Below are 56,009 nucleotides of genomic sequence, written 5' to 3' on the forward strand. Positions count from 1 at the left end.
CTTTTTGAAAAAGCGGTCAAAGCTATCTGCCACATGCCGAACGGCGGACTGTAAAGCAATACTATCGACTTCTTTGAGCCAGTCATATTGTGTTTTTAGGACGGGGTGCTGTGTCGCACAGGTCTGATAGGACAAACCTTTGCCTGTCTCGGCATAGGTTTGATTCCACTCTTCCAGGAAATGATTGAACACAAAGCGGCAGCAGCCAAACATTCGACGAATGAGTTGCTGTTGCTCGGTATTCGGGTAGATGCGGTATTTATACGCTTGATGAACGATCATGTGCGACACCCCCTTTTGTAGTATTTTCTTACAGTATAGCACGTACGTTCGCTGAATAGTTGAAAACCGCCGATTCCTCTCCGCCTATAGAGGTCGGAGTCTTTTCGGCTTTTGAAGATAAACATTTGCAGTGCCACAGCAAAGGAGGGATTACGTGACTAGAATAGCCGTAGTGCTGGGAGCGACCGGTTTGGTAGGCAAGGCAGTTACCGAGGAACTGCTAACCGGGGATTGGGATGAGGTCCGGGTGCTGGTCCGCCGCCCGCTGGAGCTGCAGCATCCCAAGCTGAAGCAAACCAGTATTGACTGGGAAAAGCTTGGGCAATATAAGGAACAATTCAGCGGGGCCTATGCAGTCTTCTGCTGCCTGGGCACCACGATAAAAAAAGCAGGCTCACAGGAACAATTTGAACGTGTGGATTTGCAGTACCCGCTTGCGGCCGCTGCAATTGCCAAAGAATGCGGTGTGAGGCAGTTTCTGGCGGTTTCCTCCATGGGGGCCAGCGCCAAATCCCGCAATTTCTACAGCCGTACCAAGGGCCGGACGGAAGAGGGGTTAATCGCCGCCGGGTTTCATGGCCTGCACCTGTTCAGGCCCTCATTGCTGCTGGGAGAACGTCAGGAATTCAGGCTGGGAGAACGTGCTGCTGCCGTGCTGATGAAGGCACTTGATTTTGCGATGGTCGGCAAAGCAGCGAAGTACCGGGTTATCCCCGGTGCCAAAGTGGCGAAAGCAATGGTGAATATTGCACTTGCCAACACAGGCGGCGTACATGTTTATCCCAATGATGTGATACATGTTATTGGTCGCCGCTAGAAGGGAAGTTTGCATTAAACAGAGTGCAGCACGTACAATGGGACATAAATTCATATGTACATCATGACATTAATGTCGTGTACCCACAGGAGGAGCGTATCATGAGTAAAAAACAGGTTGCTACAACCAAAGCCCCAGGAGCCATCGGGCCATATAGTCAGGCAATTGTAGCCGGAAACTGGGTATATACTTCAGGACAGCTGGGCCTGAATCCGGAAACTGGAGAACTTGCGGAAAGTGTACAGGAGCAGGCACGCCAGTCGCTAAGCAACGTTCAGGCCATCTTGGAAGAGGCCGGTGCATCGCTGGATCATGTTGTGAAGACGACCGTGTATCTCAAGGATATGAATGACTTTGCAGCTGTGAATGAAGTGTACAGCAGTTTCTTTACAGAACCTTATCCTGCCCGCAGTGCGGTTGAAGTTGCTCGACTGCCGAAGGATGGTCTTGTGGAGATCGAAGCGGTAGCGCGCAAGAAATAATGGGCCTTATAGTTGTAAATTACGATAGCTAACTGAACGAAATCAAATGAATTCAAAAACCCGTTGCCGGTACAAGCAGGCAACGGGTTTTTTTTTGACCAGTGAATGGGCTGTAAACAGTCTGTTATTGAAACTCCGGGAACCGCACGTCAATATCTGCTCCGGCGGCGCGAAGTAAACATCAGCCAAATGCTGTAAAGCAGCAGGAGTCCTGCCGCTACTGAAGCGGTCACGAATACATTTCCGGTGTCTCTGTGCTCAAGGGCAATCGCGATAAACGCCCAGACGAAGACCAGTGGATAAATGCTGTCCCGGTGAGGGAAACTGACCATTACAGCAAGCAGTACGCCTACGCAGAGCATGATAACTGCCCAGGCGGGGTCACTGAGTCCGAATCCGTCCCAGTTGTTCTTCTCCAGCACGACGCTGACATTTACAATTGTGGCAACCTCGATGTAAAGATAATGCCAGAGGAACAGCCAGCCCATATTAATGACGCAGCTCAGCACAAACCAAATGCCCAAAGAGTTAACCGAATCCCGTGACCCGGTGCTCTCGCGGAATTGATATACGATAAAACCGGCGAGCAGGAGATAGATCAGCGACCAGATGGAAAAAGCATAACCGGCCGGTGTGAAATAGGTATGATACTTAAGTAAATTGTATAACGGTGAAGTCTGAGTCTACATAGAATATACCCGCTTTATCAGCGGTTAAGACTATATTACCCAAAAAAATGACCTGCAGGTCATAAGGTTGCGGATAGCCGTCCGCACAAGCGGGGTAATAGAAGTAGAATAGGAAACTTTAACAAGGCGGCAACAGCCGGAGGGGGATAAGAGGCGATGGAGAGCAGCGAAGCAATACGTCCCGAAAAAATGGGTCCGCTTGTTATGAAGGAAACCTGGAATACCCCTGGGAGCATTGAATCCTGGGAACGTTCAGAGAATATTTATATCGTCCGCGGGGAGCGCGGCGGGATTGTATTTGTTTTTTTGAATGATGAAGTGTTCCGTATGAAGGTGTTTCACAGCAGCGTTCCGGATCTGACAACATCTGCGGCAGTGCTGGCGGAGAGCTGTGTGCCGCATTTGTTCCCGGTAGAAGAGACAGAGGATGCACTGATCTTCACTACCAGTGTGATTCGGCTGATCCTTGAGAAAACCTCGTTTCTTCTCCGTGTGGAAAATATAGAGGGCAAGGTCATCATGCAGCAGAACCTGACAAGCTGGAATCCGCGCGGGGCCAGTCATGCCGAGTATGATATGCAGCCGGATTCGCATTTTTACGGGCTGGGGGAGAAATCCAGCTTTCTCGACAAACGCGGGGAGCGTTATACGAACTGGAACACCGATGTGTTTGCGCCACATTTGCCGGAGATAGAAGCCCTGTATGAGTCCATTCCGCTGATTATTCATATGCATGGCGACCTCTCCTACGGATTATTTCTCGACAATACGGGCCGGAGCGATTTTGATATGCGGTCCCATGGGGTTGCTTTTACGATCGGCTGCTCCACTGGAGCTTATGATATCTACTTTATCAATGGTCCCGAAATGAAGGATGTTGTAACAAGATACACTTCGCTGACCGGACGGATTGCGCTTCCGCCTAAATGGGCGATCGGCTACCACCAGTCGCGTTATAGCTATATGAACCAGCAGGAGGTGCTGCAGCTTGCCCGGACCTTCCGTGAGAAGAAGATTCCCTGCGACGTCATTTATCTGGATATTCATTACATGGATGAATACCGTGTCTTCACCTTTGATCCTGTAAACTTCCCCGAGCCGGAAAAGATGATATCGGAGCTAAAGGAGCTTGGTGTGCGGATCGTACCGATTGTTGATCCCGGCGTCAAGAAAGATCCCAATTACGAGGTGTACAAGCAAGGGGTTCTCGAAAAGCATTTCTGCCGCAGGCTGGAAGGCGATATATTCTTCGGCGAGGTGTGGCCGGGCATCAGCGCCTTCCCTGATTTCAGCGACAGCCGGACGGCTGAATGGTGGGGCGATCTGCATAAATACTATACCGACCTCGGCATTGACGGAATCTGGAATGATATGAACGAGCCGGCGGTGTTTAATGAGAGCAAAACGATGGATCTGGATGTGATGCATTTCAACAACGGGCATCCGATCACACATGAGGAATACCATAACCTGTATGGGATGATGATGTCTAAAGCAACCTATGAAGGCTTGGCGGAGCATATGGGGGGAGAGCGCCCCTTTGTGCTGACCCGGGCCGGTTATGCCGGGATACAGCGTTACGCCGCGGTATGGACGGGGGATAACCGCAGCTTCTGGGAGCATATGGCGATGGCGATACCTATGGTGCTTAATATGGGACTCTCGGGACTGGCCTTCTCCGGGCCGGATATCGGCGGCTTCGCCCACCATACCTCCGCGCAGCTTCTGGTGCGCTGGACACAGATGGGTGTTTTCTTCCCCTATTGCCGCAACCATTCCTCCATCGGTACCCTGCGCCAGGAGCCATGGTCGTTCGGTGAGGAGGTCGAAGGGATTCTCCGCGAATTCATCGGCCTGCGCTACCGCTGGATGCCTCATATCTATAACCTTTTTCATGAGGCGGAAACCTGTGGGCTTCCTGTGATCCGGCCGCTGATTCTGGAGTATCCGCACGACCCCTATGTGACCAACCTGTGCGATCAATTTTTGCTCGGGGAAAATGTGCTGATCGCCCCTGTCTACCGCCCGGATACAGAGCATCGCTCGGTGTATCTGCCTGAAGGGTGCTGGCTGGATTATTGGGATGGTGAAGTTCATGAGGGCGGACGCCATATCCTCGCCGATGCACCGCTAAACATCATGCCGATGTATGTGAAGGCCGGAAGTTTTGTCGCCGAAGGTCCGCTCAAACAATACGCACTCGAAGAAACAGAGGAAACGGTGGTGTTTCACCTGTATGGTGCGGAAGCCAAGGAAGGATTCTCGGCTGCTTTTACCCTGTATGAAGATGACGGGCACAGCTTCGGGTACAGGAGAGGGCAATATTCGCAAATCGACGTACAGGCCGCCGGGGAAGCAGGGATATTGCGGATAAGCTGGTCTTATGCAGTCCGTGAATTTTCGCCCCGCAGGGAGATGCTGCGCTTCGCGCTCTGTTATCCGTCTTTCTTCACCCAATCGGTGGAAGGACTCTCCGAAATCAGTCTGGAGCAGCTTAAGGAAGGACGGCGGGGCTGGGCACGCAATGGCAAGAGCGGTGCGGTGATTATTCAAGTGGACGATGACCCGGAAGGCGGGGAGCTGCGGATGGAGGTAGCGGAGCAGCAACCGGAACACTTTAGAGCCCTTTGATACGACTTGAACCCGCCCGCTGGCGGGTTTTTTTCAATTACGGACAGTGCCGGAATATAAAATCTGCAGAAAATATACAGAAACGTTTTTAAATCAGGACTTTTTCGTATAAGATGAAGGGATGAAGAAAAAAACATGGGGGATTATGTATTTCTTCCGTTAGGGTTCACATCTGTTGATTCAGCTTAAAAATATATTTCTCGCGGAGAAGGATTCAGCCTTCTGCAAGGTTAGAAACGGATTCCGTCCTTTAGGGCGGCGAAGCCGTTTCTTCTAGCGGAACCGGCTGGCGCTTTCTGTTTGCATAAAAAGACAGGAGATCACCAATGATTAAGCATCTGTATGCAATATGGTTAGGGGACGTATTATTCTGCTTCTCCGGCGAAACTTCAGAGCCGAAAGTTGACGCATGGACACGTGTGGTCAAACGGCTGGAGCTTCGGGGAGGAGGACGTCCTTTTGCGGGTGCTGCGCTGCGGCTGGCGGAAGTGAAGTATCCGGCCGCTGCCTCTGCGGAAGGGAGGACAACGCGGCGCGGACTGCCGGGGCGCACGCTGGAAGGGCTTGCCCTGGCCCCGAAGGACGCCTTTGAGCTGCTGCTGGCCTGGGACGAGGAAATGTGCCGTGCACAGGGAGTGGAGCCTGGCGGTGAACTGCGTTATTGGGCGGCTGCGGCCCGTTTTGCCCTTGAACTGATGGGCACAGGCGGGATTGTGCCCGGCGCAATGCCGCCGAGGCCTATAGGCTCGCGCCGCCGCGGGGGGGAGCAAGCCGCTGCGGCCTGCTGGTCTCCGGCCTTTCGGCAGGAGGCTGATAAGGAGTTCTTTCTGCAGATGGCAGCTTCCATGCCGGTGCTGGCACTGGGAACCCATGTTGCGGAGGAGGGGGACTTGTCGTCGCGTGAAGAAGCGGGAGCGTACGTGCTGTATTCTTTTCTGCAGGCTGTAATGACTGCCGAGATCAAAAAGGTTATTGCGGGAATGGAAAGCGAGCTTGGGCCATTCAAAGCGAATTATCGCCGTGGATATTCACCGCTGACCGAGCTGTGGTGGAACAGCCTGCTCACCGGCAGCCGTGATATCCCGGTCCAGGGGACTCCGGCCGAGGTGGCGGACCTCCTTGCCGCCGTAAACGGTACGGCTGAGAGTGAGATTCCGAACTCCGGGGCGGAGGAGGTCCACAGCGGCCAGCTTAGTCTGGGTCTGCGTCTGGAGCCGCCTGCGAACGAAGGCGATGCCTGGAATTTAACCTTCTGGGCGGAGAACCGGGAAGAAGGAGAATTCTGGATTCCTGCGGCGGCGATCTGGAGCAGCAGGGAACGGGAGTTCACTTTATGGGGCAAGCGCTACCGCAATATTCAGCAGCAGCTGCTGGCGGCACTCGGCCGGGCCGCGAAAATATCGCCGGATATTGAGCGTGCGCTAGCCGGACCGGCACCGGATGGAGTTCAACTGGAGCCGGACCGCGTCTATTTCTTTCTGAAGGAGAGCGTGCAGCAGCTGCGGGAGCGGGGAATTACGGTGCAGATGCCATCCCGCTGGAGCCGTGAAGGCCGGCGGCGGATCGGGATGAAGATGAAGATGCAGCCGCCTGCTGGCAGCATCGATGGTTCAACCCAGCCTTCCCTTGGCATGGAAGAGCTGATTTCCTTCCGCATTGAGGCCTCGCTGGGCGATAACACAATCAGCGAGGAAGAGCTGAATGCGCTGGTGGAGGCCGGAGTACCTTTTGTGCGCTTCCGGGGAGAATGGATTGAAGTCGATCCGAAGGAGATCCGCCAGGTTCTGAGATATATGAAGCGCAACGAAAGCGGAGAAATGTCGGCGGCGGACTGGATGCGTCTGGAGGCCGAGGATGGTGACGAGCGGCTCTGGAAGGGAATGTCGGTGACCGGCATGGAAACCTCCGGCATGCTTGCTTCGCTCATGCATGGCGATGTTCTGCGGGGCCTTCCGCTGCGCTCTGTGCCGCCGGGTCTTCATGGAACGCTTAGACCTTATCAGGAGCGCGGCTTTCAATGGCTGGCTGCGCTCAGCGGGCTCGGCTTTGGGGTATGCCTTGCCGATGACATGGGCCTCGGCAAGACGGTGCAGGTCATCACCAGTCTGCTGGACCGTGCCCTGACTGCTCCGCCGGAGGAGAAGCGTGAGCCGGTGCTGATTCTCTGCCCGACCTCGCTGCTTGGCAACTGGCAGCGGGAGCTGCAGCGTTTCGCACCATCGCTGAGTGTGCATATTCACCACGGGGGAAGACGGGTTCGCGGGGAAGGCTTTATCGACTTGGCCACCAGCCATGAAATCGTGCTGACCACTTATCATCTCGCAGGCCGGGACAGCGAGGATCTCGCAGGCGTCCGTTGGTCGACTGTTGTGCTGGATGAAGCGCAGTATATCAAGAATCACCGCACCAAGCAGGCACAGAGTGTGATGAAGCTGTCAGCACCGCATCGAATTGCGATGACAGGCACACCAGTGGAGAACCGGCTTGGCGAGCTGTGGTCGATTTTTCACTTTTTGAATCCGGGGTATCTGGGGACTTATCATTCATTCCGCCAGCGGTATGTATCCGGTGAAGGCGGAGAGCGGCTGCGCGAGCTGCACCGCCTCGTCTCGCCCTTCCTGCTGCGGCGGCTCAAGAGTGATCCGGACATTTCCAAGGATCTGCCGGAGAAGCTGGAGCTGAAATCTTATTGTCCGCTTACAGAAACGCAGGCGGCGCTGTATCAGGGTGTAGTGGATGAAATGCTCGGTGTCATCGGGGAACGTTCCGGCATGGCCCGCCGGGGGCTGGTATTGTCTTCATTGACCAAGCTGAAGCAAATATGCGACCATCCGCAGCTGTACCGCAAAGAGGAGGGCCGGACCCAACGCAGTGAGCATTCCGGCAAAATGGATGTGATGTTCGAGGTGCTGGACAGCATTGCCGAGCTTGGGGAATCTGCACTTATTTTCACCCAGTATGTGGCGATGGGCGAGCTGCTGGTCAGCAGGCTGGCAAAACGTTACGGCTCGCCGCCGCTGTTCCTGCATGGCGGCATCCCCAAACGGGAGCGCGATGAGATGGTGCATGCCTTTCAGGAGGGGGAAGGGCCGGCGTTTTTCGTACTATCGCTCAAAGCCGGCGGTGTGGGTCTGAACCTTACACGGGCTAACCATGTCATACATTATGACCGCTGGTGGAATCCGGCGGTGGAGAATCAGGCGACCGACCGGGCGTTCCGGATCGGCCAGCATAAGAATGTGCAGGTTCATAAGCTGATCTGCCAGGGAACGCTGGAAGAACGGATTGATGAACTGATCGAGCGTAAAAAAAGCCTGTCGGAGCAGGTTGTCGGTTCCGGAGAAAACTGGCTGACAGAGATGTCCAATCATGAGCTTAAGGAGCTTATCGAGCTTCAGGGGCAGGACTGGATGTAGTGGAACAAGCTTGGCATAAAGGAGGAATGGGCAATGAGTGAACTGCTGGAACTGCGGCTGGAAATTGAGCCCGGGGTGGTTAAGGCGACGGGAACACAGCTATCGGCCAAAGCGCCGGGAGTGCAGACCAAACGAAACGCCGCTGCCGTCGCCGCCGCCCAAGGGCAAGCGCCAACGACGGTTCTCTCTTTGGAAATTCCGCGCTGGTCTGATGAAGTGAAACAGGAGGTGCTGATCCGGCTCGCGGAGCACCCGGGTGAGCTGTATGGTCTGCTGCAGGGCAACCTGAGTGGAGGCCTGGCGGCGATGAAGCTTCTGCCCGGCGATGAAGAACTGGCATTGGCCGGACAGAAGCTTTCAGGGCCGGAACAGATGGCCCTGCTGGGGTTGGTCAAAAAGCAGCTGAAAGAGGAACCGCTGCTGGCGTTTGAACTGCGCGGTTTGGACAAAGAGACGCTGCTGGCCGGAGTTTTTGCCCTTTGGGCGGAAGAGGAAGCGGAGGACAGCGAGGATGCCGGCCCGGCCCCGTCCGGCCTGCTTGCAGCCGAACTGGCCCGGCTGGAGCGCAAAGGGCCGGCTGTCCCGACTGGAGAATGGCTGGCCGAAGCGGCTGCTGAAGGCTCGCTCCACCAGCCGGGTCCCATGTTTCATGAAATCGCAGCCCGGCCGTTTCCAACTTCACCGGCGGTTGCGAAGCCGACCGAAAACTGGGGTACCCTGCTCGACAAGACACCCCGTGCCGGTGAGGGGCTTGTGCTCATCATGCAGCGTGTCGCAGAAGCCGCGGCCCGCAGGGCGGCAGGGCTGGGTAAGCTGTAAGGCTGCTCTGGTTGCTCTTAATTAACAATATTTTCACTGCGGAATGAACTGATCGTAACCTAATGTTCCTGCTGAGGTCTTATGATAACAGGACAAACAGGGAATGAGGGAGAGCTTAAATTGAGAGTTTATAAAATTCTGGCTTCTCTGTTCATAGCAGGAACGCTTCTAATTTCTGCCTCAACCATAGGGGCGGCACCGGCGCAAAGCTCCAGCATCACCCTGAAGGGATATCCGGACAATTTCCAAATGACAGGCGTGAAAGAGGGCTGGGGAATCACGCTGGGCGGAGTGTGGCATACAGCGGACGGTGCGTTAAGCTGGAAGCATCCGCTTAGCAATACGGTGCCCATGCCCGGTAATGCTGTCCAGCTTGGCAAACTGGCGCATTACTTTGCGGGTGACACTGAGGCGTGGATTCTAAGCGCCTATGGCCCGCACAAGCCTACAACCCTTTTTCATACGCTAGACAAGGGAAAGTCCTGGAAGACTTTTCGCCTTCCGGTGAAGAAAAGCTGGGAGCAAGGATACGCCAGCGGGTTTATGCATTTTCCCGATAAGCAGGGCGGGTATATTCTGCTATGTTCCGAACCGGCACTTGGTATGATGGAGAAGTCGTTATACCGCACGGTGGATGGAGGGACAAGCTGGAGCAGAGTGGGCGATCTTACCGCAAGCATTGCTGCCTATCCAACGGGCATAACCTTCCGGGATAGCGATAACGGCTGGATAACCTCCAGTAATCACGGACAGAAGTCCATTCTTACCTTTAGAACTGCTGATGGGGGCAAGAGCTGGAAGCCGGAGAAACTCGTCTCCCCGCCAGCGCTTTCGGGGTATGCGTATAGCAACAGCTACCCTCCTGTCTTTTCCGGCAAGGATAGAAGGATGGGGTGCTGCCGCTGGAAATTGTCCTGAACGGTGTTAAAAGCATGGTCTTTTACACCAGCAATAATGGCGGAGAGACTTGGAAGCATGGCCCCGGCATTCAAGGGGTTGAAGCGTCAAGGACAGCTTGGCTGAATGCCCGTTCAGGCTGGGCGCTGCAGGCAGGCGGCAAGCTGCTTGCTACAGACGATGGCGGCGTTAGCTGGAAGCAAGCTACCAAAGGTTCAGCGTTCGATAAGGCAACGGAGATACAGTTCTCTACGTCTCGAACCGGCTGGATTTCCGGGCCGGAAATCCTTTGGAGCACGGCAGACGGGGGCCACACTTGGAGAAACCTGCTGCTTCCTTCTTGAGAATAATAGAAAGGCAGTGCCGCAACAGCTCAGCTGTAGGGCACTGCCTTCTTTTATTACCTTTTCAGCTACGGTCCGTAAACAGAAATGGCATTACTCCCCGGACGGGGGTTCACCCGCACTGCTTCCCTCGGATAACTCAAGAATCTCCCGGCGCAGGCGGAGCATTTTTTGATCCAGCTCATCGGCGGCACGTGCGGCTTCTTTCAGTTCCTCGGCGACATGCGACGGAAGCTGTTTATCGAATTTGTAGTAGAGGATATGCTCCATACTGGCCCAGAAATCCATGGCAAGTGTACGCAGCTGGATTTCCGCTTTTACCCAGTGGGTTCCTTCCAGCAGCACAAGCGGTATCGACACAATCAGATGCAGACTTTGATAGCCGTTGGGCTTGGGATGTGCAATATAATCTTTGATCTCCAGCACACGGATGTCCTCCCGCGCACACAGATGATCGACCAGACGATAAATATCCTTCACAAAAGCACAGACAATCCGCATGCCTGCAATATCATGAATGTGCTGCTCCATATTTTCCAGGGTAAACTCATGCCCTTTGCGTTCCATCTTCTGCAGGATGCTCTTCGGCTCTTTGATCCGCGACTTGACATGCTCAATCGGACTGAAGCCGTCGCGCACCTGCCATTCCGTTTTGATCACATCAATTTTATTCTCAAGCTCATTCAGGGCATGGCGGTACAGCGCCGGCAAAGCTTTGAAATCCTCGATCTGTTTGGCGAAATCCCCATTAACCTGCCACTTCTTCAGATCCTTGACATGCACCTGCAGCTGATTCAGTGTAACCTGTGTACTATCATATTCTTCCACTGAGACTCTCCCAAGTTTAGTTATTTGTGACTGGATAAAATGAACCCATGAATAAAGATATGTTATACATTCCGGGACCAGTCTATATCCCTATTTTAACCGATGTACTGCCCCAGAAGCAAAAAAAACCCAGACCCCCCTGTAGTGCCGAAGAGTCCAGGCTGTTTGCAACTATAATCCGGCCAACCCAAAATAGCGCAACATTCTTCCCGCAGCAGCGTATTAGCACACATAAGGGATAGAAAGTACGGCGCTTAGGTTGATTATTTGTTCGTAGGGAGCCTCCGTCATAACCTTTATCGTGATACCCGGTATTTTCCAGTTTGGGGAGTATACCCAGCTGCTCAATGGTCTGCTGCGTCTCTATGCTGCCAAAACGGTGCAGGGTCTGGTACAGTCTGACGGTCTCATCGTCAAATTGCCGGGCAGCTTCATCGTGATCGGCAGACTTATAAGGCACAAAGGCGCGCCGGAAGGCGTAATCATCCCCGCGTTCGAGTTCGTTAAGGAGATCCTGGAGAAGGGTAAGCTCTTCAGCGTTAAGCAGCACTTCAAATTCATTGGAGTCATTGCGCACGTCCTGAATAAGGCTGTGGTTTACGGATACGAAATAGCGTTTTTTCTCTTCGTCCGGCAAGATTGATCCCTCCATTGTTGGTAAGCTTGTCCATGGTTATTTTTTACTATTATACACAGAACGACAAATAATGAATCTAATCGAGACATTTGGTATGATAGAAGCACGTTACCGCTATTGAACGGAGCGTTAAGGGTTTATTTGGAATGATATTTGGCTGCAAATCGGCCCTGTTCTCACTCTGGAGAAGGAGGAACTACAATGAATTTTCTGCAACGCATTAAAGACGGTGCCAGCCGGGTGAGTGAAAAAGCGCAAAGCTCGGTGGAGATCGGCAAGCTTAACGGGCATATTTCCGATATCGAACATGAGATGGAAATTGAATTTATGAAAATGGGAAAGCTGTTCTACGACGGATATCGCTCGAAGGATTTGTCCCTGGCCGAAGGCAAGATGGTGGAGCATTCCCGGGCCTGCCTGAAGCTTCAGGAACAGATTGAGGAGCTGCGCTTCCGGATTGCCGAGCTGAAGAATGAAAAGCTCTGCACCTGCGGGAATGTTGTAGCCCTGGACGCCAATTTTTGTCCGAAATGCGGACGTAAGCTGGAGGAACCGGCTTCAAGAAAAGAAGCGGTGCCCGTCACAGTGCACAGCATTCATGAGGATGAAGAGGAAGATCAATATTATGGCGAGGAGGAGCTGACGGAAGCGGAGAAAGAGCTGGCGATGAGATCGGAGCAGCGTACGGTGTATACCGAAGTGCTTCCGGTAGACGATGAACTGCCGCAGGAGGAATATGGCGGAGCGGTGCAGGATACCGAACGCAGCCGCCGTGAAGCCGATGAGCTTGAACGGGAGCGGGAAAGACAGCTTGAGCTTGACCGGCGTATCCGTGACTGGAAAGCCGGTGAGCCTGCGGAAGAAGCTGCATCCAGTGAAGGCGGCGTGCGGGATATCGTCAAATGTCAGATCTGCAGGGCGGATTTGCCCAAGGGTTCCATGTGGTGCCCGCGTTGCGGATCAGAACAAATCTAGTCAGCATTTACAGTCAGCTTAGGGGGACAACATAGATGGAACAGTTGCTGCTGCATCTGCGCAATTTGGGTTTCACAGAGATGGAATCCAAAATTATGGTCGAGCTGGCCAGCAAAGGCCAGGCTTCGGGTTATGAAGTGGCAAAGCAGCTCGGAGTATCAAGATCCAACGTATATGCGGCGCTTCAGCGTCTGACTCAGCAAGGTTATGTAAGATGCGGTGAAGGGGAACCGGCGCGTTACAGTGTGCTGGACCCGGAAGAGCTCGCGACCATGATCTCCGGACGGGTATCGGCTTCACTGGCTTATATGGAAAGTGAAATGCCGCGCGGCGGCCCGGTCAATCCCTCTTTCTACAATGTGGAGGGTGACCGGAATGTGATGGAGGAACTGATCCGCCAACTGAATCTTGCTGAGCAGGAAATCGTAGTAGATGTATGGCGTGAGGAAGCTTCGCTGCTGCGCAATGAGCTGGAGCAGGCAGAGCTGCGGGGAGTGAAGCTGTTGTGGGCCTTTGACGGCGGCAACGAGGTTCCCGCACCTTATCCGGTATGGCCGCCGCTGGGCGGAAAGCCGCGCCGGAGCGGCGGGCGGAAGTTTTCCTTTGTGATCGACAGGAACTGGTGCATGCTCGGCATGCGGTATGAGGACGGAACGGCGCAGGCGGTCGTAACCGAACATCAGGTGCTGGTGGAACTGCTGCTGAACCACTTTACGCAGGAGATGGTGCTCTTCGAGCTGGAAGAGGATATGGGCCCCGAGCTAACAAGAAGGTACGGGGAACGCTACAGCCACATTTACGGTAAATATGTACTGCATGACCAGGAGCATGAACAACTGGGCGAACAGGAGCAACCGGACGAACAAGAGGAACATGAGGAATTGGAAGAATTGGAAGACTCGGAAGAGCAGCAAGAGCCAGGCCATTAGGAAACGTGTTTGGGTAAGGGTCAAGCTGCTCGCAAGCCGAAATTAAGCTGGGGAGGTGAAAGCGTGGAGTGTATTATTCATTTTGATGTGCAGCATCCGGAAGGGATCAAGTCACTCAGAGGTCTCTTGTTTCTGGAAGAGGGTAAAGTCCCGGGAGAAAATGAACTGATTGGCATGTTCAAGGACATGAAGTTCAACGTTCGGCTGGAAGACCGTGAGAAGCTGATTTTTAAACCTGTGAATCCGGGAGAGAAGTACTCGGAAATCCGCATCACGAGCTTTGACAGCGGCAAGGCGAATAGCAAAGAGGACAACGAACTGAAGTCGATTGTCGGCAATTTGCTGCCGCAGAAGCCGTCTGGCCTGTAAAAACTAAGACAGGGTCCATTTGAGATGGAGAGGAAGGAGCACAGAATGGAGTTATTGAGACAGAAGGTTATCAATGAAGGTATTGTTCTCGGTCAAGGTGTGCTCAAGGTCGATTCTTTTCTGAATCACCAGATGGACCCGTTTCTGATGCGTGAGGTCGGCCGCGAGTTTACCCGCCGTTTTGCCGGAGAAAAGGTGACGAAGGTGCTGACCATCGAATCCTCGGGGATCGCCCCCGGCATTATGACGGCGCTGGAGCTTGAGGTTCCGCTCATTTTTGCACGCAAGCAGAAATCATTGACCCTGACCGAAGATATTTATGTGGAGAAGGTCTACTCTTTTACGAAAAAAGAAAGCAATGATATCACAGTTTCCAAAAAGTTCATTGCTCCCGGTGAACGCGTGCTGATCGTCGATGATTTCCTTGCCAACGGTGAAGCGGCCTTCGGGCTGGCCCGGATCGTGGAACAGGCGGGAGGCAGCGTAGCCGGAATCGGCATCGTGATCGAAAAAGCCTTCCAGCCTGGCAACAAGCTGCTGAAGGAAGCCGGCTACCGTGTGGAATCGCTGGTACGGATTGCTTCGCTTGACGATGGCTTGATCTCCTTCGTGGAGGAAGCCGGCGGCCTGCCGGGCTGACCCCGCAGTATTATAGCTCATAAAGACCCCATGCTCCAGCTTTGCGGAGTATGGGGTCTTTATGCTGTGGCTATAGGGATTACTGCGCAGTAATTGCAATTTGTACAACTAAATGTTCCTTATTTGCTCGGCATTCCGTTTTAGTTGTATTTTGTACAGTAGATATCCGTCTTAATGCCGAAAATGGACCAGAAACCGGAATTTAGATGTACAGAGTGCAGTTAAGTGCTGAACGGAAGTGGAACCAGCCCGTTTAGTTGTACAAACTGCAATTATCTCCCGCGACCCCAAAGGGCAGCGGCATAGCCACAGCTGGGAAACAAAGTATAAGCAGAATGGAGCTGCGTTTGCGGGCTAGCCGCAGGCCGCCGAAGCGTGGCCACGCAGGCCATTCATTCGCAAGCGCGATGGAACTCGCGCTGCGGGTACCCCGGCCCGCCGCGTCCTACACGCCGCTGACTGGGTACGGGCCAGCCGCGTCCCATACGACGCTGACTGGGTACGGGCCCGCCGCGTCCTACACGCTTGCCTGGCAAGGGCCAGCCGCGCCCTGTTCGCGGGCCGCCGCCAGCGGCGAGAGCACGCGCAGCGCGCCCGGCTCGCAGCGCACGGCCAGCGGCGCCGTGCCGAGGGTTTCGCCGTCGCCGATGGCATGGCGGGCCTGCGCGAAGTGGACAGCTACGCTGTGCCCGCGCAGCATCGTCACGAAGGGCAGCGCAACATGCGTGCCCTTCAGCAGCGTCGGGAACAGCCGCAGCACCTGCATGCGGCTGCAGCCGTGCACGACGCAGACGTCGAGCAGGCCGTCATCGGCCTCCGCCTGCGGGCAGATCAGCAGCCCGCCGCCATAGCTTGGCAGGTTGCAGATCGAGACAAGCCAGGCTTTCTCGAAAGCCTGCTCCTTCCCGTCGCAGGTGACGCTCACCCGGCAGGGCTTGAAGGTCATCAGCGTATGCAGAATGCCGATGATATAGGCCAGCTGTCCGGCGCCGATGGCGTTGCACAGCCGTTTGTAGAAGCCGTTGTTCACATTTACGGCTACCTGTGCATCGAAGCCGCTGGCTACGGCGGTCAGGGTGAGGCCGCCCGCCCCCGAGAGCAGATCGGCTTCGAGGCAGCGGTCCTGCAGCGCAGCCTCCAGCGCGGCCTCTGTGGCCAGCGGGATGCCGAAGCCGCGTGCCGTGTCATTGCCGGAGCCGGCGGGGATGACGGCCAGCGGCACACCTCTGCGCCGCAGCGCGCCCAGCACGCTGTGGATCGTGCCGTCGCCGCCGATGACGATGGCGGCGCGCCAGTCGTCGCGCCGGGCGAGCGCCCCAAGCACCTGGGTTTCGGCGCGGTCGGCGTTTTGCGTGAACAAGGGCTCATGAGGGATGCCGCGTGAATGCAGCATCCCTTCGACCGTGTGCCATGTCCGCTGGCCTGCTCCGCCGCCGGAACGGGGATTTATGATCAATAAGTACATGTATGTTCCTCCAGCCTGTAGATTCCTCTATGTCCTGATTCCATTGTACGGAGTGGACGTTCAAAAGGGAATCTTAAAAATAAGGATAAACAGCAGGAGGCAGGCTACAACTGACGGAGCTGGCTTTCGGCGATCTCCCCTGCCCAGGGAAGCTTATACCATCTTCCGCCCAAAGCATGATAGATCATGAGAAGCCATACGGCGAAGCTGCAAAGGGAAATTAAGGCGGCGACGAGAGCGCCGAGCAGCGGAATGAAGCCGCTGAGGACATGGACAATCATCAGTGTCCCGAAGGCGATCAGCGACTGCAACGCATGAAAGAGCACGAAGCGGCTGCGTTTCTCCAGGGCCAGAAAAACGATGCCCCCAATAAAGGGGAAGAAGTAGCATAGGGCGGCGGCAATATGGTCAGGCAGTCCGGTGGAAGATCTGAAAGGGGACAAAGGGCTCACTCTCCTTGTACTTGGAGAAGAAGGCGGCTAACCGGTTCCCTCTTCTCTATGAGCCTATGATTTGTCCCGGCAAAGTATGTGGACCGGGAAGGGGTTCAAGTGAAAAAGCATTCTTCCTTTCCGTTAGACATGCTAAAGCTCCATCGCCGGTATAATGTATTGTTCAACCAGTCTGCGGGGGTGCTTCCACCGGCTGACCGCGCTCTCGGCGGTGAATATAACGGCGGCGTCCAGCTTCGGCAGCAGCAATAGCTGCTGGCCCCCGTGTCCATGAGCCAGCACGTAGGGCTGGCTGCTCATCATGCCGTTCCAGAATTGATACCCGTAATTACCGTAGGCCGGATATCCGGGGGTCTGGGCTGTGAACGCATCTTCCAGCCAATTCTGCGGGATCATCTGCTGCCCTTTGTAAAGGCCGCCGCCCAGCAGGACCATACCGACTTTAGCCAGATCACGCGAGGTCAGGTATAAGCCGATATGGCCCATGCTGTGCCCTTCAGGACTGGGCAGCCAGGCGGTGTGGTGAATGTCCAGCGGTCCAAACAGATGCTCTCTGGCATAGCTGTAAGCGTCCAGCCCTGAGAATTCGCTCAGCATAACAGAAATTAGATGCGAGTCGCTGCTGCGGTATTGAAACTGCCCAATATTTTCATGATCAATGGGCAGGCTAAGAGCGTAAGAAGTCCAGCGGCTGCTGCGCTGCAGATTACGTACGAGCGGTTCTCCGAGCTTCTTGCCGGTAATCCACCTGAAGCCGGAGGTCATGGTCAGCAGGTGGCGCAGCGTAATTTCCGAAAGCTGCGGAGAGCAGCGGGGTGGCAGATATCTCTGAAGAGCTTCGGCTACAAAGGAGTGGACTCCCGGAATATGGCCTTTGCCGATGGCAATGCCGATAAGAAGAGAGAGGAAGCTTTTGGTGGCTGAACGAAGATCATTCAGCATTCCGGCATGATATCCCCCGTAATACCGTTCAAATATCAGTTGCCCGTGGCGGACGACAAGCATACTATGCATTTTGGGATATTCTTTCGTAACTGCCTGATGGGCCTTCTCCAGTCGAAGAGGGCAGGTTCCGGTGTCATCCGGACGGGCTGCTGCTATAACGGGTGCCGGGTTGTTAGGTGTGTGTAGTAAAGACAGCTGCTGGCTCATAGCAATCCCCTTTCCACGCTGCCTGCCGGAGTCTAGGATGCGGCAGCGGATACGTTATTTTAACCAAAAGTCTGCAAGCCTCACCTGCTGCGGTAGAGAAGAGTAAAAAAATATTTTACGTACGTAAATTTTACAAGGAAAGGTGGAAGTTGGACTGGAATATGATACAATATAACGATAAGGCCCGAAAGGAGTGATTCAGCAAGTGGCTCTTCGGGTAAGTAAAGTGTCAAGGTGTTCCGCATTTGGTGCATCTTACTCTCAGCCCAAATCACGACGAACCTGCTTCACCGGCAAGGCGGACCTCCATATTTATGGGATGAACGTTTAGGCGGATAATGCAAGCCACGTATGTGTTACGGTTTCTTGACTTGCATTTCGAGGTTACGGCGGACTTTTCATCATGCATTCTCTACAACGGAGCATTCATTTTCAATGTTTTGGGAGGGAACTGATCATGGCAAGTAAAGGTCATAACGAAGTGAAGGAAAGTCTACGGGAAATGACACGCATTTTCCGGCCCAAAGATCCCAAGAAATTTGTGAAGGAGTATGTCCGGAAGTATCGGATCACAGGAGGCTATGAAGAAGAGCTGACTATGGTCGTGGAGCATGAGTTGGGAAGAATAAACTCATCCGTCTCCTAATTTACAGACAGGAATACTTCCTGCTATTTGACGACATCAAATTTGGAATTACATCCATGAGGATTCTCATAAACCGTGCCCGGGCGGCTTGCTGCCGCAGGAAGCGGTTTTTTTTGTGCGCATATTTTTTGCAAATTCATAAATCATAAAATAGTCAAATGAATTAATAGACACAAATAGATATGTATGCGCTTTAAAGAAAAAATGATAAAAGATTCATTTTTTGTAAGCGCTCTTAAATACAGTAAGGACAAGCTTTTGCTGTTTGAAAAAATGCTTTGTGAACTTGCTGTGAACGATTGACAAAAGACCCCCATAAACTTATATTAATAGTGATTGTTATAATTGACAGGAAAATCCTCTAATCTACGAAATCGGGAAAAGCGGGGTAGATCAATGATGAAAACGTGGCAGGCTGGTAAACGGCTTCTTCCCATGACAGCAACGCTTGGACTCATTCTCGCAGGATGCGGGCGGCAGGACTTGTCGGTGCTCAGACCGCAGGGACCTGCAGCGGAAAGCTCGTTCGGACTCATGAAGCTGTCGATTACCATCATGATTGTCGTGCTGCTGATCGTCTTTGCCATTGCGGCCTACGTGCTTATCCGTTACCGCAGGAAACCGGGCCAGCATGAGATCCCTGAACAGGTGGAAGGCAGCTTCAAGCTTGAAGTGCTGTGGACGGTTATCCCGCTGATCCTTGTAATTGTGCTGGCGGTTCCGACCGTGCAGGCGGTGTTTGCCGCAGGAGATGATCATTCGGATGATAAGAATGCAGTTAAGGTCAAGGTGACCGGCCACCAATACTGGTGGGAATTCGAATACCCCGATTACGGTGTGACAACGGCGCAGGATCTGGTGATTCCTGCGGGCGTGGATATCGCCTTTGAGCTGACTACAAAGGATGTGCTGCACTCCTTCTGGGTACCTTCTCTCTCCGGAAAAATCGATACCAACCCGGACGGGTCAACGAACCATTTCAGCTTCAGTGCGCCAAATGAAGGCGTTTACCGCGGCAAATGCGCAGAGCTGTGTGGTCCTTCCCACGGATTTATGGAATTTAAAGTGAAGTCGGTCAGCAAGGATGCGTTCACGGCATGGATTGCTTCCATGAAAGCCCCGGCAGTGATGCCTGAAGATCCGGCGCTTGCGGAAAAGTTCAAGTCCGCGTGCCTGACCTGCCACGCAGTGGGTGATATGGTAGGCAGCAACGGTCCGTCCCTCACCGGGATCGGGTCCCGCGAGTCGGTGGCTGGTATCCTGCTGAACGACGACACAGGTGTCGACGGAGCGCCGATCCTGGAGAATCTTAAGACCTGGCTGCATGATCCGCAAAGCGTCAAGCCGGGCAACCGGATGCCTGACCCCAAGGAATTGGGACTCAGTGATGAAGAGATTGACGGAATTGCCGAATATCTGGCCGGCTACACGCTGGAATAAAGCCTATTGCCCAAAGCAGAAGCAGCATATTTGAAAAGGGGGTACGTACCTTGGCTCAAGCAGCGCAATCCTTGAATCCTTCCCAGCCCTTGAGGCATGGCCACAGCGTCAAACGGCATACCGGGATCATGGACTGGATCACCACCGTCGATCATAAGAAGATTGCAATTTTGTACCTTTGGGCCGGAGGGATCTTTTTTGGCATCGGCGGGCTGGAGGCCATTCTGATCCGCATCCAGCTGATCAAGCCGATGAATACCTTTCTGGATGCCCAGACCTTTAACGAATTGATTACGATGCACGGGACAACGATGATTTTTCTCGGGGTCATGCCGGTCATCTTCGCGTTGATGAATGCGGTTATCCCGCTGCAGATCGGTGCGCGCGACGTAGCTTTTCCTTTTCTGAATGCGCTTGGCTTCTGGACGTTTCTGTTCGGCGGCATTCTGCTTAATCTCAGCTGGATTATGGGGGGAGCGCCCGATGCCGGCTGGACCGCTTATACCCCACTATCCTCCAGCTCCTACAGCACCACCCACGGGGTGGATTTCTACACGATCGGCTTGCAGATTGCCGGGTTAGGCACACTAATCGGCGGCATTAACTTCCTGGCTACGATCATTACGATGCGGGCTCCGGGAATGTCATTTATGCGGATGCCGATGTTCGCCTGGGCCACCTTTATCACTTCCGCTATTATCCTGTTCGCTTTTCCCGCAGTTACAGTAGGGCTTGTGCTGCTCACCTTCGACCGGATTCTCGGCGCCAATTTCTTTGAGACCAGCGGCGGCGGCAATCCGGTACTCTGGCAGCATATTTTTTGGATCTTTGGTCATCCCGAAGTGTATATTCTGATTCTTCCGGCCTTCGGCATTATCTCCGAGGTCATCCCGACGTTCTCGCGTAAGCGGCTGTTCGGGTACAGCTCCATGGTCTTTGCGACGATCCTGATCGCCTTCCTTGGCTTCATGGTCTGGGCGCATCATATGTTCACCACCGGCCTCGGACCGGTAGCGAACGCCTTGTTCTCTGTATCCACGATGCTGATCGCCGTTCCGACAGGAATCAAAATTTTCAATTGGCTGTTCACGATGTGGGGCGGGCAAGTACGCTTTACCACCCCGAATTTATTCGCGGTCGGCTTTATTCCAACCTTCACCATGGGCGGGGTTACAGGTGTCATGCTGGCTTCTGCTCCTGCCGATTTCCAGTTTCATGACACGTATTTTGTCGTTGCCCATTTTCACTATGTAATTGTCGGCGGCCTGGTGCTCGGCTTGTTCGCGGGCCTGCATTATTGGTGGCCTAAAATGTTCGGAAGAATGCTCAGCGAACACCTGGGCAAATGGACCTTCTGGACCTTTATCATCGGGTTTCACATGACCTTTTTTGTACAGCATTTCCTGGGGCTTATGGGGATGCAGCGCCGCGTATTTACGTATTTGCCGAATCAGCAATTCGACCTGCTTAATTTGATCAGTACGATCGGGGCAGGGCTTATGGGTGTAGGGATGCTGTTTTTCCTGGCCAATGTCTTCATCACTTCCAGAAAGCCGGCAGATGCGGCGGATGATCCGTGGGAAGACGGACGGACGCTGGAATGGACCATTTCCTCACCGCCTCCGGAATACAATTTCAAGCAAACGCCGCTGGTGCGCGGTCTGGATGCTTTCTGGAAGGAAAAAACAGCCGGGCACAAGGGCATGACGCCATCCGAACCGGTAGGCTCCATTCATATGCCTTCAGCGACGGTGCACCCGTTCCTGATGTCGGTTGGTATCTTTATTGCCGGACTTGGCTTTATGTTCAGCCGTGATGATTTTGGCAACAGCTTTATGAGTTTTCTCTTTAATAACTATATCGTTACGGCGCTGGGTCTTCTGATAACCTTCGGGTCGATGCTGATGCGCTCGCTCTTTGATGATCATGGCTGGCATATCGAACCCGAAGAGCTGGAAGGAAGGTGAACCGACATGACAACGGCACATGCTGAAACTGCAAAAGGCACTCTCCCGCACGAACCGGAAAAAGCGACGGCGGAAGGCCGCAACAAAGTGCTGGCCTTCTGGTTGTTCCTTGGTGGAGAAGCGGTGCTTTTCGGCACCTTGTTCGCTACGTTCCTGGCGCTGCGAAACCAGACGAATGACGGTCCGTCTGCGAACGAATTGTTCCATCTGCCGCTGGTTGCCGCCGCAACCTTCCTGCTGCTGGTGAGCAGCCTGACGAGCGTATTCGCCATTCAGGCGATGCACCGGAACCAGCCTGCCTTGCTGCGGAACTGGCTGCTGGTTACTGTAGTGCTTGGCGCGGCCTTTCTCGGGCTGGAAATCTACGAATTCAGCGAATATATAAGACACGAGAAATTCGGGATGACTACCAGTGCATTCAGCTCGGCGTTCTATACACTGGTCGGGTTCCACGGTGCTCACGTTGCTTTCGGGATTGTGTGGATCGCCGTGCTGATCGGGCAGCTGAGCTATAAAGGGCTGACGGTGGTCACGGCACCTAAGATTTATGTGTCCGCGATGTATTGGCATTTTATCGATGTGGTATGGGTGTTTATCTTCACGGTTGTTTACCTGCTCGGAAAGGTGGGTTAGCTATGGCGACAGAACAGCGTTCTCCGGATAGCGCGGTGAAGCACCGCCACCGGCAGGAAGGGCCGCAGCGGCATATCGTGGTGTTTATCTTCTCTGTTATTCTGACGCTGATTGCCTTTGCAGCTGTTGCGGCCGGAGGAGTCAACGCGACCTTTGCCGTGATTCTGCTGCTGGTCATGGCCGTTCTGCAGGTTTTTCTGCAGATGGGCTTCTGGATGCATCTGAAGGACAAGGGACATTTGATACCGATTCTATTTATGCTGGGCGGCTTTTTTATCGCCGGAACCTGCATTATCATGGCACTGTATTGGGTTTGGTGGGATTAAGGAGGCTTCTAATCATGCTGGGATTACAATATTTCAGCTTTGAGGATTTGTGGAGTCCGCTTTTTCTGGCGGTGCTGCTGCTGCTGACGGCCGGATATTTCGTATTGATCGGTCCGCTTGCCGGTCGGTTCTCCGGTGCTTCTGCAGTTCCTGTATGGCGCAGGGGTTTGTTTCTTAGCGGAATGCTGGCTCTTTACCTTGCGCAGGGCGGGCCGGTCAGCCTGCTGGGCCATATCTTCTTTTCCTTCCATATGGTCAGTATGGCTCTGTCCTATCTGGTGGCAGTGCCGCTGATTATGCTCGGGATTCCGGACTGGGTCTGGCGTGCTTTTCTTAAGGTGAACCCATTGCGGCGTTTTGCCTTTCTGGCACAGCCGGTGGTAGCGGCCCTTCTGTTCAACGGACTGTTCTCGCTTTACCATATTCCAGTGGTTCATGATTACGTGATGCTGCATTTTACGGTTCACCGGCTCTATTACGGCCTGCTTTTTCTGACCTCTATCCTCATGTGGTGGAATCTGATAAATCCTCTGCCGGAGTGCCGGAAACTTGGCGGCCTTGGCCAGGTAGGCTTTATCTTCCTGAATATGGTGCTGCTGACACCGGCCTGCGGGCTGATTATTTTTGCGGGGACTCCCCTATATGCCACGTACAGTGATCCAGACACCTGGGCGCGGGCGATGGGCTACTGTGTATCGGGAAATCCTGCTTCATTGCTGCAGACGTTCGGTGGTCCGGCGTTCTTCGGATGGCTGTCGCCCAAGGTCGATCAGCAGGTGGGGGGCATCGCCATGAAGTTCATTCAGGAATTTATTTTTGCCTCGATGCTTGCTTATGTGTTCTATCATTGGTATAAAAAAGAGAACGGGCAAGACGATGCGGAGGTTTCCGCGCCATCCGCCGAACCGGGGGATGGCTATTTGAAATACAAGGAAGGCTGAGTCACACGCCTGACTTATCCTTGTATTTCTAAAAGCAACGGATACCTGAGAGCGATACAGAGTATTGCTGGCATCGGAAGCATACGCTCTGCAAAGAACAATGTAGCGGCTTCTTCTTGCTCGTGCATAGCTGGCGAGCGCCGAGGGGGATAATCATGGATATTTTCACATTGTTTCCAACGATCAGCACATCTTTCATCGTAATCAGCGCGTTGCTGGTGGCGATTGGCTGGAGACAAATCATTAAGGGCAAGCGCGAAGCGCACAAGAAGACAATGATTGCCGCCGCTGTTGCTGCCATCTTGTTTTTCATTGTGTACGTGTCCAGAACGGCATTCGTAGGCAACACATCCTGGGGTGGACCGGCCGATTTGTCGACGCTCTACCACATCTTTCTGATTTTCCATATCGTGCTGGCGACGGTAGCCGCCGTATTCGGCATCACTACGCTGACGCTGGGCTTCAAGGCTCAATTTGCCAAACACCGGAAATGGGGAAGAGTGACTGCTGTCATCTGGTTTATTACTGCTATTACGGGTGTCGCTGTGTATGTGCTGCTGTACATCTTTTATCCGGGCGGGCACACAAAGCCGGTCTGGCAAATTATTTTAGGTGCCTGATCTGACACTGTAAAAGTACCAAAAGACCTGTGAGGCCTGCGGTTCCGCTTTGGAACTTGCAGGTTCACAGGTCTTTTGTTCAAATATAGGCTACAGGCGGAAGGAGGAGACGGTGCTCTGCAGCTCCTCGGCCAGGCTGGCCAGAGATTGGGCGGAAGATGCAGACTCCTCGCTGCTTGCGGCAGACTGTTGGGTGGTGGCAGAAATATTCTCGACAGCGGCCAGCACATTGGTCGACTGTGCCGCTTGCTCTTCACTGGCAGCAGCGATCTCGGAAATTTTCTGGCCGGCGTTATTCACCATCGTGACGATCTTATGAAAAGAGACGCCGGTTTTCTGCGACAATTCGGCACTTTCCTGTACGGCGCTTACACTGTAGCGTGTGTTCGCCTGCATGCCCTTGATGATGCCTGTAATCTGCTTGGTGGCCTCGCCGCTGCGTTCGGCAAGCTTCCGCACCTCATCGGCAACCACGGCGAAGCCGCGTCCCTGCTCTCCGGCCCTTGCGGCTTCAATAGCTGCGTTAAGCGCGAGCAGATTTGTCTGATCAGCGATATCCTCGATGACATCGATAATGTCCCCGACCTTTTGGGAGTCCTCCTCCAGCCGGGCCATCTGCCCGCTGACAGACTGCATGCTCTCCATAGATTCCTGAATGATGCTGTTGCCATCTTCGGCAATCAGCACAGTTTCATCCGAGATGACCGAGGCCTGTTCGGTGTTCTGCGCTACGGAGTGGATGGCGCTGGAGAGCTCTTTAAATAATTCGCTGATCGTCCCGGCATCATTCGCAGTGCTTGTGCTGCCGCTGGCTATCTCCTGTGTACTGGCGGAAATCTCTTCTGCGGCGGCGGACAGGCTTTGGGAATGCGTAAGGATGGACCCGACAGTCCGGCGAAGATTGCTGACCATCTCATTGACCTTAAACGCCAGCATGCCGATTTCATCTTTGGTGTCGATCTCCGTCTGGCTACGTAAGTCGCCATCAGCTACCTTGGAGAGGATCTGGACTACCTTAGCCAGCGGCTTCGAGATGATTCGGGAGATCATATAGCCGAGCAGGATGCACAGCATCACGGCAGCTACAACGACAGCAAGCGTAATAGTCCGCGAGGAGTTGTACAGGGATGCTCCATCCTGTTTGGCCTGATCCGCTTCTTTGATATTGATGCTGATCAGATTGTTGATGATTTGCTTTAGGGCATCCGCTTCATTGGCCAGAGTGGTGCTGCGGAGCGTGTCCAGCAGTTCGTCGTCCCGCTGGGCAAGGGATGCGCTGATCAGGGATTCATAAGTATTCAAATATTCGTTCCAGGCAGCTTCGAATGGAGCGATCGCCTGGATGGAGTCTTCGCTGAGCTTTGTTTTGCGGAAGGCTGCGATGCTATCCAGCACATTCTGCTTTTCAGTTTCATAGTCTTCCACGCGCTGCTGCCGTTCCGCAGGCGTTTCTTTAATATACAGATCCCGGGCGATGCCGCGCATACTGGTGAAGCTGTTCTGGGAGCTTTGAAGAGAGGAGACGGGCACCAGATTGTTCGTATACATATCATCAAGACTGTCATTGATTGAACCCAGATTGTTCAGACCATAAAGACCCACGAAGGCCAAAATGACAGCAACCACCAAAAAGGATGAGATTAACTTCACGCTTGTTTTTAAATTATAAAACCATTTCATACCCGATTCCCCCAGTGATCATGAATTTGTTAAACCAAAGAACCTGCGTTGAAAAACAGACTTGCGGTGTCGATGATGAGTGCGATTTTGCCGTTTCCCAGGATGGTGGCCCCTGAAGTGCTGTCTGACTTGCCTATGTATGATCCCAGCGTTTTAATTACAATGTCCTGATTACCGACAAGCGTATCCACTGCCAGCGCCAGCCGTTTCTCCCCGCGCCCCAGAATGATCAGCGGGATCGAAGATGCAGTTGTCTCCGCTCTTGGGATCCCCAGGCAATCATGCAGCCAGACCACCGGGACGAGCTGGTTGCGTGCTGTAATAACCGGTTGGCCCCGAACGGTCTTGATCTCACCGTAAGCGGTGCGGATAATTTCGGCCACACTGCTCATGGGAATGACAAAGGTCGCATTGCCGGCATTTACCAGAAGCCCCCGAATGATAGCCAGGGTAAAGGGCAGGCGGATACGGAACCGGGTGCCTTGCCCTTTGGTGGTCTCAATATCAATCATTCCGTTAATCCGTTCAATATCATTGCGGACAATATCCATCCCTACCCCGCGGCCGGAGATATCGCTTACTTGAGCGGCAGTAGAAAAGCCGGGTCTGAAAATAAGGCGCAGCGCTTCATCCTCATTCATGTAACGGGCCTCTTCGGCTGTGATGATGCTCTTATTGATGGCGGATTGGAGGATGGCCTCGGCATCGATTCCAGCCCCGTCGTCCTCAATGACGAGGATGACCTGATTATCCTCATGGGAGGCGGCAACCCGGACGGTGCCTGTTTCACTTTTGCCCGCGCTACGCCGGATTTCCGGGGTTTCTATGCCGTGATCCAGCGCATTCCGCAGAAGATGGATAAGCGGGTCGCCGAGTTCCTCAATTAGTGTCCGGTCCAGCTCTGTTTCCTTGCCTTCAATGACCAGCTCGATCTGCTTGTTCAGTGAGTATGACAAATCTCTGACCATGCGCGGCAGCCGGTTGAACAGCTGCTCTATAGGCAGCATCCGTACCTTGATCATATTCTCCTGCAGTTCACGGGTGATCGTCGACAGATGATCGGCCAACTGTCCCAGCTCCTCTGTCAGGCCATTGGCTCCGTATTGCCCGTGAAATCTGCGGTTCAGGAGATGGAACCGGGTTTGATCAATTACCAATTCACCCGCCAGGTTCATCAGCTTTTCCAGCCGCTCAATATGTACGCGAATGGTTTGGGGCTTTATCTTGTCAGCAGTAGCCGGCAGTGCCTCCAGCGGGTCCGGGAGGCCCCGGCTCTCCGGTTCCGGCTGAGTCGAATTTTTTTCTGCAGCAGGGTTAAGTGAGATGTCCTTCACTTCTTCTATGTAGATACTCTCAACATCCATAATGGAGGAGATCTGCTGCCGGAGTTCCTCGATATTCCCCTTGGGGGACAGCATCCAGGATGCACCATCGACCCCGCTGTCATGGGCTTCAATCTCTTCCAGCTCCGGCTTCATTCTAAGGACCGTGGCGAGGTCCCGCAGCTTGGCGTCGATAAGATGTAGACGTGGCAGCTTCATTTCACAGGCCGGGGAGAGCCATATATGAAGCCAGAAAAGCTGTAGCGGAGTTTCGGTTTTGTTTGGCTGTACAGCCGGACCACGGTCATGTCCATGCAGTCCCTGCGCACCAAATGTCTTGAGCCTCTGAATCAGCTCGGATACGTCTGTCGTCTCATGGTCTGCAGCGGCGATTTCACTTTGCAGCGCGCGCATTCCATCCAGTGCCTGGAAGAACAGGCGGATAAGCTCATCCGTTACTTGCCGTTCCCCGTTCCTCATTTGGTGAAGCAGATGCTCAAGATGGTGTCTGACCTCCTTCAGCCTGTTGTAACCCATGGACGCCGAGGAGCCTTTGAGGGTATGGGCTGCCCGGAAGAATTGCTGTATTCCGTCTTCCGTCTCCCCTATCTGCTCCAGCCGGAGAACTTCATCTTCGATCAGTTGCAGCTGCTCCTCCAGTTCTTCAAGAAAAATTCCCCGATATTCTGATAAGTCAACCATAATTCACCTTCTCTCCGTGTAGCCTCCGGTTATTCGCGCAGCAGTATCTCATCCAGCTTCAGAATTCCGACCAGACCCGAAGAAGAGAAGCCTATTCCGGTGAAGAAGGAACCGCTGATTCCGGAGACACTGTCCGGTGCGGGCTGAATATCATTGAACGTAGTCACTTTATTCACGTTGTCAACAATGACACCAATGGATTCCTCCAGGTGATGAACCACCAGGATGCGTGTATGCTTAGTCTCGGCAATTTCCGCCATATCCAGCAGCACCCTCAGGCTTAGCACCGGCACAATTTTCCCTCTCAGATTGATAATGCCCTTAACGTAGTAGTGGCCGTTTGGAATATCCGTAATTTCCTGCATTCTTATAATTTCATGAACATCGGAGATGGGGATGGCATAATGCTCGTTGTCCACCCCGAATTCGACATATTGTTTCTGTGTGGCAGACTCCATATTTTACCTCCGTTTTCTCAAATAAGTGATTAAGCAGCCGCTCCTCAGGCGCTGGGTTCCTTCCTCCTTTTCTTAACAATTCATTAGCATGTTACTCCTGATGTGTCTCTGGTCCTTCTCGACGTGAGGAAATGAGACAAAAAACCGGAAAGATGTCGTACAATATCACTTATGCGACATTTTTAATCATAGAGGAGCAATGAAATGACAATAAAACAAGCAGAATTGAGCAACGCCCAGTTAGGTTTGGTTTACTCTGGGGAGGGCAATTTCAGTGACGATCAGATTGTTCAGATGTTTGTGGCAACCTGCTGTGCCAATGCAAATACACGTCGTAATTATAGGCGGGCGATTGCTGATTTCCGTAAATTCATAGTTGGCACATCATTGCAGGAGGTTACCTGGAGGGAGATTGAGGCGTATAAATTCTTTCTGACCCAGGGAGGTTACAGCTATCCTAAGCAACTGGCGCCGGCAAGTATTGCCGCGTTCCTCGCACCTTTGAAATCATTTTATAAATGGGGCAGTGATCAGCATATTGGCATCTTTGCAGCTAATCCGACCTCAAGTGTGCGGATTCCCAAAATTACGATTACCAGCCGAAAAAATTTCTTAACCAAAAGAGAGGTGGGGGATTTGCTGGGGGAGCTCCAGACGCAGGGCCTGCGCAATTACCTGATTGGGCTGACGCTGGTGATGCTGGGGCTTCGTGTATCTGAGCTGACGGCGATGAAATGGGGGGATTTCCACACAGATCCGCTGGAAACCTCTCTCTGGCTGACCATCGCGAATGCTAAAGGTGGCAAACGCAGAGAGATCAAGGTACCGCCGACCCTTTGGCAGCTGTACTCCCAATTATCCAGCGCCATTGCCGGGAAAGGTGATCCTGCCCCGGAGCTTCTGATGTTCCCGTTATCATCAAGACAAGTAGAGCGGATTATCAAGACAGCCGGAGAGGCGAGCTCTATTGAGAAAAAGCTTACTCCACATTGGCTGCGCCACACCAATGCCACACTTGCGTTGCTGCAGGGCGCCTCACTACAGCAGGTGCAGGAATCGCTGGGGCATTCCCACATCAATACTACTCAGCGGTATCTCCATACCGTGCAGCAAATTCAAAAGGCTGCCCCTGATTTTGTAGAGGACAGCCTGCGGATTTTTATTCAATAAGACAAAGTTTTACAAAATACGCTAGTATTTCTGGGAAGTTCCTATACAGCAGTATGGATATGCCCTATAATGAATGCATAATCGCTTCGTAATGCGCAAGTACGCAGAAGCCTATTTTTTTTCGGAAAAAATGTCGCATAAGTGATATTGTACGACAAAATATGGCACGATATACATAAATCTTGAATTTTAAATTGTAGTATTTAATGGGATTACTGAGAGACTGTGCCTGCGCCATGCGAATGGATGCTTGGGACAGTCCCTCTTTGCCTTAACAGGATTGGGCGTGAGCGTCTTCTGAGTCTGAACTCCTTCACAAGCCGCGAGATTGGGCAATATAACGGAACTGTAGTCCGCATGATCACAGACGTTCCGTATCAGAACTGCACACTAAAGCCGTTAAATGTGTGAATCCCCGTGCCGAAATGATCCAGTTCATGTTCCCGCAGAAACTTAACCGCCAGCTTCACTTCCTCCAGAATCTCCGCTTCTAGACCCAGTGTATTATGTGAACCGTAAACTTTGTTGATTCCGTCTAATGCAGCCATTCTCTCCAGGGAATTGACCAAATCGGCAGGACTTGTTGAAGGATAAAAAGCATACACAGGCGTCTCATCATATAGCAGATCACCCGTAAACAAATAACCGCGGTCTTTATCGACAAAGCATACATGACCCGGAGAATGCCCGGGAGTGTGGTACACCTTAAGTGTTCTGCCGCCCAGAGAGATGAGGTCCCCATCGCTTAATAAGCCGGCTGGCTCGCCCTGAAAAGGCTTGTAAGCGTCCGGGTCAAAGCCCTCCGGCACAGGCCGGGTCAGATCTCTGCCGATGTCCCTGCGGATTTGCTCAATAGACAAACCCTGAATGCCATGGACCAGCCAGTCCTTATCCGCTTCATGGACATAAATACTGCTGAATAGTCCATGGCCGCCGATATGGTCCGTATGTACATGAGTGGTGAGCACTTCAATCGGCAGGCAGGTCAGCTGATCCGTTATTTCTTTGATATTGCCGATGCCAAGACCGGTATCAATCAGTGCAGCTTTTTCCTCCCCCAGCAGCAGAAAGGAATGCACCTTCTCCCAATGCCCGTATTCGCTGATTGCGAATGTGGCTTCATCCATTTGCTGAACAGTAAACCATGGGTCACTAATCATATGAACCTCCCCGATACTGAGTATTTTCTCTCGAGTAGCCTACAAATCTCCGCTGATTCCTACTTTATAGCCGATTGAAATTTATTACAAATGATTCTTGACAATGGAAAATACAGGTCATATACTGTGTATATAGATATATACAGTAAGCACAGAGAGATACACACTGAACCGTGTCTATCCGCTGCAGCCTACCGCAGGAGAAACAACAAAGCGAGGTTAAAGGTAATGACAATATTTAGAGACGCCTGGGTGCTGGTCCGTGCAGATTTCCGCGGTGACAAGCTGAACATAGTGAGGGTCCTGCTGTTTTCCATTATCTTTATGGGATATATGGCCGCTATGACTGGAATGGTCACGGAAGACGCGCTGAGCGGAAGTGACGGAAGGCTGATGTCCGACTTCCTGCTGATTTCTATGATTCCCATGTTGGGCTTCACGTTCTCGCGGCGTACCATGAAATATTTAAGTGAAGACTCCTACACCCGGATGTTGGCTTATATGCGGAGTTTACCTGTTCCGGCTGCGGTGATCCTCTGCAAAAGAAAGCTGGATGCAATGTTCTCATTTTGTCTGAATGGCGTATTGTTCTTCGGTTTAATGTACGCCATTAGTGACAATATACGCAGCCAGCTGTCAGGGACTTCATACGTTGCGTTTGCATTTACCTGGATCGGTTATGGCCTGATGATGACTGGCATCTATATTGTTGTGGAGTTTCTGGTTAGCGGCAAAGCGTACTTTTGGATCACCCTGACCTTGATGCTGCTGTCCTTCGGGGTTGCGCTGCTGATTCAATGGGGGGATGGAAATTTGTTTCTGTACAGCATCTCCTGCTCGAAGGAATGGGGGCTGTTATCTCCGCTGATGTGGGGAACGCTGCTGCTGGGCACGGTATCCGTGCAATTATTTTCCAAATTGACGATACACCGGCTTAAAAGCCGCGATCTCGTATGAGAGGGCGGAGGTAACTTATGTGGATACCGATACAGATTAACGAGAACAGTGCCGAGCCGCTGTACCATCAGATCGAAACCCAGCTCCGGTCGCTGATCATCAGCGGAGGCATCACGGAAGGGACACTGCTTCCCTCCATACGTGAATTTGCCGGAGATCTGAAATGCAGCGTGATCACCGTCCGCCGGGTCTATCAGGATCTGGAGAATGAGGGGCTGCTGCGGACAAGACAGGGAACCGGAACCTTTGTCTCCCATGTGGGTGACGGGGCGATGGAAGAATACAAACGGGATGCCGTCCGTAAAGCTCTGGAAAGTGCGGTGGATGTTGGCCTGTCGGTCCAATGCAGTGAAGAGGAACTGACGGGAATATTTGTAGAGATTGTAAAAGACAAATACAACAAACAGGAATGAAAGGTGGGTTCATCTCATGGTACAGCAGGCCATAGAGCTGCGGAATGTAAGCAAGAAGCGGCGCAGCAGGACGATAGGGCCGCTTAATCTGAATTTCCCGCAAGGCTATATTACCGCACTGGTGGGCCAGAACGGCTCCGGCAAGAGCACTTTACTTCACATGCTGCTGCAGCTGACCTTTCCGGAGGAAGGCGAGATCCTCTGGTTTGAAGAGCAGCACAAGGCAGGTCTGCCGCTTGAACTACGCCAGAGCATTGCCTATGTGCCGGAAACCCCGCTAACGGAGGAGAATTACTGGACCTCAGATGAGGCCGCCGAATTCCGCCGGCATTGGTACCCTTCCTGGGATCATGGTTACTTTCAGGAGTTGCAGGATAAATTTGAAGTGCCGAGGGGAGCCAAGCTGGGCAAGATGTCCAAAGGTGAACGCCGTAAATTCGAGATTGCCGCTGCGCTGGCTTCCCGGCCCCGGCTGCTGCTGCTGGATGAGCCCTCCTCGGGTCTCGACCCCTTCGCCTGGAAGAGTATGATTGAGTCGATCCGCAAGTATATGGATGAGAGCGATGCGACCGTTGTTATCTCCACCCATATCGTCGAGGAGGTTCGGCGGCTGGCTGATTTTATTGTACTGATGCATCGGGGACAGCTGCTTGGAATGGCGGAGAAGGACAGCCTGTTTGGTTCATGGAGCGAGGTGTGGGTGGGCGTGCAGGATGAGGAAGAGCTTAGGGAACTGGCGGCTGAATTGCCGGGGGCTCAGCAGTTTGCACTGGAGACGCCGGGAGTCGCTTCATTTATAACCCAGCAATTTAATCAGAATGAGAAACGCATTCAGGACTTGGGCGTAAAGGTTATCAAGAGCCGCAGTCTGGAGCTGGATGAGATTTTAAGCTTATGGACACAAGGACATCGTCCGATCCTGATCGACCAGAAGAGAGGGGACTAACGAATGGAAGCTTTGAAGCTTGAACAGGTAGTCAAGCAGTATGGAGACAAAACCGCAGTAAACAAAATCAATCTAAAAGTGGAGCAAGGTGAGATTTACGGTCTGCTCGGAGCCAATGGCGCCGGCAAAACAACAACAATGCGCATGGTGCTTGGCCTGATCTATCCCGACGAGGGCAAGATCCTCTACAACGGCAAGTCCTATAGCAATGAACTGCAGCATCTGATGGGCTATCTGCCGGAAGAACGCGGACTGTACCCGAAGGTGAAGGTGAGCGACCAGATTATTTATCTGGCCCGCCTGCGCGGCATGGCAGCAGCCGATGCGGACAAGAGCCTGCGTTATTGGCTGGACCGCTTTGAAGTCCCGGAATATTACAATAAGAAGATTGAAGAGCTCTCTAAGGGGAATCAGCAGAAAATGGGCTTTATCGCCGCGGTTGTCCATAAACCGCAAATCCTGATTCTCGATGAAGCTTTCAGCGGGCTTGATCCCGTCAATGTGGAGCTGCTGAAGGATACCGTTCGCGAAATGCGGGATCAGGGCACCAGCATCCTGTTCTCTACACACCGGATGGAGCATGTTGAGGAGCTATGCCGCAACATTACTATTCTTGACCGTTCCAATACAGTGGTCCAGGGAGATATCCGCGAGATTAAGAAAGGCTACCCGCGCGAGGAGGTTATACTCCGCACAACGGGCGAAGTGGCTGGCCTGGAAAGTATCGCCGGTGTAACTGCCGTCCAGCGGCAGGAACGGGGATATGTTCTTTCGATCCGCGAAATCGGTGCGGCCCAGCGCATTTTGCAGCATGCTGTTGCACAGGGCGAGGTAGAGCATTTTGAGATCAAGGAACCGACGCTAAACCAAATCTTTATTAGAGCGGTAGGTGAATCCAATGAATAAGATGGGGACGATTATCGGTTTTACATTCAAGAATAAAGTAAGAACCAAGGCCTTTCTGATTACTACGCTGATTCTGGTGGTTCTGCTGAGCATCGGGATGAACATTCCGTATATGGTGAAGCTGTTCCAGGGAGACGACGGGTCCGCAAAGAACCAAGTGCAGATCGGAGTCGTGGCAGAGGATGGCAACCGCGTAGCTGAGCTCCTCCAGGCCTATAGTCCGCCTGAGGGCGTGACCCCGGTAACGATCAGTCCATATGCTACTGCCGATGATGCGGCCCTCAAGAAAGGTCTGGACGAGGAAAACATCGAGGGCTATATCACATTGGGTGCACAGAGCGGTGAAGGCATTCCCGCGGTTACCTACTACAGCAAGAACGGTGAGATTGATTCGGATGTGCAAAGCTATCTGCAGAATGCACTGCAGCAAGCCAATACTCAACTGATTGTAGGCGATAAGCTGACTGCGGAACAGGTGGCTGCGATGTACACCCCGGTATCCATTGGTACCCAGCAAATCAGCTCAGAAGGAGCAGGAAATGAAGGTACGGCAGAGGAATCACCGCCAATTATCAACTATGTGATTGTATATGCCCTGCTTATGCTGTTCTTTATGTCGATTATGATGACAGGCAATATGATCTCCGCCGAAATCACTTCGGAGAAAAGCTCCCGTATCATGGAGATCCTGATTACAAGCGCTGCACCACTGACGCAAATGTTCGGCAAAGTGATTGGCATCTTCCTGGTCGGCATCCTGCAAATTGCGATTATCTCCGCAGGCGTAGCTGCCAACCTTATGCTTCCGCATAATGCCAGTATCCTGACCGATTTTGATCTTGATCTGGGGCAGCTGGACATCAGTATCCTTCTATACGGACTGGTACTCTATATTCTGGGCTACTTCCTGTACGCCTTGATGTACGCAGCTGTAGGTTCCATTGTCAGCCGTACCGAGGACCTGGGCCAGGCGATCATGCCGATCCTTATGCTGGGCTTCGTCAATTTATATCTTCCGATGTTCAGCATCTCTGTCCCGGATACCCTGCTCGTTAAGGTAGCAAGCTTTGTTCCATTCACTTCTCCGCTCAGCATGCTGCTGCGTATTGGCGTTGGCGAGGTAGCGACCTGGGAGATTCTGATCTCGATTCTTATCTTACTGGCAACCACCTTACTGTTCGGCTGGCTGGCCGCCAAGATCTACCGCACGGGAGTGCTGATGTACGGCAAACGCCCAAGCATCAAGGAGATCAGAAAAGCGATGAAGGCCTACAAAATTTAATTGGAATCATCAATATAAACCTTTTGAGGAGTGCTTGATTTCATTCAAGGGCTTTTGACAGGAATGGGCATTGCCGGTATGATTGCGTCATTAATCATCTTTGGCAGACATTCTAAACGCGCAAACTAAGAAGTGATCATAGGTTTTACTGAGGAAGCCGCGGTTCGGAAACCGCGGCTTTTTTGCGGCTCCCCGGGAGTTCAGAGCCAAACTGGATCAGTGAAGGTTTATGGTGTATGTTATTTAATAAGGAGTGGTAATCTTGAAAAAAAACAATCAAATCCCCGCGATCCTCGCAGCTTCAATTCTGCTGATTCTGCTCAGCAGCATGCTTAAGCCAGAGGGCTCTACCCTGCTGGGTGTGCTGCAGACGTTAATGCTCGGAGTGGGCTTGCTGGGCTGCTGTACAGCGGCCTGGAGATTCGCCAAAGGCGGCAAGGGCAAGAGCTGAGTATAAATAGAAAAGGCCGCAGCACTATGCTGCGGCTTTTTCATGCGCTTTGACAAGTTGCTATATTCCATACGCAGCTATACAACAAACAAGTTTGCTTCAGGCCGCAACGTTTCCAACCGGCACATTTGCTCGCGCACATGTCTCAGCCGGGTTTTCAGCACTGGCACGCTTTGCTCAAGAATGGTGCTGATTGCCGGCAGAGGCAGCAGCATGCCGTACCATAACACCTGCACAATCTGATCCTCCCAGGCTAATCCATTGGAAACAAAGAGGCTGCACTCCTCTGCAGCCCGGGAGCATTGCTGAATGCACTCCCGGTACGCATCCAGAGAGAAAGGCTGCGGGATGAAATCATCATGAAGGTACCGGGTATAAAGCTCAGTGAAGGTCTTCATCGCAGTCTTTTCAGCAACGGCACCCTCTCCCAGCAGCAGACTGGTGAGTGCATAAATATTTCCGGTGTTCTTTTGGACATATTCCGCAAACCCGCTGGCAGCTGTCCATTCCGGGGATAATGGGTCTGGCATGTCTTCACGTTCCTTTCTGAATAAGAAATTATAAGATGGAGAAATAAGCGATGGATCTGTCCATTAGCTCGGCTATGTCCGGTTCCTGCCAGCTGCCTTTATGCAGCAGGGAACTTGAAGGTTTATAGTACATCCGTCTGAAGGGGGGCGTACCGCCGGCCCCAGCTGTACGGGAATAGGGAACCATTTGCAGATGTGACGTGACGACCTTGCCTTGCAGCTTGGCTTTTAAATCCAGCAGGGCCGTTTGCACGATTTCTTGCTGACCCGGCTCCCACTGCGCACCTAGCTGCTGTACAATTTCTATGGCTTCTTCCAGCCTGTGATTGCGTATACTTCTCAGAAAGCTGCTCCATTTAATGACGTCAAAATGATCGCCTTCCGCAGACAGTATCCCCGCTCCCCAGCTGCACCCAGCCTTGCACGTAAGCTTCAGCACACCATACCGGCATTTGCCGGATGACTCCGCGGCATGATGGAATGGCCAGGGGGCATCGAATACAAACACTTCTATACGTAACAGCCTGCGCTGGTTCATTTCGTTTTCCCTCCTACCCATTTATAAGCTGCAGCCTCAGCACAAAAAACCGCAGCAGAGGAGGACCTCTGCTGCGGTTTTGGTACAGGCTTAAATACACCTGGCGCAAAAACGTGGCGGATCAAGGTTCTCTCTAGTCGCTTACGGGGTTAGCTGTCGGATTCGGACGGTGAGAGTCGCCCTACCTAATGAGACCACAGTCTCCTTCGGATTCACCCCAAGAAAGATTCTTATCTTCCAGGTAAGGCCCTGCGGGCCTGATGGTTCCCCCGTTTCCCGCACTGCGGGAATTCAGCGTTCATATCGCATTTCATGCATTGGATTCAAACCGAATCATACTCTTTTCGCATGAGCTTTGTAAAAAGGAAAAAACATTCTTCTGAGCCGATTTTCAGGGAATTCTGGCAAAGGAAACGGTAAGATGCGCTAAAAGGGTGTTTATCAACGGTTTTCGGCTTTTTATCTCGTGCATACGACTACTTTTGATTTAGGGTGATCAGAGCACAAAAGGCAATTTACTCAACATTGGGTGAATAAAATCACAACGCTGAATGCTTTTCCGCAAATCGTTGATAAGCCGAGTAAATAAGAGGAATGATGAGATTGAGGCTTAAGTAAGCGCTACCTGATCTGGATTGGGTTTACTAAATGCATTATTTTGGCAGGTTTGGCGGTTTACAAGGCCGTGACCGCCAGAGTATGATTACTTCTGTTTACTACACAATCGAATACGCAGTCCGCTTAATTTCCGTTATGGAAAGCGGGGGAACCAACAATCGGCAGCCGATGTGAGAGTCGGAGCCGGTTATGGGGTGAATCCTGTGAAAGTGCGAGAGAATGCTCGCATGGATACAGGTAGGGCGACTCTCACTGCCCGAATCCGACAGCTAACCTCGTAAGCGTATTAGAGAGGATGAGCACAATGTGACCGCTAATTGGACCACAGAGGGAATTCCTTTGTGGTTTTTTGCTGTGTTCGTACGAGAAATGAATGGAAGTCCTAGGCCGGAGGAGAGGAAGATATGGCGAATTCGGAAGAATATGTACTCATTAACGCTCCGACTAAAGCGGGGGAGCATTTTATCAAAATCTTAAAGTTCAGAGGCTACAAGATCGCAGGAATCGCCAACAATGCGGCGGAGAAGCGGCGTCTGGAGGAGCTGGGAATCGAAGTCAATCTTGTGGTGGATACACATCATCAGAATACATGGTTCCGACCCTCTTTTCCGGTAGGCAGAGTATTTCTGTTCGAGAGCAGTGTGACCTTATGCTGCCGGTATATCCAGATGTGCCGGACCTGGACGACAAAACCAATATACGTAATTACGACTTCGATGAATCCCAGACTGGTCTATAAAGGACTTGGAGCGGATTCCGTCATCTATTCCCACAGCGGAAATGTCTCTTTTCTGGCGGATGTCTCAACGAATCCAGGATAAGGCCATATAAAAGGGCAAATAAAAGGCATCCCCTGGACAGAGGTCCAAGGAGATGCCTTTTTCAAAATATAAATATTTATATGCCTCACGCTATGAATTATTCAGCAGTTGCTCCAATAAGCTCCTTAAGTTCGGAAACGTTGAAGCCTTTGACTGCGCGGCCTTCGTACACAGTAACAGGCACACCCATGAAGCCCAGCTTCTCGACTTCTTCCTGATACACTGTACTTGTCATAACATCACGCACCTCGAAGCTAACATCTTGCTCGGTCAGCCACTGTTTCACTTGATTACAGTCGCTGCATCCTGTGGTGGAATAGACAATAACCGGCTGGCTCATTGGCTCACAGCTGCCTTGATGGCGTCCCGGGTGATTTTCCAATGGGAGGTGTTCCAGCGCACTTCGCCGTCTTCGAGCAGGAAGATCTGCGGAGATTCATGCTTGATCCCGAAATCTTCGGCAATCTGATTGGACAACGGACGGTCTTCAATCACATGGACAATGGCAGCTGGAGTCTCGGAGCCTTGCGCATAGGCTGTGAATTCCTCGTTGGCCTTGGCGCTGATCGGGCAGGTAGTGCTATGCTTGAAAAGCAGTTTTTTACCTGGTTGCGCAACATATTGCTGCAGTTCTTCCAGAGTATGAAGTTGTTGGATAGACATCGGTATCTCACCTTCCTATAAGTACTTGTAACTACGATTGTAACATAGTTCAAAATTAAATCAAAAGGAAGTTAGAGCACCTCTTTCAGCGGAATTACAGTCCCATGAAGGACGTTGAAAAAACGTGACTGCCATGCTAATGTGAGAGAGATGCCGCGTGTATCCTGAAGAATCGTAAAGGGTGTGTCCATAATCATGAAAAGGGTTGCTTTTGTTACCGGTGCTGACCGAGGTTTAGGTTTTTTTCTGGCAAGCTGGCTTCTAGAGAACAAATATTCCGTATTTGCCGGTCAGTATATGAAGGAGTCGGAATCGCTGGACGCACTGAAAAAGCAGTACCCGGACCGATTAACTCTGATCCCGCTGGATATCGGCGACCGTGAGAGTGTCAAGCAAGCGGCACGCAGCATTTCGGGCAGTACCGCTCATGTTGATATGATTATCAATAATGCCGGTATTATTCATAGAGCCGATGATGCCACGATGCTTGTTGATATGGACGATGAAGCCATGGCTCACATTTATAATGTAAACACGCTTGGTTCTTTAAGGGTCAGTAATGAATTGATGGGCCTGTTAATGCAGAGCAAGCAGAAATTGATTGTTAATATCTCCTCAGAAGCCGGAAGCATTGGCCGGAACAAACGGATTAATATGTACGGATACTGTATGTCCAAAGCAGCGCTTAATATGCAGTCCTCCCTGATGCACAACCATTTGAAGGTGATGGGCGGGCAGGTTATGGTCTTTCACCCCGGCTGGCTGCAGTCCTATATGAATGGTGAGAAGGCTCTGGAGGCACCTATTTCTCCTGAAGAGTCGGCGCGTAAGATTATGAATATCGTGCAGGAGCACAAGAAGTATATGGGTGAGGAGCCGGCTTATCTCGACCTGGACGGCAATGCCTGGCCCTGGTAACTATACACTAAGAGAAGCAGGAAGAGAGGCGGGAAGAACATGTCTGAAGGGAAAGCACTTGCACTTGGCAGCTACAGTGAGGTGAAATACCATCCTTTTGCCGGTGTGGATCACGAGATTAAGCGCATTCTGTCACCTGATCTGCAGGTGGAGGCTTCCGAAGATTACAGTCTCCTGAACAAAGACAACCTTGAGGGATTGAAGCTGGTTATCGCCTATACCGAATTTTCCGATCAGAAAATAGCCCTGGAGCAAAGTGCCGCTTTGCTGTCTTATGTAGCGGGGGGCGGAGGTCTGCTCGTTGTACATAACGGAATCTCCCTGCAGCGGAATCAGGAGCTGGGCGCCATGCTGGGCGCGCATTTCACCCATCATCCGGAATACACCTCTCTGCATATGAAAATACCGGCACCCGGGCATCCCATTATGCAGGGGATCAGCGAGTTCGTCATTGAGGACGAGCCGTACTACTTTGAAATGCATCCTTATTTTGAGACGACTGTGCTGGCAGAGTACCTTCATGAAGGGGCCATGCGTCAGGCAGCCTGGTGCCATGAGTTCGGACTTGGCCGTGTAGTTTATCTGATGCCGGGGCATCATTTGCCGTCCTTCTCGGTAGAGCCGTTCCGCCAAATGATCCGCCAAGGCGGAATGTGGGCAGCGGGTCTGCTGTAACTCCTATCTTTGAATCGTTTTCGCACATCATAACAGCTGCACGTTCCCCAAGAGGAGCATGCAGCTGTTTTTTTGATGTATGAATGTTCCAGCTTCGGTCAAAATAGGGTTACGAATAAAAAGGGGGACGCATGGAATGTGGAAGATGCTATGGGATCTTGTGCCCGGCTGGAAGATGCTGTTTCAAGGTTTTATCATCTTCATCGTTCCGGTTGTCTTAACCCGCCTAATGATCTGGCTCCGAATGAAAGAGGGCAAGGCGAGCACCCGGGGAATGCGGGCTGAAGGCAAAAAAGGCGGGGGTGTTCCAAGCTCCGAAGATACGGGGGAGGCCGATCAGACCAGCGTCGCTGTGGAGAATAAAAAATCCGCCGCACCCGCACTCCCTGTTCAAAACAACGCTGGACAGGCCACTCCTTCCCTGACCTATACCGGAGAGTTCCAACATGATGTTCAGTCCTTCAGGGAGATAAGTACCGATATGTCCGACGTCAATGTCAGAGAGCTGCGCATCGGAAGCCTGGGAATCAAGGCGGCGCTGTTTTTTGTGGATGGACTTACAGACAAGGAAGGCATGGACCAGAACATCCTGATGCCCTTGATGAACACGGTGCGGCCCTTTGAAGGCATGAGTACAGCCCCGCCAGCAGAGATATTGAAAGGAATTATCGTGCATCAGGTAGTACAGGTCTCGGAAATTGAATATACCGACCAGCTGAGACTCTCGCTGCAAAAGGTATTGTTCGGCTCTGCGGTATTGTTAATTGACGGAATGTCGGAGGTTTTTGTACTAGGTACCCCGAAAGGCAACACAAGAAGTGTGGAGGAGCCGATATCGGAGGCGCTTCTGCGCGGTCCGCGGCTGGGTTTCAATGAAACGCTCAGTGATAACACGGCGATGCTGCGCAGACACGGGCAGAGCACGGAGCTGGCAATGATTTCTTTTACAGTGGGAGAGCGAATTGAGAAGGAACTGGTGCTGACCTATCTCAAGGGCGTCGCCAACGATGAGCTGATTAAGGAAATCACCCGGAGAATCAAGACGATCAATATAGATGATGTCCAGGAATCAGGATATTTGGAACAACTCATGGAAGACAACTACCTCAGCCCCTTTCAGCAGATCCAGAACACAGAACGCCCGGACCGGGTCATGGCGGCGCTGCTGGAGGGAAGAGCGGCCATTCTTCTGGACGGCACGCCGTTTGCGCTGATAATGCCGACTACCTTCGGAATGCTGCTGCAGTCACCGGAGGATTATTATGACCGCTGGTTTTCGGGTACACTGCTGCGGCTCCTGCGTTTTTTTGCCGCATCGGTCTCGTTGTTTGCTCCGGCGCTCTACATTTCTTTTCTCTCGTTTCATCCCGGGCTGATTCCTACCAAACTGGCGATTTCAATCATCAGCTCCAGGCAGGGCGTCCCCTTTGCTACACTGATTGAAGCGCTGATTATGGAAATCTCTATCGAAATATTGCGTGAGGCCGGCCTGCGCCTGCCCAAACCCATTGGACCGGCCATGGGCATTGTCGGGGGTCTGATTATCGGCCAGGCAGCGGTAGAGGCGGGGATTGTCAGTCCGATTCTGGTCATTGTCGTTGCGGTTACAGCGATCTCCTCTTTCTCGATTCCCATGTACAGTGCGGGGATTACCTTGCGCTTTCTCCGTTTCCTGGCGATGTTTTTCGCTGCTGTATTCGGGCTTTACGGTGTCGTTATGTTTTTCCTCCTGCTCAGCAGCCATTTGATTAAACTGAAGAGCTTCGGGGTTCCCTATTTAAGCATGGTTACTCCCTACAGGATGAGCGACCTGCGCGATTTTATTATCCGCATCCCCCTGCAATTGATGAAGCGCCGTCCGGCATTGCTGCAGCCCAAGGATCCAATACGTAAAAAATAAACCACAACTCAGGAGATCGAGGTGAGAACCATGAATGCGAAAGTACAGGATAGCATCACGACGAGCCAAGCGACCATTATTATGGTCAATTACATCCTCGTAGCAGGCGTATTCACCCTTCCCCGGACAACTGTACAGGCTGCCGGCACTCCTGACGTGTGGATATCGCTTATTGTGAGTGCCCTGCTGTCCATGGTGGCCGGCATGGTAATTGTGCTGCTTAGCCAGCGGTTTCCGGGCAAGACCTTTTATCAGTACAGCAGAATTATTATCGGCAAGCCGCTTGCAGCGATTCTGGGAGTGGTCATCGCCGCGTATTTTCTATGTATTTCCGGATATGAGCTGCGTTCGATGCAGGAGGTGACCGGATTCTTTCTGCTGGAGGGAACGCCCAACTGGGCGGTTGCCTCCCTATTCCTGTGGGTTGCACTTTATTTATGCAGAGGGGGAATCAATGCGCTGTCCCGGATGTGCAGGCTGATTGCCCCCATGGCCGGGGCAATTTTCTTCGGGGTTTGTCTGCTTAGCCTGAAAATATTTGATATAGACAATCTCCGTCCGGTGCTCGGGGAGGGACTGGGTCCGGTATGGAGAGGTACTAAGCCGACAGCGCTGACTTATACGGCAGGTGAAGCCCTGCTGTTCCTGGTAGCCTTTATGGAAAAACCAAAAAAAGCAGGACGTGTGCTTGTTGTAGGGACATTGATCTCTATGATCTTTTATGTTGTTGCTGTTGTGATGACGATAGGGGCATTCTCTGTAGAGGGTGTGGTTACCCGGACATGGCCCTTCATCGATCTGATCCGCAGCTTTGAGGTGAACCTGCTGTTTGAACGTTTCGAATCCTTGCTCATGGTCATCTGGATTATGCAAATTTTCTGTACCTTCTGCATTTCCTTCTATGGGGCGGCACTGGGGATTTCGCAAATCTTCAACAAAAAGCTCGACCATTGTCTGTTCGCCTTACTTCCGTTTGTTTATTTTATTACGGAAACTCCTCCGAATATCAACGGCCTGTTCGCATTCGGCACCAGCCTGGGCAATTGGGCCATTTTACTGTTCGGATTATTTCCGCTGCCGCTGCTGCTTATAGCTCATTTCAGGAGAGCCGGATCATGAAGCGAATCCTTCTGCTTGCCGTGCTTCTTATTCAAAGTATAGGGTTATCCGGCTGCTGGAGCAGCTCGCCCATCGAGAATTTAAACATGGAGGTGGCCGTGGCGCTCGACGTAGCGGATGAAACGCCGATCGAAGAGGATTTTGAGCACGAGGGTGGGGGTTACCCGAAGCATAAACGAATGTCCTGCACCTACCAATTTATCGTACCCCAAGGTTCAGTGGGTTCCAAAAAAGAAGGCGCATCCTCCAGAAATTTCTATAATATGACTGAAACCGGAGACTCCATCTTCGAGGCGGTCCGTGAACTGTCGCTGCGTACAAACCGTCCTCCGATCGGACATCATCTGAAAGTCATCGTCATCGGCGAGCAGCTGGCCCGTTCTACCAAGCTCTCAGAGCTGATTGATTTTTTCAGCCGGGATAATGATATCCGCCCCAGTGTGCTGATTCTCGTCAGCAAGGGAAAGGCCAGTGATGTGCTGAACAACGTGCTTCCGGGCCAGACACCGGCGTTTGTACTGGAGGGGATATTTGGCAACCGGGACCGGAACCTGCGGATCTGGGAGCCAGTGTCTATCGCCAAGGCCGCAGGTCCCCTGCACGGGAAGACCACCTTTATGTTGCAGAATGTCATTGCTGCGAAGAATGAGATGAAATTTGCCGGAGCCGGTGTGATCAAGGGGGAGACGGGCAAGCTGCAAGGCTTCTTAAACGAGGAGGAGCTGGAAGGTGTGGTCTGGCTTACGGGAAAAGGGAAAGGCGGAGTGCTTAAGACCACTGAGGATGGCAGCGGCAGGCTGATTACTTATGAGGTTAAGTCCATGGGCAGCAAAATCAAGGCTAAGGTCGAGGAAGGTAACATCTCTTTTGCCGTGAAAATCGAGTCTACAGGCAGATATGCTGAGACTTTCGCTCATGGAGGACAAAAGCTGGACGCTGCTTATATGAAGCAGGATGAACTGGTGCTGCAGGATAAGGTAAAGGAAATGGCCGGAGCCTCTGTGGAGACAATGCAGCAAAAGCTGCATGCCGATGCCGCAGGATTCGGCAAAACCCTGCGTATTCAGCATCCTGCTGTATGGAGAAAGGTGAAAGGAAATTGGGATGACACCTTTAGCCGGGTTCCGATAACCATTGATGTCAAGCTGCATATAGAGGAATACGGGGCTTCCGGGACTTCCACCGAATAAAGCACGGTTATTCAAGAAAGTCCTTGACCCTTACACTGGTGTCAGGGTTTATACTTGGAATAGAAGTTCTCATGAACCCCGGGGAGAATGAATGCTATGAAAATAGGTGAACTTGCAGCACAGACGGGCGTCAGTGTCCGATCACTGCGTTATTATGAGCGTCAGGGGCTTATCGCTCCCCTCCGCCAGGCGAATGGATACCGGGAGTATTCAGCGCTTGCTGTAGAGACGGTGGAGACGATTAAGCTGTATTTAAATTTGGGTTTGTCCACGGAAGAGATTTCCGGTTTTCTGCACTGCGTGCTGAAGAATAAAGAAGCGTTCTGCGCGGAAGTGATGCCGCTATACCGCAGCAAGCTGGAGGAGATTGAGCGCCAGATTGTGCAGCTCAGCCAAATTAAGCTGAACCTGCAGCAGCGGATGGCCTCCATCCAGCAGGAACGGCTGGAGGCAGAGGCAGCTGTTAATTCGCTGTCTGAATGAAGTTCTGTCAAATTATGTACTTTTTGTATTATTCGGGATATACACATGGGAGGAACTAACGATGGCTATTATCAATGCAGAGAAAACTGAGGATCTAAGAGCCGAGCTAAGAGGCAGCGGGACCGTACTGGTTGATTACGGAGCGCCGTGGTGCGCGCCTTGCAAGATGCTGCTGCCTGTTCTGGAGGAGCTGAATGACGAGTATGGAGACAGTGTGGCTATCGTTAAGGTGAACTGTGATGAATTGCCTGAGCTGGCGGGGGAGGCTGGAGTCATGGGCCTGCCTACGGTGATTGTGTATAGCGGAGGACAACCGGTGGAGAAGCTGGTCGGTCTGCGTCCTAAATCGGCCTACCAGGGTGTATTGAACAAGTATGCGGCTGTAAGCAACAGATAAGAGAATAAGAGGCAGTGAGCGGCATGCCTAGCATGCGCTTCCTGCCTCTTCCTATGTCTATTTATGAATTCAAAGTGACTTGGCTTTCTCTGTAACGGGAACAACCTCATTATGATGCAATGCCTCCAGCACTTCGGTCCGAAGAGCATCTGTGAACTCATTCCACGTTTTTTTGCCAACACCCAGCTCATCGCGTCCGATGGAATTCAGTGTTTCCAGCCACACGCGTTTGTCATTAATTTCGCCAAGCTGCTCCTGGATCTGTTTATAGATCTCCTCATGGGCATGGAATTTCTGGTTGAGTGCGAATGCGGCCGCATTGGCCGTATAGCGCAGCTCCTTGGCGGCGATCCGCAGCTCATGCAGTGCGTCGAAGGCTTCCTGTGATTCGGCCCCGGGACCTTTGAATAGGGTTTTGCATGTTTTTTTCTTCTGCTCAAAAGCTACTTCAAGTTCGCGCATGACGACGTTTACATCTCTTTTCGCTGCCAGCGGCTCAAGCGTGCTGCTCCGAAAAGCTTCCCATAACCCGTCCAATTCCTTGCCGGCCAGCTTTGGGAGCTCAGCCTCCAGCTTCTTGCGGTATTCCTTCCGCTTATCCTTCTGGTGTTTGATGACCGCCTTCAGCAGTTCGGCAGTTTTCGCCTCGCCGGCTTCCTTGGCGCGCTTGCGTCTTTCCTTGAAAGATTCAATAAGAACATCTGCATCCCTGACCTTACCCAGCCTTTTCTGGGCCTGCTTGAATACGTTGTACAGCTCGGCTGCGGCGGAATGATCCGGGTCGAGAATGGACAGCAGGGTCAGCAGCTTGCGGCTGTTGACTCTGGCTTGATGAATATCCTCGTCATCAAAGTTTTTGAGCGCGTCTTTGCTGTAGTCCCTAAAGTTGATAAACAGCTTGTGCATCGCCTGTTCCCACTGCCTGGTCTTGCTTAACTGCCTGTCCTTCGCAAGTTGTTCGACTGTCATGCGGCATCACTCCTCAAGGTTGTGTATAGCATGAGCTTCAGCGCTTAATCTTGCCGCTGATTGAAACTTGTTATGGTAATAGGATAACGGTATCCTGCAGCTATTTCAAATGCTGAACTCACGCTTTGCCTTCGCGCCAGGCTGCGGATCGGTTACAATATGACTATTGGTTCGGACAAAGGTTAACATTCAATAGGTACTCGGGGGATGAATGATGATCAATAAAGGAATTAACAGAGCAGAATCGGGCGCGGAGCGCGCTCTTCCGAATGTAATGGTGCTGTTTGAGCATTTGTCAGAAGATGACGGGAAGGCTGCAAAATATGGCGGAAGTGGGGCTGCTGAAGGTGGAGCGGTGACGGAACATGCTGTGAGGTCAGGAGATGCGGGAGAAGCGGAACATGTTATGTTGGCCGGAGATGCCGGGAAGCCGGAGCATGCTGTGACGTCAGGAGATGGTGGAGAGGCGGAGCATGCTGTGATGGCCGGAAATGCGGGAGGCATGCTGGTTCCCTTTGCATTTGAGGAGACGCTGTGCCGGGACATTGGAGCGGGACTGGCCCCTCCAGCCCTGCATCTCTGGAGTCATCCCGCAGGTGTTGCACTGGGCCTGCGGGACAGCAAGCTACCCCGCGCAGATGAGGCGATGGCCAGGCTTGAGCGGCGCGGGTTTCGTACAGCGGTCCGTCACTCCGGCGGGGCTGCCGTGCCGCTGGATGCCGGGATCGTCAATGTGGCGCTGGTCCTTCCCAAAACTCCGGGCAAGCTGGATTTTCACGACGATTTCCGGCTGCTGGCTTCCCTGATTCAGGAAGCCGTAGCGGTAAGCCATCCGCAGGCTGCGGCGTTGATCCAGGCCGGAGAAATCACCGGTTCCTATTGTCCCGGTGATTTCGATCTGGCTATCGGCGGCCGCAAGTTCTGCGGCATTGCCCAGCGGCGGCAGAGCAGCGCGTATTTCGTTCACGCGTTCGTTGTGGTCTCCGGCTCCGGGCAGGAGCGCGGGGAGCTGATCCGCGGATTCTATGAGACTGCGTCCGGCGGGGACGAGTCTTTGTCTTATCCGCGGGTCCGCCCGGAGACCATCGCTGCGTTAAGCGAACTCGGCGGGCCGGCTTCGGCGGCGGTGTTCTCTTCAGGCATCCGGCAGGCGATATCCGGGTGCGGAGTGCAGCTTAAACCGGCTGCCCTCCTCAGGGAGGAGACCGGTTATGACTTGCAGTATGCGGATCAGCGTGTGCTGGAAGCGGCACGGGTGCTGCGGGAACGTTATGCCCGCTGAGATCTGTGCGTCTGCAGGGATTCAGCTTGAATTTGAACTGGGGTTTGAGTTTGGGGTTTGGGTATGGCGATTCCGGCCAAACCCCGCAAAAGGTGCTGCAAGACAGCTGCTTTAAGCAGCTGCAGCAGCACCTTTTGTTATGGGGTGATAAGGAGCCGCAATGTTACTGATATAAGCTGAGCTGAACGCAAGTTTGCAACTAATACCGTGCCCATGCTAACCGCACAGTGTCCACGATAATAAGAGGCACTGCTAAGGCGATAGCTGTACTCCATACAACTAAAACCTGACCTTTTAGGCCTGGCAAGGAGATAACTGCACTCTGTACACTTAAAAAGTGTCGAACCGGCCCAAACATAGCTTTCCGGAATTTTTAATTGCAGGAAATACACTTATTTCCAAATAATCTCCATTTTGGACCTGATTAGTTGCAGTAAATACATCTAAATGGTGCGGTGTAATGAGACCGCTGTTTTGTTCAAATTATATAATTCTTGTTTCGGCTTTTCCTGCGGGCAGCGGCTACGTATACAGCTCCGGCCGTCTGTCGGAGAAGATCGGAATCTGCTGTCTTACCTCCCGCACCTTCTGCAAATCAATGACGCCGCTCAGGATTTCCTCGCTTTCTCCGGCCTCACATATAATGTCGCCCCACGGATCAATGATCATGGAATGCCCGGCGAAAATATTCGCCGGATCAGCCCCGGCGCGGTTGCAGGCGACGACGTAGCATTGGTTTTCGATTGCCCGGCTGATCAGCAGGGCACGCCAGTGGGACAGCCGGGGCAACGGCCATTCGGCGCTGATGAACAGCACCTCCGCTCCGAGTGCCGTATGGGCGCGCACCCACTCCGGGAAGCGGATATCATAGCAGATCAATCCGGCGCATAACGAGCCGTCCAGGCTGAACAGCCCCTTGGCTTCTCCCGGCTGAAGATACAGGTGCTCATCCATCAGGCGGAACAGATGCAGCTTGCTGTATTCCCCGGCAAGCCCGCCATTACGGCCAAAAACGAACATGCTGTTGGTGATCCCGGCAGCCTGCTTGTTGGCCACGGAACCGGCAACGATGTTGATGCCATATTCGCGGGCCAGGCCGGAAATAAAGTCCTTCGTAATCTGCCCCTCTGGATCGGCAATTTCATCAAGCCGTGTTAGATCATATCCGGTCGTCCATAATTCAGGGAGAATGAGGCAGTCAGGACGAGTTGCTGCGGCCTGGCGTATTTTGTGTTCAGCCGCTACATAATTTGCCTCGGGTTTGCCAAATGCTATATCGAGCTGAATCAGGGAAATTTTCATATTTCCTGCCTCCTCTTTCATTATTACTGATAAATTAGTTGACGGGTCAACCATATCGGTGTAAACTGATTTTTATCAAAAGGATTTTGCGCAATATATTTGCGTTAGTGTATTCTTTTTGAAGCCAGTTTTGCACAAAGCAATCCACAATAGTGGAGCTTATAAAACTTTAAGGGGGTTAATTTTGACTGAACATCTGCCTGAGGAAGAAGAGCAAATATTAGAACTGCTGCAGGCGCTTAACAAGGGAATCAGCCCCAAGTTTGAACGTTGTGCAGGCATCAGCCCTACGCGGCTCCGCCTGCTTCACGAGCTGTTTCAGGTTGCAGAAATTAGCCAGATTTCGCTGCAAAAGGAAGTCGACATTGATGCTGCAGCTGTCACCCGCCATTTGAAGGGGCTGGAGGATAACGGCATGATCTCCCGCCGCAACAATCCTGCCGACAACAGGGTGACTTTGGTCTCGCTCACTGAACAAGGACGGGAGAAAATCCTCTCCTACAAGGAGGAGAAGATCCGGTTCCTCCGCTCATTGCTCACCGGATTTGAAGGGCAGGAGCTCAAAGTGCTTATAGATATGCTTACCCGGCTGCAGCAAAACATCGATTTACTGTAGCCTGACTTATATACCAATTATAAAGGAGATTATTACAAATGAATGCTACCAGAACCAACGATTTCAATTCTATTATTACAGGCCGCCGCTCGGTCCGCAAATATGATACCTCTGTCAAAATCAGCAAAGAGGAAATGACCGAGATTCTAACTGAGACTACACTGGCTCCTTCCTCGGTCAACATGCAGCCTTGGCGCTTCCTCGTGATCGAAAGTGCGGAAGGCAAAGCCAAATTGGGTCCTATCGCCCGCTTCAATCAGGTGCAGGTAGAAACCTCCGCAGCAGTTATTGCCGTATTCGGCGACTTGAACAATTTTGATTATGCTGAACAGATTTACGGTACAGCTGTTGAGCGCGGACTTATGCCTCAGGATGTGAAAGAGAACCAATTAACCCGTCTGGCCAGCCATTTCGCAACACTGCCAGCAGATGTGAACAGAGAGACTGTGATGATTGACGGCGCATTGGCTTCCATGCAGCTGATGCTGGTTGCCCGTGCCCACGGCTATGATACAAACCCTATCGGCGGATTCGAAAAGGATCAAATTGCTGAAGTCTTCGGCATGGACAAAGACCGTTACATCCCGGTTATGCTGATTTCGATTGGCAAAGCGGATGGAGAAGGATACGCATCCGTCCGTCTGCCGATTGACACTATTGCTGAGTGGAAATAAGAGCATAAGCTCCCGAATTCAGTTACGAAGTTCATTCTGACAAAACCATTTGGAGGAACAAAACTATGATCATTATCCACGCTTTAATGCAAGTGAACCCCGAACGTGAGGAGCAGTTCCTGGCTGAAGCTAAGACGTTGCTTGCAGCAACCCATGAGGAAGAGGGCAACCTCTCTTATGAGCTGTACAAGCACGCCGCGCAAGAGAATGTATATATTATGGTCGAAACCTGGCGCGATGCAGCTGCTGTAGGCAGCCATAACACAAGCCCGCATTTCACGGGATTTGCCGCTAAGGCAGGCGAGTTTCTGACTGCGCCGCTGGATGTGAAGGTATACAACGGCGAGCTGTTGCAGCAATAAGGGCAATGTAACAAGTGGGGAGGGATAGGGAATCGTTCATGCAAAGGATGTTCTGGCCAATCAGTTACTAGCCAATGCCAATGATCCAAGCTGGTATTCTCCGTTCGCGCAGGCGGTAGAGGGTTTAGCAGAGGAAGAAGCCTTTTGGAAGCCTGACGGGAACAGCAACAGTATCGCTGAAATTACGCAGCATCTGCTGTATTGGAACAATGCCTGGCAAACCAGATACCATCTGGGCCGGGTAGATGCTGTCCCTCCGATTGAGGATAACAACAGCAGTTTTGTCATACCGGAGGGCACAGCCTTTGATCAGTTGAGAACGAAGCTGCTGGAGGTGCTGCTTGGTTGGCAGCCGCTGCTGCAGGAAGACAGACTTGAGGCAAAAGTGGCAGGGTTTCCTGTGCCAGCGGAATGGTGGGAGATTATCAGCAACGCGGCAATGCACAATGCCTATCACATTGGTCAAATCGTTTTTGTCCGAAAGCTTATTGGCAGCAGGGAATAACTGTAGCCAGGAAGAAAAGAGCACTCCATCCACCAGGAGGCTCTTTTTTTTGTATTATAATATGAATGACGATTACAGCAAGTAACCTCTGAGGAAAGGGTGACCATTGCCAGTGAATATTTTTGAGCCTTCCGATGTGCTGAATGCTTTGCCCAAGCAGTTTTTCGCCGCGCTGGTTGCCAAGGCCAGCCTTGTCGCCGCCGCAGGACATGATGTGATCCATCTTGGACAGGGGAATCCCGATATGCCTACACCGGCCCACATTGTAGAAGCACTGCAGGCGGCAGCGGCTAACCCGCTGAACCACAGGTATCCGCCGTTTCGCGGCCACAGCTATCTCAAGGAAGCTGCAGCCAGCTTTTATAAGCGGGAGTACGGAGTGGAGCTGGATCCGCAGCAGGAGATCGCCATTCTGTTCGGCGGAAAAACCGGGCTGGTTGAAGTGGTGCAGTGTCTCCTCAATCCGGGGGATATAGCACTTGTGCCGGATCCCGGATATCCTGATTACTGGTCAGGCATCGAGCTGGCCCGGGCGGTCATGGAGAAGATGCCGTTGACTGCGGAACATGGATTTCTGCCCGTTTACGGGGACATCAGCCCGGAGCTAGCCGCTAAGGCCAAGCTGATGTTCCTCAATTATCCGAACAATCCTACCGGTGCGGTAGCTACGGAGGATTTTTTCGAGCAGACCGTGAGCTTCGCGGCAGAACACAGGATTTGTGTTGTGCATGATTTCGCTTATGCTGCCATCGGGTATGATGGACAGAAGCCGCGCAGCTACCTGCAGACGCCGGGGGCCAAGGAGAACGGCATTGAGATCTATACTTTGTCAAAAACCTATAATATGGCTGGCTGGCGTGTGGCTTTTGCTGCCGGTAACGCCAGCGTTATCGAGAGTCTGAACCTCTTGCAGGATCATATGTACGTGAGCCTGTTCGGGGCAGTGCAGGAAGCAGCTGCGGCTGCGCTGCTGGGACCACAGGATGCTGTCCGGGATAATCTGGACCGCTACGAGTCGCGGCGCAACCTCTTAATCGGCGGCTTGCGGAAGATTGGCTGGAAGGTGGAGGCACCTAAGGGCTCGTTTTTTGCCTGGCTGCCGGTTCCGGAAGGCTATACCTCACAGAGTTTTGCCGATTTGCTGCTGGAGAAGGCGCATGTGGTGGTAGCTCCCGGTATTGGTTTTGGCGCTTATGGCGAAGGTTATGTGCGGGTTGGGCTGGTGAGCGATGAAGCACGGCTTGCAGAAGCGGTGGAACGGATAGCGGGACTGAAGCTTTTTTGATCCGGTTTATCCATAACGATTAGAGGGATGATATGAGGCGATTTTGTATGAGGCATTTGCGTGTGCGGGTAGCGGCTGTTTATAAGTAAATCCTGAGGGGTATCTAACCTTAGCCCGATCAGAGACCTATGTGCACCTGAGAGGAAGGGCAGTGGAATGGAGGATTTACATATGAACAACAAACTTCCGCAAGCGGAATGGGATAACAGGGTAGAGCAGGATATCATAAACGTTGTGAATTATTATTTATCGGGTGGCTCCCTGAAGGCTGCAAAGGAAATGGACAAGGCCCAGGAGCTGCTTGCCGATGTATTGAATGGCCGGGAGGCGCGTGCGCACCGGCAGGCTCTCGGCGGAGTGATTACAGAGATTAGCCAGCTGTCCGGCATGCCGGGTTTCAGCGGGGAGCTGCTTGAACGGCTTGCGCTTGAAGTCAGCGGACTGGACTCAGACAAGCTTCGAATATTGGCTCCGCAGACGACACGTCATAACCGGGTAGACCCTTATGTGAACGGACCGCAGTGCCTGGAAATGATCCTTGAGGAAATCGGGAAGGCGCGCCGTTATATTCATCTGTCCATAATGCTGTTCTTTAACGACCATTCGGGAAATCTAATTGCGGCAGCGCTGCTGCAGGCACTGAAACGGGGTGTCGAAGTCCGCATCATGGTGAATTATACGGTTACCGCACTTGGCTATGGGATGAATCTCGAGGTGGGTAAGTTCTCCAAGATCTCCACGATGCTGGAGAATGAAGGGGCCAGGCTGCTCGATACGTTCAACTCCTATTATTCTGCGGCAGAATGGAGTGAGAAACGGGCGGAGCTGAAGTCCAGAGGGGTATCCGAAAGTATTCTCTTCCTGCAGGATAAGGTACAGGAGGACGTGGAGATCACAGGACTCAATGTCATTGACCACCGGAAATTCATGGTCATTGACGGGATTACTTCGATTGTCGGCAGCCTGAACTTCGGGGATCAATATACGTATCAGACGCCGATAGAGGCCTCTTCACCGGTAGAAGTAGACGGCCGGCCGATGGGTATTCCAAGCGGTGAGGAGGAGTGGCATGATGGCTGCTTCCGGATTCAGGGCGCGGCGGCGTTGCCGCTGAATGCTGTTTTTCAATCAAGATGGCTGTTGCTTGGGGGCGATCATTTTGATCCGGAAGATGACTTCTACCATCCTGATACAAATTATGCATTCGGTGAGGAGGAGTGTACGCTCTTCGTGAGTTTTCCGGGCAACCCCGTTAATCTGATCCAGCAATATTATTTGGATTTAATTACTTATGCAGCCGAGGAGACGGTGATCGTGAACCCCTATCTGATTGATCAGGCCTTCTGGGACCGGCTGGGTGAGCTTGGCCCGGACTGTTCCTGCCATCTGGCCATATGCAATCCGCTGGAAGTCAATGACCACCCGACGAACCGGGCGGCTGTGCGCAGCAATATGTATGAGCCTTTTCTTAACGGCGTTTCTTTTTATGACTACAGCTTTACGGGGCGTTTCTCCCACTGGAAAATCACCTACGACCACAGGTCGCGGGCCGTTTTTCACGGCTCCTACAATATCAATGAAAGAAGCGCCTGCCATGACTTTGAGCTGGGACTGCTGGTCAAGGGGGAAGGATTCGCGAAAAGGATCAAATCCATGATTGATTATGACCTTGGCGTTTCGAAAAAGATCAGCGACAAGAAGGAGTTCTTCAAGCATCCGTGGATGCATCCCAGCACTTATCTAAATAAGGCAACCCAGAACTACACCTGATCGTTAATGCGATCACTATCCTGTATAATAAACGGTAACACTATGATGATGGAGCGGAAGAGATGAACATTACAATATTGCGGAACGGCCCCCGTAAGAACGAAGTGTATTTTGCTGCGGAGTATGGCGAGGGCAAGGGGATATGGAATGGTGATCCTGTGGAAGCGGGTGAGGAGCTTAAGGTCGAATTTGAGCTCCCCCCGCTATTTATGCGCTGGGTGGATATTGTGCCTGTAAGCGGCGTGGATTACGGCATCCGAATGGATGGGGATAAGATAATCTTAACCGGGGTGCTGGAGAATATTGAGGCAGACGGAACTGGTTATCTGCGGATTGCCGGCGACCTGATCATGTTCGAATGCCTGGGTGAGCCGATGACGCTGGGCGGCTATGTGGAGATCCGGACCGGAGAGCTGGGGATGTATCCCGTATTCTTGTAAGCGGGGCGGGGTGCTGCAGCCGTATACGGCATGCAATTTACTGCCGGCATAGCCACTGCACAAGAAATGAGCTAAGATAACAATAGATTTGAAGTAAAGCTATGAGGAGCAGAAGTCCAATGAACAGCGATATTCAGCAATTTAAGACGGAATTTTTCAAGGCGCTGGCTCATCCGATGCGGATCCGCATTCTGGAGCTGCTGAGCGAAGGCGAGAAGAATGTAAACGAACTGCAGGCGATTCTCGGCTCGGAAGGCTCCGCCGTATCCCAGCAGCTTGCTGTACTCCGCGCCAAGAATGTAGTAGCCAGTGTAAAAGAAGGAACCACCGTCATTTATTCTCTGCGCGACCCCCTGATTAAAGACCTGCTGGCGGTAGCCAGACAGATATTCGATAACCATCTCGTGAATGCCATTTCACTCCTGGAGGGTATCCGCAGCGAATAACCCCGGACCATCCGGGGGCGGATTTCCCGTTGACAAGAGCGGCAGGCAGGAGTAATGTTGCTCTTATATTCAAATAATCAGATATTCAAAGAAAAGAAGGTTAGATGATGACAGGGTGGGGCCGCTTTAAAGGCTACAGCATTGCTTCTCTGCGCAAGGATATCATTTCAGGGACGATCGTCGGCGTTATTGCCATCCCGCTTGGGATGGCTTTTGCTATTGCCTCGGGCGTGAAGCCGGAGTACGGGATTTATACAACCATTGTCGCAGGTATACTGATCTCCTTATTCGGAGGTTCGAAATTTCAGATTGGCGGACCTACGGGAGCCTTTATACCCATTTTGTTCGCGATTGCTATGGAGTACGGGTACGAGAACCTGCTGATTGCAGGAATGATGGCCGGAGTCATCCTCGTCGTCATGGGGCTGCTGAGGCTGGGTGTTCTGATCAAGTTTATCCCGAAGCCGGTAACCATCGGCTTTACGGCAGGGATTGCCGTCATTATCTTCAGCGGGCAGATCGCCAATTTCCTCGGCCTGAAGGATATGGAGCGGCATGAGAGCTTCGTGGACAACATGCAAGAGATCGGCCAGCATATCTCAACGGTCAATCTGTACAGTGTTCTGACAGCAGTCATTTGTCTGGCGGTTGTCATGCTCGGTA

General features: G+C 52.3%; 59 protein-coding genes, 1 pseudogene and 2 riboswitches (1 of these 62 running past the window's edge). Of the genes and pseudogenes, 43 read left to right on the top strand and 17 right to left on the bottom strand.

The annotated features are described in order from the left end of the window. The coding region (locus ACAN56_RS25695; RefSeq protein WP_379146355.1) for a helix-turn-helix domain-containing protein at positions 1–282 on the bottom strand (282 nt) is incomplete at its 3' end. A 154-nt stretch (positions 283–436) separates the two neighbouring features. On the opposite strand from ACAN56_RS25695, the gene ACAN56_RS25700 reads away from it, so the two are divergent. Next, positions 437–1,099 carry an oxidoreductase gene (locus tag ACAN56_RS25700; protein ID WP_379146357.1) on the top strand — a complete coding sequence of 221 codons (663 nt, stop codon included), beginning with the start codon at positions 437–439 and terminating at the stop codon, positions 1,097–1,099. A 101-nt stretch (positions 1,100–1,200) separates the two neighbouring features. Next, the gene (locus ACAN56_RS25705; protein WP_076113717.1) at positions 1,201–1,581 is read left to right on the top strand and encodes a RidA family protein; all 381 of its coding nucleotides are present in this window, start codon (positions 1,201–1,203) and stop codon (positions 1,579–1,581) included. 149 nt (positions 1,582–1,730) lie between these two features. On the opposite strand, the pseudogene ACAN56_RS25710 reads toward ACAN56_RS25705, so the two are convergent. Next, positions 1,731–2,222 (bottom strand): annotated as a pseudogene (locus ACAN56_RS25710) (tryptophan-rich sensory protein); the annotation flags it as partial. Between the two features lie 204 nt (positions 2,223–2,426). On the opposite strand from ACAN56_RS25710, the gene ACAN56_RS25715 reads away from it, so the two are divergent. The 5 genes from ACAN56_RS25715 to ACAN56_RS25735 all read left to right on the top strand — a co-directional run bounded on the left by ACAN56_RS25715 (position 2,427) and on the right by ACAN56_RS25735 (position 10,377). Then, entirely contained in the window at positions 2,427–4,901 is a 2,475-nt protein-coding gene (locus ACAN56_RS25715; RefSeq protein WP_379146364.1) for a glycoside hydrolase family 31 protein, read from the top strand. 326 nt (positions 4,902–5,227) lie between these two features. Further along, positions 5,228–8,317: a DEAD/DEAH box helicase gene (locus ACAN56_RS25720; RefSeq protein ID WP_379146366.1), complete on the top strand. Its 3,090-nt coding sequence runs from the start codon at positions 5,228–5,230 to the stop codon at positions 8,315–8,317. A gap of 33 nt (positions 8,318–8,350) precedes the next feature. Continuing rightward, positions 8,351–9,136, top strand: a complete 786-nt coding sequence (locus tag ACAN56_RS25725; protein WP_379146369.1) for a hypothetical protein — start codon at positions 8,351–8,353, stop codon at positions 9,134–9,136. A gap of 120 nt (positions 9,137–9,256) precedes the next feature. Beyond that, on the top strand, positions 9,257–10,054 hold the full coding sequence (locus tag ACAN56_RS25730) for a WD40/YVTN/BNR-like repeat-containing protein (RefSeq protein WP_379146372.1): 798 nt from the start codon (positions 9,257–9,259) through the stop codon (positions 10,052–10,054). After that, positions 10,030–10,377, top strand: a complete 348-nt coding sequence (locus ACAN56_RS25735; RefSeq protein WP_379146375.1) for a WD40/YVTN/BNR-like repeat-containing protein — start codon at positions 10,030–10,032, stop codon at positions 10,375–10,377. Before ACAN56_RS25730 ends, ACAN56_RS25735 begins: the two co-directional genes overlap by 25 nt. 93 nt (positions 10,378–10,470) lie before the next feature. On the opposite strand, the gene ACAN56_RS25740 is transcribed toward ACAN56_RS25735, so the two are convergent. Together ACAN56_RS25740 and ACAN56_RS25745 are read right to left on the bottom strand one after the other, a co-directional pair. Beyond that, a complete protein-coding gene (locus ACAN56_RS25740; protein ID WP_038598433.1) occupies positions 10,471–11,175 on the bottom strand; it encodes a GTP pyrophosphokinase in 705 nt (234 codons plus the stop codon). Between the two features lie 112 nt (positions 11,176–11,287). Beyond that, entirely contained in the window at positions 11,288–11,842 is a 555-nt protein-coding gene (locus ACAN56_RS25745) for a hypothetical protein (RefSeq protein WP_379146377.1), read from the bottom strand. 201 nt (positions 11,843–12,043) lie between these two features. On the opposite strand from ACAN56_RS25745, the gene ACAN56_RS25750 reads away from it, so the two are divergent. The 4 genes from ACAN56_RS25750 to ACAN56_RS25765 all read left to right on the top strand — a co-directional run bounded on the left by ACAN56_RS25750 (position 12,044) and on the right by ACAN56_RS25765 (position 14,754). Further along, the gene (locus ACAN56_RS25750; protein WP_038585371.1) at positions 12,044–12,817 is read left to right on the top strand and encodes a zinc ribbon domain-containing protein; all 774 of its coding nucleotides are present in this window, start codon (positions 12,044–12,046) and stop codon (positions 12,815–12,817) included. A gap of 35 nt (positions 12,818–12,852) precedes the next feature. After that, the gene (locus tag ACAN56_RS25755) at positions 12,853–13,746 is read left to right on the top strand and encodes a TrmB family transcriptional regulator (protein WP_379146379.1); all 894 of its coding nucleotides are present in this window, start codon (positions 12,853–12,855) and stop codon (positions 13,744–13,746) included. Between the two features lie 63 nt (positions 13,747–13,809). After that, complete coding sequence (locus ACAN56_RS25760) at positions 13,810–14,115, top strand: hypothetical protein (RefSeq protein WP_038585374.1); 306 nt, start codon at positions 13,810–13,812, stop codon at positions 14,113–14,115. Positions 14,116–14,160: 45 nt separating this feature from the next. Further along, entirely contained in the window at positions 14,161–14,754 is a 594-nt protein-coding gene (locus tag ACAN56_RS25765; RefSeq protein WP_038585377.1) for a xanthine phosphoribosyltransferase, read from the top strand. A gap of 517 nt (positions 14,755–15,271) precedes the next feature. Here the strand turns inward: ACAN56_RS25765 and ACAN56_RS25770 are convergent. The 3 genes from ACAN56_RS25770 to ACAN56_RS25780 form a co-directional block, all read right to left on the bottom strand. Then, the gene (locus tag ACAN56_RS25770) at positions 15,272–16,219 is read right to left on the bottom strand and encodes a diacylglycerol/lipid kinase family protein (RefSeq protein ID WP_379146382.1); all 948 of its coding nucleotides are present in this window, start codon (positions 16,217–16,219) and stop codon (positions 15,272–15,274) included. Between the two features lie 104 nt (positions 16,220–16,323). Then, positions 16,324–16,662: a DUF4870 domain-containing protein gene (locus ACAN56_RS25775; protein ID WP_038585383.1), complete on the bottom strand. Its 339-nt coding sequence runs from the start codon at positions 16,660–16,662 to the stop codon at positions 16,324–16,326. A 141-nt stretch (positions 16,663–16,803) separates the two neighbouring features. Beyond that, positions 16,804–17,823 (bottom strand): serine hydrolase domain-containing protein, encoded by a 1,020-nt coding sequence (locus ACAN56_RS25780; protein ID WP_379146385.1) that lies wholly within the window; start codon positions 17,821–17,823, stop codon positions 16,804–16,806. Between the two features lie 457 nt (positions 17,824–18,280). On the opposite strand from ACAN56_RS25780, the gene ACAN56_RS25785 reads away from it, so the two are divergent. The 7 genes from ACAN56_RS25785 (at position 18,281) to ACAN56_RS25815 (ending at position 24,396) form a co-directional block, all read left to right on the top strand. Then, entirely contained in the window at positions 18,281–18,469 is a 189-nt protein-coding gene (locus tag ACAN56_RS25785) for a hypothetical protein (RefSeq protein WP_038585388.1), read from the top strand. Positions 18,470–18,865: 396 nt separating this feature from the next. Beyond that, positions 18,866–19,909, top strand: coding sequence for a cytochrome c oxidase subunit II (coxB, locus tag ACAN56_RS25790; protein WP_038585390.1), 1,044 nt, complete (start codon positions 18,866–18,868; stop codon positions 19,907–19,909). A gap of 128 nt (positions 19,910–20,037) precedes the next feature. Continuing rightward, positions 20,038–21,876: a cytochrome c oxidase subunit I gene (ctaD, locus tag ACAN56_RS25795; RefSeq protein WP_052092420.1), complete on the top strand. Its 1,839-nt coding sequence runs from the start codon at positions 20,038–20,040 to the stop codon at positions 21,874–21,876. A gap of 6 nt (positions 21,877–21,882) precedes the next feature. After that, positions 21,883–22,509 (top strand): cytochrome (ubi)quinol oxidase subunit III, encoded by a 627-nt coding sequence (locus ACAN56_RS25800; RefSeq protein ID WP_379146388.1) that lies wholly within the window; start codon positions 21,883–21,885, stop codon positions 22,507–22,509. Between the two features lie 2 nt (positions 22,510–22,511). Beyond that, positions 22,512–22,835, top strand: a complete 324-nt coding sequence (locus ACAN56_RS25805) for a cytochrome C oxidase subunit IV family protein (RefSeq protein WP_038585393.1) — start codon at positions 22,512–22,514, stop codon at positions 22,833–22,835. A 14-nt stretch (positions 22,836–22,849) separates the two neighbouring features. Then, on the top strand, positions 22,850–23,776 hold the full coding sequence (ctaG, locus tag ACAN56_RS25810; protein ID WP_076113732.1) for a cytochrome c oxidase assembly factor CtaG: 927 nt from the start codon (positions 22,850–22,852) through the stop codon (positions 23,774–23,776). A 155-nt stretch (positions 23,777–23,931) separates the two neighbouring features. Continuing rightward, entirely contained in the window at positions 23,932–24,396 is a 465-nt protein-coding gene (locus tag ACAN56_RS25815; protein ID WP_038585395.1) for a DUF420 domain-containing protein, read from the top strand. Between the two features lie 90 nt (positions 24,397–24,486). Here the strand turns inward: ACAN56_RS25815 and ACAN56_RS25820 are convergent, their stop codons facing one another. Genes ACAN56_RS25820 through ACAN56_RS25830 form a run of 3 tightly spaced genes read right to left on the bottom strand, consistent with a single transcriptional unit; the run spans position 24,487 to position 28,558 of the window. After that, the gene (locus ACAN56_RS25820; protein WP_038585397.1) at positions 24,487–26,076 is read right to left on the bottom strand and encodes a methyl-accepting chemotaxis protein; all 1,590 of its coding nucleotides are present in this window, start codon (positions 26,074–26,076) and stop codon (positions 24,487–24,489) included. Positions 26,077–26,105: 29 nt separating this feature from the next. Next, positions 26,106–28,100 carry a chemotaxis protein CheW gene (locus tag ACAN56_RS25825; protein ID WP_379146392.1) on the bottom strand — a complete coding sequence of 665 codons (1,995 nt, stop codon included), beginning with the start codon at positions 28,098–28,100 and terminating at the stop codon, positions 26,106–26,108. A 29-nt stretch (positions 28,101–28,129) separates the two neighbouring features. After that, positions 28,130–28,558 (bottom strand): chemotaxis protein CheW, encoded by a 429-nt coding sequence (locus ACAN56_RS25830; RefSeq protein ID WP_038585402.1) that lies wholly within the window; start codon positions 28,556–28,558, stop codon positions 28,130–28,132. 204 nt (positions 28,559–28,762) lie between these two features. On the opposite strand from ACAN56_RS25830, the gene ACAN56_RS25835 reads away from it, so the two are divergent. After that, the gene (locus ACAN56_RS25835) at positions 28,763–29,728 is read left to right on the top strand and encodes a tyrosine-type recombinase/integrase (RefSeq protein ID WP_038585405.1); all 966 of its coding nucleotides are present in this window, start codon (positions 28,763–28,765) and stop codon (positions 29,726–29,728) included. A gap of 377 nt (positions 29,729–30,105) precedes the next feature. Here the strand turns inward: ACAN56_RS25835 and ACAN56_RS25840 are convergent, their stop codons facing one another. Continuing rightward, positions 30,106–30,888: an MBL fold metallo-hydrolase gene (locus ACAN56_RS25840; protein WP_379146395.1), complete on the bottom strand. Its 783-nt coding sequence runs from the start codon at positions 30,886–30,888 to the stop codon at positions 30,106–30,108. 228 nt (positions 30,889–31,116) lie between these two features. On the opposite strand from ACAN56_RS25840, the gene ACAN56_RS25845 reads away from it, so the two are divergent. From ACAN56_RS25845 to ACAN56_RS25870, 6 genes are all read left to right on the top strand, one after another. After that, on the top strand, positions 31,117–31,845 hold the full coding sequence (locus ACAN56_RS25845; protein ID WP_379146397.1) for a hypothetical protein: 729 nt from the start codon (positions 31,117–31,119) through the stop codon (positions 31,843–31,845). Positions 31,846–31,862: 17 nt separating this feature from the next. After that, entirely contained in the window at positions 31,863–32,258 is a 396-nt protein-coding gene (locus ACAN56_RS25850; protein WP_038585414.1) for a GntR family transcriptional regulator, read from the top strand. Positions 32,259–32,274: 16 nt separating this feature from the next. Beyond that, positions 32,275–33,204 carry an ATP-binding cassette domain-containing protein gene (locus tag ACAN56_RS25855; protein WP_379146399.1) on the top strand — a complete coding sequence of 310 codons (930 nt, stop codon included), beginning with the start codon at positions 32,275–32,277 and terminating at the stop codon, positions 33,202–33,204. A 3-nt stretch (positions 33,205–33,207) separates the two neighbouring features. After that, positions 33,208–34,110 carry an ABC transporter ATP-binding protein gene (locus tag ACAN56_RS25860; RefSeq protein WP_379146401.1) on the top strand — a complete coding sequence of 301 codons (903 nt, stop codon included), beginning with the start codon at positions 33,208–33,210 and terminating at the stop codon, positions 34,108–34,110. Continuing rightward, complete coding sequence (locus ACAN56_RS25865; protein WP_379146403.1) at positions 34,103–35,392, top strand: ABC transporter permease; 1,290 nt, start codon at positions 34,103–34,105, stop codon at positions 35,390–35,392. Before ACAN56_RS25860 ends, ACAN56_RS25865 begins: the two co-directional genes overlap by 8 nt. A 262-nt stretch (positions 35,393–35,654) precedes the next feature. Then, complete coding sequence (locus ACAN56_RS25870; RefSeq protein ID WP_038585425.1) at positions 35,655–35,843, top strand: hypothetical protein; 189 nt, start codon at positions 35,655–35,657, stop codon at positions 35,841–35,843. 77 nt (positions 35,844–35,920) lie between these two features. Here the strand turns inward: ACAN56_RS25870 and ACAN56_RS25875 are convergent, their stop codons facing one another. After that, positions 35,921–36,373 (bottom strand): hypothetical protein, encoded by a 453-nt coding sequence (locus tag ACAN56_RS25875; RefSeq protein ID WP_342438208.1) that lies wholly within the window; start codon positions 36,371–36,373, stop codon positions 35,921–35,923. 28 nt (positions 36,374–36,401) lie between these two features. Further along, on the bottom strand, positions 36,402–36,911 hold the full coding sequence (locus ACAN56_RS25880; protein WP_379146406.1) for a hypothetical protein: 510 nt from the start codon (positions 36,909–36,911) through the stop codon (positions 36,402–36,404). Between the two features lie 124 nt (positions 36,912–37,035). Then, a riboswitch (cyclic di-AMP (ydaO/yuaA leader) is annotated at positions 37,036–37,218 on the bottom strand. 421 nt (positions 37,219–37,639) lie between these two features. Then, positions 37,640–37,828: riboswitch (cyclic di-AMP (ydaO/yuaA leader) on the top strand. A gap of 105 nt (positions 37,829–37,933) precedes the next feature. Here ACAN56_RS25880 and ACAN56_RS25885 point away from each other — a divergent pair. Then, complete coding sequence (locus ACAN56_RS25885; RefSeq protein ID WP_038585433.1) at positions 37,934–38,350, top strand: hypothetical protein; 417 nt, start codon at positions 37,934–37,936, stop codon at positions 38,348–38,350. Positions 38,351–38,447: 97 nt separating this feature from the next. On the opposite strand, the gene ACAN56_RS25890 is transcribed toward ACAN56_RS25885, so the two are convergent. Together ACAN56_RS25890 and ytxJ are read right to left on the bottom strand one after the other, a co-directional pair. Next, on the bottom strand, positions 38,448–38,690 hold the full coding sequence (locus ACAN56_RS25890; protein ID WP_038585436.1) for a glutaredoxin family protein: 243 nt from the start codon (positions 38,688–38,690) through the stop codon (positions 38,448–38,450). Next, positions 38,687–39,013 (bottom strand): bacillithiol system redox-active protein YtxJ, encoded by a 327-nt coding sequence (gene ytxJ, locus ACAN56_RS25895; protein WP_341089544.1) that lies wholly within the window; start codon positions 39,011–39,013, stop codon positions 38,687–38,689. The genes ACAN56_RS25890 and ytxJ overlap by 4 nt, the downstream gene beginning before the upstream one ends. 195 nt (positions 39,014–39,208) lie before the next feature. On the opposite strand from ytxJ, the gene ACAN56_RS25900 reads away from it, so the two are divergent. From ACAN56_RS25900 to ACAN56_RS25930, 7 genes are all read left to right on the top strand, one after another. Beyond that, positions 39,209–39,931, top strand: coding sequence for an SDR family NAD(P)-dependent oxidoreductase (locus ACAN56_RS25900; protein WP_379146409.1), 723 nt, complete (start codon positions 39,209–39,211; stop codon positions 39,929–39,931). A gap of 39 nt (positions 39,932–39,970) precedes the next feature. Further along, on the top strand, positions 39,971–40,606 hold the full coding sequence (locus ACAN56_RS25905; RefSeq protein ID WP_379146412.1) for a ThuA domain-containing protein: 636 nt from the start codon (positions 39,971–39,973) through the stop codon (positions 40,604–40,606). A gap of 136 nt (positions 40,607–40,742) precedes the next feature. Then, positions 40,743–42,506 carry a spore germination protein gene (locus tag ACAN56_RS25910; protein WP_379146415.1) on the top strand — a complete coding sequence of 588 codons (1,764 nt, stop codon included), beginning with the start codon at positions 40,743–40,745 and terminating at the stop codon, positions 42,504–42,506. Positions 42,507–42,536: 30 nt separating this feature from the next. Beyond that, positions 42,537–43,625 (top strand): spore germination protein, encoded by a 1,089-nt coding sequence (locus ACAN56_RS25915; protein ID WP_379146530.1) that lies wholly within the window; start codon positions 42,537–42,539, stop codon positions 43,623–43,625. Next, entirely contained in the window at positions 43,622–44,815 is a 1,194-nt protein-coding gene (locus ACAN56_RS25920; protein ID WP_379146417.1) for a Ger(x)C family spore germination protein, read from the top strand. Before ACAN56_RS25915 ends, ACAN56_RS25920 begins: the two co-directional genes overlap by 4 nt. A 96-nt stretch (positions 44,816–44,911) precedes the next feature. Continuing rightward, the gene (locus ACAN56_RS25925) at positions 44,912–45,298 is read left to right on the top strand and encodes a MerR family transcriptional regulator (protein ID WP_038585453.1); all 387 of its coding nucleotides are present in this window, start codon (positions 44,912–44,914) and stop codon (positions 45,296–45,298) included. A 61-nt stretch (positions 45,299–45,359) separates the two neighbouring features. Next, positions 45,360–45,695, top strand: a complete 336-nt coding sequence (locus tag ACAN56_RS25930; protein WP_379146419.1) for a thioredoxin family protein — start codon at positions 45,360–45,362, stop codon at positions 45,693–45,695. A 69-nt stretch (positions 45,696–45,764) separates the two neighbouring features. Here the strand turns inward: ACAN56_RS25930 and ACAN56_RS25935 are convergent, their stop codons facing one another. Beyond that, a complete protein-coding gene (locus ACAN56_RS25935; RefSeq protein ID WP_038585456.1) occupies positions 45,765–46,664 on the bottom strand; it encodes a CHAD domain-containing protein in 900 nt (299 codons plus the stop codon). Positions 46,665–46,875: 211 nt separating this feature from the next. Between ACAN56_RS25935 and ACAN56_RS25940 the strand changes: the two genes are divergently transcribed. Then, entirely contained in the window at positions 46,876–47,946 is a 1,071-nt protein-coding gene (locus ACAN56_RS25940) for a lipoate--protein ligase family protein (RefSeq protein ID WP_379146422.1), read from the top strand. 522 nt (positions 47,947–48,468) lie between these two features. On the opposite strand, the gene ACAN56_RS25945 is transcribed toward ACAN56_RS25940, so the two are convergent. Next, positions 48,469–49,248, bottom strand: a complete 780-nt coding sequence (locus tag ACAN56_RS25945; RefSeq protein ID WP_038585460.1) for a carbon-nitrogen family hydrolase — start codon at positions 49,246–49,248, stop codon at positions 48,469–48,471. A gap of 184 nt (positions 49,249–49,432) precedes the next feature. Here ACAN56_RS25945 and ACAN56_RS25950 point away from each other — a divergent pair, with 184 nt between their 5' ends. The 9 genes from ACAN56_RS25950 to ACAN56_RS25990 form a co-directional block, all read left to right on the top strand. After that, positions 49,433–49,864: a MarR family winged helix-turn-helix transcriptional regulator gene (locus ACAN56_RS25950; protein WP_081965658.1), complete on the top strand. Its 432-nt coding sequence runs from the start codon at positions 49,433–49,435 to the stop codon at positions 49,862–49,864. A 38-nt stretch (positions 49,865–49,902) separates the two neighbouring features. Then, on the top strand, positions 49,903–50,538 hold the full coding sequence (locus tag ACAN56_RS25955) for a nitroreductase family protein (RefSeq protein WP_038585462.1): 636 nt from the start codon (positions 49,903–49,905) through the stop codon (positions 50,536–50,538). A 65-nt stretch (positions 50,539–50,603) separates the two neighbouring features. After that, positions 50,604–50,900, top strand: a complete 297-nt coding sequence (locus ACAN56_RS25960; RefSeq protein ID WP_038585465.1) for a putative quinol monooxygenase — start codon at positions 50,604–50,606, stop codon at positions 50,898–50,900. 31 nt (positions 50,901–50,931) lie between these two features. Next, a complete protein-coding gene (locus ACAN56_RS25965) occupies positions 50,932–51,405 on the top strand; it encodes a DinB family protein (protein ID WP_379146532.1) in 474 nt (157 codons plus the stop codon). A 112-nt stretch (positions 51,406–51,517) separates the two neighbouring features. Further along, the gene (locus tag ACAN56_RS25970) at positions 51,518–52,690 is read left to right on the top strand and encodes a pyridoxal phosphate-dependent aminotransferase (protein WP_379146427.1); all 1,173 of its coding nucleotides are present in this window, start codon (positions 51,518–51,520) and stop codon (positions 52,688–52,690) included. 171 nt (positions 52,691–52,861) lie between these two features. Further along, on the top strand, positions 52,862–54,460 hold the full coding sequence (locus ACAN56_RS25975; protein WP_379146430.1) for a phospholipase D-like domain-containing protein: 1,599 nt from the start codon (positions 52,862–52,864) through the stop codon (positions 54,458–54,460). 62 nt (positions 54,461–54,522) lie between these two features. Then, positions 54,523–54,900, top strand: a complete 378-nt coding sequence (locus ACAN56_RS25980; protein WP_379146432.1) for a hypothetical protein — start codon at positions 54,523–54,525, stop codon at positions 54,898–54,900. 119 nt (positions 54,901–55,019) lie between these two features. After that, complete coding sequence (locus ACAN56_RS25985; protein WP_038585474.1) at positions 55,020–55,346, top strand: ArsR/SmtB family transcription factor; 327 nt, start codon at positions 55,020–55,022, stop codon at positions 55,344–55,346. Positions 55,347–55,453: 107 nt separating this feature from the next. Then, positions 55,454–56,009: the start of a SulP family inorganic anion transporter gene (locus ACAN56_RS25990; protein ID WP_379146534.1), read on the top strand. The gene runs 1,220 nt beyond the window's last position; 556 of the gene's 1,776 nt are visible here — the first part of the coding sequence; it begins with the start codon at positions 55,454–55,456; its stop codon lies beyond the right edge, outside the window.

Origin of the sequence: Paenibacillus paludis (assembly GCF_042610515.1) — a bacterium.
In the GTDB taxonomy this organism is placed as follows: domain Bacteria; phylum Bacillota; class Bacilli; order Paenibacillales; family Paenibacillaceae; genus Paenibacillus_AQ.

What these genes read in the sequence shown, in the direction of transcription:
- ACAN56_RS25705 (WP_076113717.1), top strand. Translation starts at nt 1,201, where the DNA reads ATGAGTAAAAAACAGGTTGCTACAACCAAAGCCCCAGGAGCCATCGGG.
- ACAN56_RS25715 (WP_379146364.1), top strand. Translation starts at nt 2,427, where the DNA reads ATGGAGAGCAGCGAAGCAATACGTCCCGAAAAAATGGGTCCGCTTGTT.
- ACAN56_RS25720 (WP_379146366.1), top strand. Translation starts at nt 5,228, where the DNA reads ATGATTAAGCATCTGTATGCAATATGGTTAGGGGACGTATTATTCTGC.
- ACAN56_RS25725 (WP_379146369.1), top strand. Translation starts at nt 8,351, where the DNA reads ATGAGTGAACTGCTGGAACTGCGGCTGGAAATTGAGCCCGGGGTGGTT.
- ACAN56_RS25750 (WP_038585371.1), top strand. Translation starts at nt 12,044, where the DNA reads ATGAATTTTCTGCAACGCATTAAAGACGGTGCCAGCCGGGTGAGTGAA.
- ACAN56_RS25755 (WP_379146379.1), top strand. Translation starts at nt 12,853, where the DNA reads ATGGAACAGTTGCTGCTGCATCTGCGCAATTTGGGTTTCACAGAGATG.
- ACAN56_RS25765 (WP_038585377.1), top strand. Translation starts at nt 14,161, where the DNA reads ATGGAGTTATTGAGACAGAAGGTTATCAATGAAGGTATTGTTCTCGGT.
- ACAN56_RS25770 (WP_379146382.1), bottom strand. Translation starts at nt 16,219, where the DNA reads ATGTACTTATTGATCATAAATCCCCGTTCCGGCGGCGGAGCAGGCCAG.
- ACAN56_RS25780 (WP_379146385.1), bottom strand. Translation starts at nt 17,823, where the DNA reads ATGAGCCAGCAGCTGTCTTTACTACACACACCTAACAACCCGGCACCC.
- ACAN56_RS25785 (WP_038585388.1), top strand. Translation starts at nt 18,281, where the DNA reads ATGGCAAGTAAAGGTCATAACGAAGTGAAGGAAAGTCTACGGGAAATG.
- coxB (WP_038585390.1), top strand. Translation starts at nt 18,866, where the DNA reads ATGATGAAAACGTGGCAGGCTGGTAAACGGCTTCTTCCCATGACAGCA.
- ctaD (WP_052092420.1), top strand. Translation starts at nt 20,038, where the DNA reads ATGGACTGGATCACCACCGTCGATCATAAGAAGATTGCAATTTTGTAC.
- ACAN56_RS25800 (WP_379146388.1), top strand. Translation starts at nt 21,883, where the DNA reads ATGACAACGGCACATGCTGAAACTGCAAAAGGCACTCTCCCGCACGAA.
- ACAN56_RS25805 (WP_038585393.1), top strand. Translation starts at nt 22,512, where the DNA reads ATGGCGACAGAACAGCGTTCTCCGGATAGCGCGGTGAAGCACCGCCAC.
- ctaG (WP_076113732.1), top strand. Translation starts at nt 22,850, where the DNA reads ATGCTGGGATTACAATATTTCAGCTTTGAGGATTTGTGGAGTCCGCTT.
- ACAN56_RS25815 (WP_038585395.1), top strand. Translation starts at nt 23,932, where the DNA reads ATGGATATTTTCACATTGTTTCCAACGATCAGCACATCTTTCATCGTA.
- ACAN56_RS25820 (WP_038585397.1), bottom strand. Translation starts at nt 26,076, where the DNA reads ATGAAATGGTTTTATAATTTAAAAACAAGCGTGAAGTTAATCTCATCC.
- ACAN56_RS25825 (WP_379146392.1), bottom strand. Translation starts at nt 28,100, where the DNA reads ATGGTTGACTTATCAGAATATCGGGGAATTTTTCTTGAAGAACTGGAG.
- ACAN56_RS25830 (WP_038585402.1), bottom strand. Translation starts at nt 28,558, where the DNA reads ATGGAGTCTGCCACACAGAAACAATATGTCGAATTCGGGGTGGACAAC.
- ACAN56_RS25835 (WP_038585405.1), top strand. Translation starts at nt 28,763, where the DNA reads ATGACAATAAAACAAGCAGAATTGAGCAACGCCCAGTTAGGTTTGGTT.
- ACAN56_RS25840 (WP_379146395.1), bottom strand. Translation starts at nt 30,888, where the DNA reads ATGATTAGTGACCCATGGTTTACTGTTCAGCAAATGGATGAAGCCACA.
- ACAN56_RS25845 (WP_379146397.1), top strand. Translation starts at nt 31,117, where the DNA reads ATGACAATATTTAGAGACGCCTGGGTGCTGGTCCGTGCAGATTTCCGC.
- ACAN56_RS25850 (WP_038585414.1), top strand. Translation starts at nt 31,863, where the DNA reads ATGTGGATACCGATACAGATTAACGAGAACAGTGCCGAGCCGCTGTAC.
- ACAN56_RS25855 (WP_379146399.1), top strand. Translation starts at nt 32,275, where the DNA reads ATGGTACAGCAGGCCATAGAGCTGCGGAATGTAAGCAAGAAGCGGCGC.
- ACAN56_RS25860 (WP_379146401.1), top strand. Translation starts at nt 33,208, where the DNA reads ATGGAAGCTTTGAAGCTTGAACAGGTAGTCAAGCAGTATGGAGACAAA.
- ACAN56_RS25865 (WP_379146403.1), top strand. Translation starts at nt 34,103, where the DNA reads ATGAATAAGATGGGGACGATTATCGGTTTTACATTCAAGAATAAAGTA.
- ACAN56_RS25875 (WP_342438208.1), bottom strand. Translation starts at nt 36,373, where the DNA reads ATGCCAGACCCATTATCCCCGGAATGGACAGCTGCCAGCGGGTTTGCG.
- ACAN56_RS25880 (WP_379146406.1), bottom strand. Translation starts at nt 36,911, where the DNA reads ATGAACCAGCGCAGGCTGTTACGTATAGAAGTGTTTGTATTCGATGCC.
- ACAN56_RS25885 (WP_038585433.1), top strand. Translation starts at nt 37,934, where the DNA reads ATGGCGAATTCGGAAGAATATGTACTCATTAACGCTCCGACTAAAGCG.
- ACAN56_RS25890 (WP_038585436.1), bottom strand. Translation starts at nt 38,690, where the DNA reads ATGAGCCAGCCGGTTATTGTCTATTCCACCACAGGATGCAGCGACTGT.
- ytxJ (WP_341089544.1), bottom strand. Translation starts at nt 39,013, where the DNA reads ATGTCTATCCAACAACTTCATACTCTGGAAGAACTGCAGCAATATGTT.
- ACAN56_RS25900 (WP_379146409.1), top strand. Translation starts at nt 39,209, where the DNA reads ATGAAAAGGGTTGCTTTTGTTACCGGTGCTGACCGAGGTTTAGGTTTT.
- ACAN56_RS25905 (WP_379146412.1), top strand. Translation starts at nt 39,971, where the DNA reads ATGTCTGAAGGGAAAGCACTTGCACTTGGCAGCTACAGTGAGGTGAAA.
- ACAN56_RS25910 (WP_379146415.1), top strand. Translation starts at nt 40,743, where the DNA reads ATGTGGAAGATGCTATGGGATCTTGTGCCCGGCTGGAAGATGCTGTTT.
- ACAN56_RS25915 (WP_379146530.1), top strand. Translation starts at nt 42,537, where the DNA reads ATGAATGCGAAAGTACAGGATAGCATCACGACGAGCCAAGCGACCATT.
- ACAN56_RS25920 (WP_379146417.1), top strand. Translation starts at nt 43,622, where the DNA reads ATGAAGCGAATCCTTCTGCTTGCCGTGCTTCTTATTCAAAGTATAGGG.
- ACAN56_RS25925 (WP_038585453.1), top strand. Translation starts at nt 44,912, where the DNA reads ATGAAAATAGGTGAACTTGCAGCACAGACGGGCGTCAGTGTCCGATCA.
- ACAN56_RS25930 (WP_379146419.1), top strand. Translation starts at nt 45,360, where the DNA reads ATGGCTATTATCAATGCAGAGAAAACTGAGGATCTAAGAGCCGAGCTA.
- ACAN56_RS25935 (WP_038585456.1), bottom strand. Translation starts at nt 46,664, where the DNA reads ATGACAGTCGAACAACTTGCGAAGGACAGGCAGTTAAGCAAGACCAGG.
- ACAN56_RS25940 (WP_379146422.1), top strand. Translation starts at nt 46,876, where the DNA reads ATGATGATCAATAAAGGAATTAACAGAGCAGAATCGGGCGCGGAGCGC.
- ACAN56_RS25945 (WP_038585460.1), bottom strand. Translation starts at nt 49,248, where the DNA reads ATGAAAATTTCCCTGATTCAGCTCGATATAGCATTTGGCAAACCCGAG.
- ACAN56_RS25955 (WP_038585462.1), top strand. Translation starts at nt 49,903, where the DNA reads ATGAATGCTACCAGAACCAACGATTTCAATTCTATTATTACAGGCCGC.
- ACAN56_RS25960 (WP_038585465.1), top strand. Translation starts at nt 50,604, where the DNA reads ATGATCATTATCCACGCTTTAATGCAAGTGAACCCCGAACGTGAGGAG.
- ACAN56_RS25975 (WP_379146430.1), top strand. Translation starts at nt 52,862, where the DNA reads ATGAACAACAAACTTCCGCAAGCGGAATGGGATAACAGGGTAGAGCAG.
- ACAN56_RS25980 (WP_379146432.1), top strand. Translation starts at nt 54,523, where the DNA reads ATGAACATTACAATATTGCGGAACGGCCCCCGTAAGAACGAAGTGTAT.
- ACAN56_RS25985 (WP_038585474.1), top strand. Translation starts at nt 55,020, where the DNA reads ATGAACAGCGATATTCAGCAATTTAAGACGGAATTTTTCAAGGCGCTG.